The organism is uncultured Methanobrevibacter sp. (genome assembly GCF_947169325.1).
Lineage (GTDB): Archaea > Methanobacteriota > Methanobacteria > Methanobacteriales > Methanobacteriaceae > Methanocatella.
Genome location: NZ_CAMVPN010000004.1, coordinates 1 through 57,671, shown reverse-complemented (window position 1 = coordinate 57,671; position 57,671 = coordinate 1). Strand labels below are relative to the sequence as shown.

56 protein-coding genes and 1 tRNA gene (1 of these 57 running past the window's edge) are annotated in these 57,671 nt (G+C 39.4%); 45 read left to right on the top strand and 12 right to left on the bottom strand.

The window, feature by feature from the left end:
* The 7 genes from Q0W26_RS01310 to Q0W26_RS01280 form a co-directional block, all read left to right on the top strand.
* Positions 1-603 carry the final stretch of a right-handed parallel beta-helix repeat-containing protein gene (locus tag Q0W26_RS01310; RefSeq protein ID WP_298521603.1) on the top strand. 3,006 nt of this gene lie to the left of the window's left edge, so only the last 603 of its 3,609 coding nucleotides appear in the window; its start codon lies beyond the left edge, outside the window; its stop codon occupies positions 601-603.
* A 233-nt stretch (positions 604-836) separates the two neighbouring features.
* Positions 837-2,819 (top strand): right-handed parallel beta-helix repeat-containing protein, encoded by a 1,983-nt coding sequence (locus Q0W26_RS01305; RefSeq protein ID WP_298521601.1) that lies wholly within the window; start codon positions 837-839, stop codon positions 2,817-2,819.
* 44 nt (positions 2,820-2,863) lie between these two features.
* On the top strand, positions 2,864-4,957 hold the full coding sequence (locus tag Q0W26_RS01300) for a hypothetical protein (RefSeq protein WP_298521600.1): 2,094 nt from the start codon (positions 2,864-2,866) through the stop codon (positions 4,955-4,957).
* A gap of 135 nt (positions 4,958-5,092) precedes the next feature.
* The gene (locus Q0W26_RS01295) at positions 5,093-6,055 is read left to right on the top strand and encodes a toll/interleukin-1 receptor domain-containing protein (protein ID WP_298521599.1); all 963 of its coding nucleotides are present in this window, start codon (positions 5,093-5,095) and stop codon (positions 6,053-6,055) included.
* 15 nt (positions 6,056-6,070) lie between these two features.
* The gene (locus Q0W26_RS01290; RefSeq protein WP_298521598.1) at positions 6,071-6,952 is read left to right on the top strand and encodes a toll/interleukin-1 receptor domain-containing protein; all 882 of its coding nucleotides are present in this window, start codon (positions 6,071-6,073) and stop codon (positions 6,950-6,952) included.
* A gap of 9 nt (positions 6,953-6,961) precedes the next feature.
* Positions 6,962-7,687 (top strand): hypothetical protein, encoded by a 726-nt coding sequence (locus Q0W26_RS01285; RefSeq protein WP_298521597.1) that lies wholly within the window; start codon positions 6,962-6,964, stop codon positions 7,685-7,687.
* A gap of 199 nt (positions 7,688-7,886) precedes the next feature.
* Entirely contained in the window at positions 7,887-8,333 is a 447-nt protein-coding gene (locus Q0W26_RS01280) for a DUF2124 family protein (RefSeq protein ID WP_298521596.1), read from the top strand.
* Between the two features lie 42 nt (positions 8,334-8,375).
* On the opposite strand, the gene Q0W26_RS01275 is transcribed toward Q0W26_RS01280, so the two are convergent.
* Both Q0W26_RS01275 and Q0W26_RS01270 read right to left on the bottom strand, forming a co-directional pair.
* Entirely contained in the window at positions 8,376-9,041 is a 666-nt protein-coding gene (locus Q0W26_RS01275; protein WP_298521595.1) for a YqhA family protein, read from the bottom strand.
* 3 nt (positions 9,042-9,044) lie between these two features.
* Complete coding sequence (locus Q0W26_RS01270; RefSeq protein WP_298521594.1) at positions 9,045-10,886, bottom strand: hypothetical protein; 1,842 nt, start codon at positions 10,884-10,886, stop codon at positions 9,045-9,047.
* Between the two features lie 259 nt (positions 10,887-11,145).
* On the opposite strand from Q0W26_RS01270, the gene Q0W26_RS01265 reads away from it, so the two are divergent.
* The 7 genes from Q0W26_RS01265 to Q0W26_RS01235 all read left to right on the top strand — a co-directional run bounded on the left by Q0W26_RS01265 (position 11,146) and on the right by Q0W26_RS01235 (position 19,884).
* Positions 11,146-11,292, top strand: coding sequence for a 50S ribosomal protein L40e (locus tag Q0W26_RS01265; RefSeq protein WP_298521593.1), 147 nt, complete (start codon positions 11,146-11,148; stop codon positions 11,290-11,292).
* Positions 11,293-11,389: 97 nt separating this feature from the next.
* Positions 11,390-12,142, top strand: a complete 753-nt coding sequence (locus tag Q0W26_RS01260) for a geranylgeranylglyceryl/heptaprenylglyceryl phosphate synthase (protein ID WP_298521592.1) — start codon at positions 11,390-11,392, stop codon at positions 12,140-12,142.
* A gap of 149 nt (positions 12,143-12,291) precedes the next feature.
* Entirely contained in the window at positions 12,292-13,365 is a 1,074-nt protein-coding gene (locus tag Q0W26_RS01255; protein WP_298521591.1) for a DNA double-strand break repair nuclease NurA, read from the top strand.
* Positions 13,359-14,861, top strand: a complete 1,503-nt coding sequence (locus Q0W26_RS01250; RefSeq protein ID WP_298521590.1) for an ATP-binding protein — start codon at positions 13,359-13,361, stop codon at positions 14,859-14,861. Before Q0W26_RS01255 ends, Q0W26_RS01250 begins: the two co-directional genes overlap by 7 nt.
* Before the next feature lie 320 nt (positions 14,862-15,181).
* Entirely contained in the window at positions 15,182-15,571 is a 390-nt protein-coding gene (locus Q0W26_RS01245) for a hypothetical protein (protein WP_298521589.1), read from the top strand.
* 282 nt (positions 15,572-15,853) lie between these two features.
* Entirely contained in the window at positions 15,854-17,140 is a 1,287-nt protein-coding gene (locus Q0W26_RS01240; RefSeq protein ID WP_298521588.1) for a DNA repair exonuclease, read from the top strand.
* On the top strand, positions 17,137-19,884 hold the full coding sequence (locus Q0W26_RS01235) for an SMC family ATPase (RefSeq protein ID WP_298521587.1): 2,748 nt from the start codon (positions 17,137-17,139) through the stop codon (positions 19,882-19,884). The genes Q0W26_RS01240 and Q0W26_RS01235 overlap by 4 nt, the downstream gene beginning before the upstream one ends.
* 26 nt (positions 19,885-19,910) lie before the next feature.
* On the opposite strand, the gene Q0W26_RS01230 is transcribed toward Q0W26_RS01235, so the two are convergent.
* Positions 19,911-20,306, bottom strand: a complete 396-nt coding sequence (locus tag Q0W26_RS01230) for a nuclease (RefSeq protein ID WP_298521585.1) — start codon at positions 20,304-20,306, stop codon at positions 19,911-19,913.
* A 119-nt stretch (positions 20,307-20,425) separates the two neighbouring features.
* Here Q0W26_RS01230 and Q0W26_RS01225 point away from each other — a divergent pair, with 119 nt between their 5' ends.
* The 3 genes from Q0W26_RS01225 to Q0W26_RS01215 all read left to right on the top strand — a co-directional run bounded on the left by Q0W26_RS01225 (position 20,426) and on the right by Q0W26_RS01215 (position 23,661).
* Positions 20,426-21,712, top strand: coding sequence for a Mur ligase family protein (locus tag Q0W26_RS01225; RefSeq protein ID WP_298521584.1), 1,287 nt, complete (start codon positions 20,426-20,428; stop codon positions 21,710-21,712).
* A gap of 84 nt (positions 21,713-21,796) precedes the next feature.
* A complete protein-coding gene (locus Q0W26_RS01220; RefSeq protein ID WP_298521583.1) occupies positions 21,797-22,981 on the top strand; it encodes a hypothetical protein in 1,185 nt (394 codons plus the stop codon).
* 26 nt (positions 22,982-23,007) lie between these two features.
* Entirely contained in the window at positions 23,008-23,661 is a 654-nt protein-coding gene (locus Q0W26_RS01215; protein WP_298521582.1) for an NTP transferase domain-containing protein, read from the top strand.
* Here the strand turns inward: Q0W26_RS01215 and Q0W26_RS01210 are convergent.
* The 3 genes from Q0W26_RS01210 to Q0W26_RS01200 are packed head-to-tail and all read right to left on the bottom strand — an operon-like array spanning position 23,653 to position 28,056.
* Positions 23,653-24,327 (bottom strand): DUF169 domain-containing protein, encoded by a 675-nt coding sequence (locus Q0W26_RS01210; protein ID WP_298521581.1) that lies wholly within the window; start codon positions 24,325-24,327, stop codon positions 23,653-23,655. The two genes, Q0W26_RS01215 and Q0W26_RS01210, sit on opposite strands and share 9 nt — an antisense overlap.
* A 26-nt stretch (positions 24,328-24,353) precedes the next feature.
* On the bottom strand, positions 24,354-25,571 hold the full coding sequence (locus Q0W26_RS01205) for a PD-(D/E)XK nuclease family protein (RefSeq protein WP_298521579.1): 1,218 nt from the start codon (positions 25,569-25,571) through the stop codon (positions 24,354-24,356).
* A 10-nt stretch (positions 25,572-25,581) separates the two neighbouring features.
* Positions 25,582-28,056, bottom strand: a complete 2,475-nt coding sequence (locus Q0W26_RS01200; protein ID WP_298521578.1) for a DEAD/DEAH box helicase — start codon at positions 28,054-28,056, stop codon at positions 25,582-25,584.
* A gap of 438 nt (positions 28,057-28,494) precedes the next feature.
* On the opposite strand from Q0W26_RS01200, the gene Q0W26_RS01195 reads away from it, so the two are divergent.
* A complete protein-coding gene (locus tag Q0W26_RS01195; protein ID WP_298521577.1) occupies positions 28,495-31,371 on the top strand; it encodes a DEAD/DEAH box helicase in 2,877 nt (958 codons plus the stop codon).
* Here the strand turns inward: Q0W26_RS01195 and Q0W26_RS01190 are convergent.
* A complete protein-coding gene (locus Q0W26_RS01190; protein ID WP_298521576.1) occupies positions 31,368-32,516 on the bottom strand; it encodes an aldo/keto reductase in 1,149 nt (382 codons plus the stop codon). The two genes, Q0W26_RS01195 and Q0W26_RS01190, sit on opposite strands and share 4 nt — an antisense overlap.
* Positions 32,517-32,707: 191 nt before the next feature.
* Between Q0W26_RS01190 and hypA the strand changes: the two genes are divergently transcribed.
* The 9 genes from hypA (at position 32,708) to Q0W26_RS01145 (ending at position 38,345) form a co-directional block, all read left to right on the top strand.
* Positions 32,708-33,085 carry a hydrogenase maturation nickel metallochaperone HypA gene (gene hypA, locus Q0W26_RS01185; protein ID WP_298521575.1) on the top strand — a complete coding sequence of 126 codons (378 nt, stop codon included), beginning with the start codon at positions 32,708-32,710 and terminating at the stop codon, positions 33,083-33,085.
* A gap of 17 nt (positions 33,086-33,102) precedes the next feature.
* Positions 33,103-33,759, top strand: a complete 657-nt coding sequence (gene hypB, locus Q0W26_RS01180) for a hydrogenase nickel incorporation protein HypB (RefSeq protein WP_298521574.1) — start codon at positions 33,103-33,105, stop codon at positions 33,757-33,759.
* 13 nt (positions 33,760-33,772) lie between these two features.
* Positions 33,773-34,804, top strand: coding sequence for a DUF354 domain-containing protein (locus Q0W26_RS01175; protein WP_298521573.1), 1,032 nt, complete (start codon positions 33,773-33,775; stop codon positions 34,802-34,804).
* A gap of 51 nt (positions 34,805-34,855) precedes the next feature.
* Positions 34,856-34,928, top strand: a tRNA-Ala gene (locus tag Q0W26_RS01170).
* Between the two features lie 39 nt (positions 34,929-34,967).
* Positions 34,968-36,050, top strand: coding sequence for a hypothetical protein (locus Q0W26_RS01165; RefSeq protein WP_298521572.1), 1,083 nt, complete (start codon positions 34,968-34,970; stop codon positions 36,048-36,050).
* A 16-nt stretch (positions 36,051-36,066) separates the two neighbouring features.
* Positions 36,067-36,525, top strand: a complete 459-nt coding sequence (locus Q0W26_RS01160) for a DUF1890 domain-containing protein (protein WP_298521571.1) — start codon at positions 36,067-36,069, stop codon at positions 36,523-36,525.
* Complete coding sequence (locus Q0W26_RS01155) at positions 36,526-36,840, top strand: DUF1894 domain-containing protein (protein WP_298521570.1); 315 nt, start codon at positions 36,526-36,528, stop codon at positions 36,838-36,840.
* Positions 36,837-37,781, top strand: coding sequence for a methionine synthase (locus Q0W26_RS01150; protein WP_298521569.1), 945 nt, complete (start codon positions 36,837-36,839; stop codon positions 37,779-37,781). The genes Q0W26_RS01155 and Q0W26_RS01150 overlap by 4 nt, the downstream gene beginning before the upstream one ends.
* Before the next feature lie 24 nt (positions 37,782-37,805).
* Positions 37,806-38,345: a zinc ribbon domain-containing protein gene (locus Q0W26_RS01145; protein WP_298521568.1), complete on the top strand. Its 540-nt coding sequence runs from the start codon at positions 37,806-37,808 to the stop codon at positions 38,343-38,345.
* Between the two features lie 34 nt (positions 38,346-38,379).
* Here the strand turns inward: Q0W26_RS01145 and cobM are convergent, their stop codons facing one another.
* The gene (gene cobM, locus Q0W26_RS01140) at positions 38,380-39,132 is read right to left on the bottom strand and encodes a precorrin-4 C(11)-methyltransferase (protein ID WP_298521567.1); all 753 of its coding nucleotides are present in this window, start codon (positions 39,130-39,132) and stop codon (positions 38,380-38,382) included.
* Between the two features lie 95 nt (positions 39,133-39,227).
* Here cobM and Q0W26_RS01135 point away from each other — a divergent pair, with 95 nt between their 5' ends.
* The 6 genes from Q0W26_RS01135 to Q0W26_RS01110 all read left to right on the top strand — a co-directional run bounded on the left by Q0W26_RS01135 (position 39,228) and on the right by Q0W26_RS01110 (position 41,455).
* Positions 39,228-39,623: a hypothetical protein gene (locus tag Q0W26_RS01135; protein WP_298521566.1), complete on the top strand. Its 396-nt coding sequence runs from the start codon at positions 39,228-39,230 to the stop codon at positions 39,621-39,623.
* The gene (locus tag Q0W26_RS01130; protein WP_298521565.1) at positions 39,620-40,114 is read left to right on the top strand and encodes a hypothetical protein; all 495 of its coding nucleotides are present in this window, start codon (positions 39,620-39,622) and stop codon (positions 40,112-40,114) included. The genes Q0W26_RS01135 and Q0W26_RS01130 overlap by 4 nt, the downstream gene beginning before the upstream one ends.
* Positions 40,115-40,130: 16 nt before the next feature.
* Positions 40,131-40,511 (top strand): carboxymuconolactone decarboxylase family protein, encoded by a 381-nt coding sequence (locus Q0W26_RS01125; RefSeq protein WP_298521564.1) that lies wholly within the window; start codon positions 40,131-40,133, stop codon positions 40,509-40,511.
* Between the two features lie 8 nt (positions 40,512-40,519).
* Positions 40,520-40,768, top strand: coding sequence for a hypothetical protein (locus tag Q0W26_RS01120; RefSeq protein WP_298521563.1), 249 nt, complete (start codon positions 40,520-40,522; stop codon positions 40,766-40,768).
* A 110-nt stretch (positions 40,769-40,878) separates the two neighbouring features.
* Positions 40,879-41,085 (top strand): hypothetical protein, encoded by a 207-nt coding sequence (locus tag Q0W26_RS01115; protein WP_298521562.1) that lies wholly within the window; start codon positions 40,879-40,881, stop codon positions 41,083-41,085.
* A 1-nt stretch (position 41,086) separates the two neighbouring features.
* Positions 41,087-41,455, top strand: coding sequence for a hypothetical protein (locus Q0W26_RS01110; protein WP_298521561.1), 369 nt, complete (start codon positions 41,087-41,089; stop codon positions 41,453-41,455).
* On the opposite strand, the gene Q0W26_RS01105 is transcribed toward Q0W26_RS01110, so the two are convergent.
* The 3 genes from Q0W26_RS01105 to mtxX are packed head-to-tail and all read right to left on the bottom strand — an operon-like array spanning position 41,452 to position 43,746.
* Positions 41,452-42,213 (bottom strand): TatD family hydrolase, encoded by a 762-nt coding sequence (locus Q0W26_RS01105; RefSeq protein ID WP_298521559.1) that lies wholly within the window; start codon positions 42,211-42,213, stop codon positions 41,452-41,454. The two genes, Q0W26_RS01110 and Q0W26_RS01105, sit on opposite strands and share 4 nt — an antisense overlap.
* Before the next feature lie 2 nt (positions 42,214-42,215).
* Positions 42,216-42,980 (bottom strand): polyprenyl diphosphate synthase, encoded by a 765-nt coding sequence (gene uppS, locus Q0W26_RS01100; protein ID WP_298521558.1) that lies wholly within the window; start codon positions 42,978-42,980, stop codon positions 42,216-42,218.
* Between the two features lie 52 nt (positions 42,981-43,032).
* Entirely contained in the window at positions 43,033-43,746 is a 714-nt protein-coding gene (mtxX, locus tag Q0W26_RS01095; RefSeq protein WP_298521557.1) for a methanogenesis marker protein Mmp4/MtxX, read from the bottom strand.
* A gap of 134 nt (positions 43,747-43,880) precedes the next feature.
* Between mtxX and Q0W26_RS01090 the strand changes: the two genes are divergently transcribed.
* Positions 43,881-44,141 (top strand): transcriptional regulator, encoded by a 261-nt coding sequence (locus Q0W26_RS01090; RefSeq protein ID WP_298521556.1) that lies wholly within the window; start codon positions 43,881-43,883, stop codon positions 44,139-44,141.
* Positions 44,142-44,161: 20 nt separating this feature from the next.
* Here Q0W26_RS01090 and Q0W26_RS01085 read toward each other — a convergent pair whose 3' ends face one another.
* Positions 44,162-45,541, bottom strand: coding sequence for a 2,3-diphosphoglycerate synthetase (locus Q0W26_RS01085; RefSeq protein WP_298521555.1), 1,380 nt, complete (start codon positions 45,539-45,541; stop codon positions 44,162-44,164).
* Positions 45,542-45,586: 45 nt separating this feature from the next.
* On the opposite strand from Q0W26_RS01085, the gene Q0W26_RS01080 reads away from it, so the two are divergent.
* The 11 genes from Q0W26_RS01080 to Q0W26_RS01030 all read left to right on the top strand — a co-directional run bounded on the left by Q0W26_RS01080 (position 45,587) and on the right by Q0W26_RS01030 (position 57,641).
* Positions 45,587-46,312 carry a UPF0280 family protein gene (locus Q0W26_RS01080; RefSeq protein ID WP_298521554.1) on the top strand — a complete coding sequence of 242 codons (726 nt, stop codon included), beginning with the start codon at positions 45,587-45,589 and terminating at the stop codon, positions 46,310-46,312.
* A gap of 979 nt (positions 46,313-47,291) precedes the next feature.
* Positions 47,292-47,579 carry a UPF0058 family protein gene (locus Q0W26_RS01075; RefSeq protein WP_298521553.1) on the top strand — a complete coding sequence of 96 codons (288 nt, stop codon included), beginning with the start codon at positions 47,292-47,294 and terminating at the stop codon, positions 47,577-47,579.
* 112 nt (positions 47,580-47,691) lie between these two features.
* Positions 47,692-48,462, top strand: coding sequence for a phosphosulfolactate synthase (gene comA, locus Q0W26_RS01070; RefSeq protein ID WP_298521552.1), 771 nt, complete (start codon positions 47,692-47,694; stop codon positions 48,460-48,462).
* 12 nt (positions 48,463-48,474) lie between these two features.
* Positions 48,475-49,728, top strand: a complete 1,254-nt coding sequence (locus Q0W26_RS01065; RefSeq protein WP_298521551.1) for a methanogenesis marker 16 metalloprotein — start codon at positions 48,475-48,477, stop codon at positions 49,726-49,728.
* A 12-nt stretch (positions 49,729-49,740) separates the two neighbouring features.
* Positions 49,741-50,343 (top strand): ferredoxin:CoB-CoM heterodisulfide reductase subunit HdrC, encoded by a 603-nt coding sequence (gene hdrC, locus Q0W26_RS01060; RefSeq protein WP_298521550.1) that lies wholly within the window; start codon positions 49,741-49,743, stop codon positions 50,341-50,343.
* Positions 50,340-51,281, top strand: a complete 942-nt coding sequence (gene hdrB, locus Q0W26_RS01055; RefSeq protein ID WP_298521549.1) for a ferredoxin:CoB-CoM heterodisulfide reductase subunit HdrB — start codon at positions 50,340-50,342, stop codon at positions 51,279-51,281. Before hdrC ends, hdrB begins: the two co-directional genes overlap by 4 nt.
* Positions 51,278-53,587 carry a ferredoxin:CoB-CoM heterodisulfide reductase subunit HdrA gene (gene hdrA, locus Q0W26_RS01050; RefSeq protein ID WP_298521548.1) on the top strand — a complete coding sequence of 770 codons (2,310 nt, stop codon included), beginning with the start codon at positions 51,278-51,280 and terminating at the stop codon, positions 53,585-53,587. The genes hdrB and hdrA overlap by 4 nt, the downstream gene beginning before the upstream one ends.
* 201 nt (positions 53,588-53,788) lie before the next feature.
* Positions 53,789-53,998: a hypothetical protein gene (locus Q0W26_RS01045; RefSeq protein WP_298521547.1), complete on the top strand. Its 210-nt coding sequence runs from the start codon at positions 53,789-53,791 to the stop codon at positions 53,996-53,998.
* A 125-nt stretch (positions 53,999-54,123) separates the two neighbouring features.
* Positions 54,124-55,128, top strand: a complete 1,005-nt coding sequence (locus tag Q0W26_RS01040; RefSeq protein ID WP_298521546.1) for a right-handed parallel beta-helix repeat-containing protein — start codon at positions 54,124-54,126, stop codon at positions 55,126-55,128.
* Between the two features lie 2 nt (positions 55,129-55,130).
* On the top strand, positions 55,131-55,643 hold the full coding sequence (locus Q0W26_RS01035) for an Ig-like domain-containing protein (RefSeq protein WP_298521545.1): 513 nt from the start codon (positions 55,131-55,133) through the stop codon (positions 55,641-55,643).
* A gap of 333 nt (positions 55,644-55,976) precedes the next feature.
* On the top strand, positions 55,977-57,641 hold the full coding sequence (locus tag Q0W26_RS01030; RefSeq protein WP_298521544.1) for a hypothetical protein: 1,665 nt from the start codon (positions 55,977-55,979) through the stop codon (positions 57,639-57,641).
* Positions 57,642-57,671: the final 30 nt, after the last annotated feature.

Below are 57,671 nucleotides of genomic sequence, written 5' to 3'. Positions count from 1 at the left end.
TTTGAATATTCTGGTGATGAAATATATGACAGTTTCACTAAAGAGATGCAGGTTACAGTCAACATCAAGGTTTCCAAAATCACAGCAAGCAACGGAAATGTTGTCTATGCTTCCAATGGAAAATATTCCGTTAAGGTATATGGTGGAGACTATAAGCTTGCCAAAAACATAAAAGTGACATTCCTCATCAACAACAAGGTATATAAAACCGCAACTTCCGATAAAAACGGTGTTGCAAGCATTGTCATAGACAAGACTCCAGGTTCATATCAGATAACCGCAAAGGCATACAACGTCAATGTGACAAAAACACTGACCGTAAAACATCTGGTTACCTTAAAATCAGCCACTGTCAAAAGGTCAGCTAAAAGCCTAGTTCTTCAGGCATCCCTGGGAAAAGTCGCAGGCAAATACCTTAAAAACAAAAAAATCACATTCACCTTCAACGGCAAAAAATACACAGCAAAAACCAATGCCAAAGGTGTTGCAAAGGTAACCATCAAATCAACAGTCCTCAAAAAGCTCAAGGCAGGTAAAAAGGTAACCTATCAGGCAACATACTCTAAAGACACTGTCAAAAAGACTGTAGCCGTTAAAAAATAAGGAAGTCATCTTCTTTATTTTTTTCTATTTTTTTAATTAAAGTTTTTTCTTTATTCGTTTTAAATACTTATTTGGACAAAATAATGACTGAATAAGGATTATTTGAATATATTTAAATATTGTAAATAATATAAAGTTAAATATTAAGACAATTTTGTAATGTTTTTTTATACGATTAGGGGGTTTTACTTATCATATCTAAAAAACACGTCATATGTTTATTATTAATCATTATGACCATAGCACTTGTATCTCATGTAAGTGCAAGCGATGAAACGGTCAGTGATGAAATAATTTCACAGGATTTCACAGGAGAAGTCATAAGTGTTGAAGAGTCTCCTGTAATCAGTTCCAATTACACTCCTAGCGATGCTTCTGATTTGCAGAACTGCATAAACAGTGCAAATGATGGGGACACAATCATACTTAACGGAACTTATAATTTGAAAGACACAATCAACATTGACAAAGGAGTTACCCTTGTTGGTGTTGGTGAAGGTGCTTTAATTAAGAAAGATAATTTTAACTTTTATAAAATAAGATATTTCAATATAACTGCTTCCAATGTGGTTTTGAAAAATCTGAACTTCGTTGACGGTCAAAACCAATATGGTGGTGCTATCTATTGGGGAGGAGACAATGGTAGTGTCATTGACTGTGAATTTAAAGGCAATCTGGTAGTGAATGACGGTTTTGGTGGAGCAATAATGGCTGCAGGAAAGAATTTCCATGCTGTAGACTCCTCATTTATAAATAACAGGGCAACCAAAGGTACTGGAGGTGCCATCAGCATTCATGGCGATGGCGCTGTAATAAGCAACTGTCATTTTGAGGACAATAAGGTCGATAAGGGTTCAGCAGGAGCAATTGCATTATTTGCAAGCAACTGTATTGTGGAAAACTGTAACTTCACCAATAATTACTGCACTGATTTTGGAGGGGCAGTTGTCGCATATAACAAGGCCAATAAGGTAATCCGATCCATATTCAGAAGCAATGCTGTTAAAGATAATGGGTCTGACAATAAAGGCGGAGGAGCCATCTTCAGCGATTGTGAGGATTTCATTGTAGAAAACTGTACTTTTGAATACAATTCAGCTCCTAATGCATTCGGTGGGGCAATTTACGTATCCAAACACAACATTATCAGAAACTCCACTTTCACAAACAACAAGGCTCTTCTTGGAAATGCAATTTACGGCTCTTCATTTTCAAATGTGATATCAAATTACTTTGCACTTGCATATAACGAAACCGAAGGCGATGCTGTGCATGTGGCAGAACTGACAGAATTCAACAATACCTTTGAAATAGTCAAGGAGGATTCAAGCGTTACATTCATCAGCGCAGGTATGGTTTTCGAATATCTCACTTCCGGATCAATTTACATAACCGTTGAAGGGGGAACAGTTGTCCGTGAAAACATTTCTGTTGTGGACCATAAGGAAGCCAAAATCTCTTTTGAGGATAACGTTCTGGTTGTTTCAGGATTGGCTGTCGGCAACTATACATTGCGCGTAATAACCACTCCTGACGAGGCACACAATTCCGTTGAAAGCGAACTGCCGATAATTGTCAAAAAAGCAACTGCGGTAATCTCCGCTTCCAAAGTGACTGTTGCCCTGAAAAGAGGAACATTATGGACTATTAAACTAATAGACTCCAATAGCAAAAAGCCTATTTCCAATATGGCAATCAAATTGAAGGTTTATACCAACGGCAAATATAAGACCGTGACCTTAAAGACAAATTCCAAAGGGGTAGCCAGTTACCAGACTAAAAACTTGGCTAAAGGATATCATAAGGTAGTTGTCAGTGCAACTCATGCAGGATATAACTTCAATACATTGACATCTTCAATCAGTGTCATAAAACCGACCCAGGTAACATTTAAGGTCAAATCAGCAACCAAAAAGGACGGTTCAAGATTGTCAATCACAGTTTATAACAAGGCTACCAAAAAGCAGATTAACGGAGTCAAGGTCAAACTATTGATTTATACAGGCAAGACCTATAAAACCGTAACCTTAAAATCCAAAACCCACAACGGATATAAGGGAGTTTGCGGATATGGTGCAAACATTTTCTCCGTCGGCACTCACAAGGTTGTAATAAAGCCGGTTGATATCAAATACGATGGATCTGCCAGCTCAAAAATGGTGATTAAAAAGTCAGCCAAAAAAATTCCGGCATGGAGCAAGAAAATAACAGGATAGATTACGATAAAGATTATTAATATTATGTTTTAAGGGAGATTAAAATGAACAGAAGGATATTATTGCTTTTACTTATTTTAGTAAGCGTCTGTGCAATGTCGCATGTAAGCGCTGCAGATAATTCCGATTATCTTGCAGTGGACAATTCAAGCGATATTGAAATGCAGATTATGGATGAGGCTATAAGTGATGATGTGTCATTCGAAGCCTTGAAAGTGGATGAAAATAGTGCTGATGAAGAAATCGGTGCAAAAGCCATAGATTATAGGAACATTCAAAGTATCATTGACGGTTCTGAAGAGGGAGATACGGTTTATCTTAATGGAACCTATATCTGTGACTATCTGGTAAACATCAACAAGACTGTTAACATCATCGGAAGGGATGATGGTGCTGTTATCAAGTTATCCGATGAATATAAGGAATATAACACTCCGTTTTTCAATGTCAATGCTCCTAATGTGAGAATGACCAATGTTAAATTTGTTGGAGGTCTTTTCTTATTCGGAGGAGCCCTTACATGGCAGGGCGATAATGGTGAGATAAAAAATTGTGAATTCACAGATAACATTGCAAGTAGTGAAGAAAACGGTATTGGCGGAGCTATCCTGTTATATGGACAAAACTGTCTTATGGAAAACTGCGTTTTCAAAAACAATCATGCATATCAGCATGGTGGTGCTGTCCTCTGGTATGGTGACAATGGACGTATCAGGGATTGCGTATTCCAGGACAACAGGGCTTCAGGTAATAAAGGATGGGGTGGAGCTTTAATGCTCTATGCAGATGACTGCATCGTCAACAACTGTACTTTCATAAACAATACATGTACTGATTACGGTGGAGCAATTGCAATTCACAACATGACCAATAAGATTGTAAACTGTCATTTTGAAGGAAATACCGTTTTGAATAATGTGACCTATAAGGACGGAAAAAGTGAAGTGCAGGGAGGTGCTGCAGTATTCAGTACCTGTGTCGGATTGATAATTGATAACTGTAGGTTCTTTAACAACCGTGCTTCCAACGCTTTAGGAGGAGCCCTCAGTTTAAGCATAAACAATACTGTAACACGTTGCACATTCAAGGGAAATGATGCTTTGCTCGGAAGGGATATATTGGCTTCATCATCTTCAACCATTTCATTAAACTATATTGTCTTGGACTTCAACGAAACCAAATCACAATCAGTTTATGGAGTAAGTGCTGATGAACCTAAATTAAACAACATATTTGAGATAACCAAAATCAATTCATCAGTTACATTCAGTGCAGGTATGGTTTTCAAATACGCCCAATCAGGTACAATCGGTGTTGTAGTTGAAGGGGGAATTCTTGAAGAAAAAAACATCAGGGTCTTGAACCATCCGGAAGCCAAAATAAATTACACAAATAATACTCTGGTGGTTTCAGGATTGGATGTTGGGGAATACATTTTACGAGTTACCACAACTCCGGATTCCCTTCACAATGCTGTGGAAAGTGATTTGGCAATAACCGTTCAAAGATCAACTGCAGCAATCAAAGCTTCCAAAATGACTGTGGCTTTGAATAAGGCAACATTGTGGACAATAAAATTGATTGATACAGAAACAGGTCTGCCTATTCCTAAAATGAAAGTTACTTTAAAAGTTTATACCGGAAGCAAATTCAAAACAGTAACATTAACAACAAATAGTAACGGGGAAGCCACCTATCAAACCAAAAGCCTGGCCAAAGGCAGCCACAAGGTGATTGTCAATGCGGCTCACACAGGATATTCCTTCAAGGCCGTGACATCTTCAATCAGTGTCATAAAACCGACAGCATTGAAATTTAAAGTTAAGGCGGTACATGCTAAAGACGGTTCAACATTGTCTATCACCGTTACAAATAAGGCCACTAAAAAGCCTGTAAACGGCATCAAAGTCAAATTGAAGGTATACACCGGCAAGACATTCAAAACCATAACTTTAAAGACCAAAACCAACAAGGGATATAAAGGCGTTTGCGGATACGGTACAAATACATTGTCCGTTGGCACTCACAAGGTTGTCATAAGTCCGGTTGAAATTAAATACAGCGGATCTGCCAATTCCAAAATGGTTATCAAATCATCTGCTAAAAAACGTCCGTCCTGGACACACAAGATAGGATAATATTTTATATTATTCTTCTTTTTTCTTTTTTTCTTTAAATATAAAGCAATCTGTTTAATCAAGCTTAAAATACATTAATTTAAATATTAAAAAATAAAGATAATTTACCATAGAACTCTTTTATAATGGTGGATTATGACTGACAAAAGGGATATTTTCATTAGCTATTCATCGGCCAACAGCGATAAAGCGAATTTTATCTGCGATGAATTGGAAAAGAAAGGATTGAAGTGTTGGATAGCCCCAAGGGATATAAAGAGAAGTACCAATTATGCTGAAGAGATTATGATAGGTCTCAAGCAGGTGGATTTGGTGCTTTTGATTTTTTCAAAAAATGCTCATGAATCAATTTATGTCACTGAAGAGATTGAAAATGCCTTCAAGTTAAATAAGGCAATTTTATCCTTCAAGATTGATGAAACCATGCCTGAGGCTGTCCCTGAAGACAAGATGGGATTCTTTTTGAAAAACAAGCAATGGCTGGACACATGCCCTAACGGCGTTTTCCAAGAGGATGGTGTGAAAAAGTTCGATGATTATTCGCAATCGAAGAAAAACGAATTTTATGAAACACTGTTTGATGATGCAATACGCATTTGCGATGAGGTCCGCCAAGGCAGTTATGTCCCTCCTGAAAAGGGCAGCAAGACAATGCCGAAATTCAGCAAGTCAACAACTGAGGTGAGCTTCTTTTCAAAATACAAGTTTGCAATAATTGCAATCGCCGTTATAGCTATTGCAGTTATCGGTTTTGTTGCAGTGAGTGATTTTGGCAGTAATTCTGATGATTCGAACACAACAACAAAACTTGAGATTGATTATGTGGGTCTGGAAAGCGACGGTGAATCTTACTTCGTATACGGTTCACTTCCATCTGATTTGAATGACACTTCCAAATATTCTGTTCAAACCAAGTTTTACGATGATTCAGGCAAGGTCATACAAACCAATGAGTCCAAATTTAACGATATTGATGGAACTACATTATGTCAATGTCTCGTAAGTGAAGGTAACGTTTCAAAAGTAACTGTGGATGTCCTTGATGATGCAAATAAGGTCATTTCCACTACAGAAAGTAAAAATATAATTAAACAGTAAAACGGTGGTCGATTAATGAATCCTGATGTTTATGTTTGTTATGATGATAAGGATAAGGAAATAGCGGAAGAGGTCTATTCCGCTTTGAAGAATCGTAAACTTAAATGTTGGATGAAAAGCCATGACGTGCATCATGATGAGGTCAAGGAGATGATGGAGGCCATTGATAAATCCCATGTAATGGTTCTGATTTATTCAATGCACTCCAAGGCTTCCAATTTTGTTAATACTGAAGTTGATGTGGCTTTTTCCAAAAAGATCCCAATCATGGTTTTCAGAACAGATGATTCTGAAATTGACGGTGCTTTGGAATTCTTTATCAGTTCTCAACCCAAGTTCAATGCATTTGAGGATTCCGATAGGGAATTGAAGCTTCTGATTGAAAAAACTGTCAGAGTGGTAAGGGATACTAAGAAAGGTAATGTGGCTGATTTTGTAAAAGACAAGAAGATTCCTATAGCAATTTGTCTTGCAATTATATTGATTGCAGGTGCGTGCATTTACATGTTTGTGCCATGGGATGATATGAATAATGAAGGTGCAGCTGATTTATTGGATGCAGGCAATGTAACTCTTAAAGTGACAGACTTCCATGTAGATGATGTGCACAAAAAAGGTTATGCCTGGAATTATTCATACTTTGTAGGAGGAACATTTTCACCAGTTCCTGCCCGTGGAGGAGGATATGTGGTGACTTCAGACTTTTATGACAAATCAGGAAATCTGGTCAATTCAACAACAACTCCATTTGATCAGCTACAGATAGTTGACGACGGATTTTTATTGGGTTCAACAGTGAGGGATGCAAACGACATTGCAAGAGTCGAAGTTCAACTGCTTACAAGCAAGGACATGGTTGTTGCTCACAGTGACTCACAGCTGAAAAATATAAAATAAGGTGTTATGATGAATTCTAAATATATCATTATTATCGTTGCGGCGGTTATCGTAGTTGCGGGCGCTGCAGGTTATTTCTTATTTGGCAATCAATTGGAATTTGAGCATACCACATTGGTTTTAAGCAAATCAGCATATATGGAATCTCCTGTTGCTGAAAACATTTCAGCAGAACCTGACAAGGATGGGGTTTACTATTATGTTGATAAGGAAAACGGAGTTAACATTACAAGCTGTTCCAACATTTCCATAGCGAACAGTTCAAAAACCATCAAGAAGCTCAAGGACGACATGGAATCCAGTTCCAAAAAGACTTATGAGAATAATGTTGTCGTTTATGAAAAGGATGGTGTTTATTCCATTTTCGTTAAGAATGTTGAATACAATGATACTGTAATTATCCAATCGTTAAGTAAGGATCTGCTTCTTGCATGTTGGAATACGCTGAAGTTCCACGACCCGTCAGACTCACTTAAATTTGACAACAAGACTGCCTCTGGTGGTAGTAAGGTCATTAACGCTGCAGAGCAGACTGAAGAAGTGGTTCAGACTGCAACTGCCACAACTTCAACTTCAACAGCTTCAACATCTTCATCATCAGACTCTTCAAGTTCTAGTGATTGGGGTTATGATTGGAGTTCAAGTGAATCAAGCTACAGCAGTTCTGGAGGTTCCAGTTACAGTTCAGGCAGTGTCGGCGGTTCAGCTAGTGTGGATGACTTCGATTTCACTTAAATTGGATTTGAGATTAAAAAGTTTAAACTCTTTTTAATCTCCTGTTTTTATTTTTTTTAAACCATCATTTGCTTCTTTTCTTTAATTGACATATATTGTTGAATATTAAATGTAAATTGGATTTTACATTCCTTTTCAATAGATTTAAATCTATGTTCGGATATATCTATAATCGGTGATTATTATATCCAATAATAACATGACAGGTTTAAATGAGATGCTTGCAATATTTAAAAGGGAAACCGAGGATGCATCTAAGATTACATTCATCGGATCTCCTGGATTATGCACTCCTTTTGCAGAATTCTTAAGTTTCGGTGCAAGCGATAAAGAAACTCACTTCATTCCTTTAACAAATATTGATGACTGTCGTGAGTTTGTACCAAAATCATATGGTTTGGCACTTTCCGAAGAGATTACAAATCCTATAGGTTCGGATGTTGTAGTCCTGATGGGCGGTTTGGCCATACCTGAGTTTAATGTTGATTTTGATGAGTTAAATGAATTGATTGATAAAGTTTTGGCTGATGACGGTAAGATTGTCGGTGTTTGCTTCATGAACATGTTCTATGAATCAGGATGGCTTGACAAGATTAACTTTGACAGCATCATCGATGGAACATTAATCACAATGGTTAAAAGATGAAAAGATTATTGTAGAGATCATCTACAATAATTTACATTTTTTTTACATTACTTTTTTCTGTTTTTCAATTAAACCTTCTTTTGCTTTTGTCTCTTCTTTTTTCTCGGAAAGCAGTTCCATTCCTGCAAAAGCGACTCCGGTTATTACGAAGATTATGTGAAGCACAATTCTCCAAAATTCAAAGTTCGGATCGATGTGGCTTGTTGCATTCAGGAAGTCCTGCAGTAATTCGATAAGTGATATTGCAACTATTGAACCGATGATTTTAAGTTTGAGTCCTGAAAAGTCAAGTTCGCCCATCCATGGAAGGGTGTCATGACCTTTTTCGGCATTGTCTATTTTGGAGACGAAATTTTCATAACCTGAAAATGCAACGATAAGCACCAGATTGGCAACCAAAGTCAGGTCCAGTAATTCAAGGACACGTATAATCCAGTCATTGTCCTCCAATCCCCATACAACCTGGAAGAAGTCAAATGCCTCCATTCCGAATTTTATCAGGATTACTGCCAGTACGACAATCAGGAGAAGATACATCAGTGATAGAATCCACCTGCTATTGTATAAAAGCCATTCCATTTTTGATTCAAGTCTATGTTTTGAATTATGCAGTTGATTGCTGGGCCTATTGTCTGCATTCTGTTCATCTTTAACATTTTCCACATCAACTACTTCAAATGTAGGTCGTTTTTCTGATATTTCAATCACATCCTATAGATAATTGTAAGGCAATCCTTTATTGCCTGATTTAATGTATTTTTCCATATTCTTTTCTAGATAAATCACGTTATTGTTAAATACTGTTTTGGAGTTTATGTTTTCAAATTCAAGGTTTTTGACTGTCAGAACTCCGTTTTCATTGTAGATTACGTATGAGTTTTCACGCTCTTTTGCAAATTTGAAAGTGGACAGATTCACTTCACATAAACCGTTTTCGATAAATATCAGGTTGTTGGAGAATTTGTCACGTGAGAAAATGCAGTCTTCTATAATCAGATTGCTGCTTTCATCTCCCTGCTGAAATATTATGTTGGATGATTCATGAGCGGAAATGTTGTTTGAGAAATTGCATTTTTCCATTTTTACATGGCTGTAGTTGAATATGACGCTTCCTTTATTGTCTGAAATGTTGTTTTCAAATGTTGCATTCATCATATCCACGGAAGCGTTTTGCTCATTGTTTATTGATGCTCCGTTGATTTTTGAGCGGTTTGATTTGAATTCGCAATTTCTAAGAGTCAGTGAATTTATATTGTTGATTGCGCCGCCGTTCTTTTGTGAGGTGTTGTTTTTGAAGTTGCATTCCTCTAAAGTCATCTCTCCCCTGTTGTTGATTGCGCCGCCGTCGCTTTCATTTGCAATGTTTTTTGTGAAGTTGCAGTTTTCAAGTTCCATGGAACCCTCATTGCTGACGGCACCTCCCTTGTTGGAGATGTTGTAGTCGAAATTGCAGTTGACCATCTTAAGGGAGCGGCTCCTGTTGTTTATTGCCCCTCCTTCAGATGTGGACCCGTTTCTGAAGTTGATGTTTTTGAGGGTGACGTTTTCGCCGTTTATGTTGAATATTGCCTTTCCAAGCCCGTCAATGATGTAATCAGCTCCGTCAATAGTAATGTCGTTCCCATCAATGCTTATTCCGGTTTTGTATTCCTTGTTTATGATGTCGCAGTCAAGCTTTATTTCCTTCGCTCCGCTTTCAAGGAGTGATTCAAGATGCTTGAATGATTTTCCCTGCTCGTTTTTGATGTGGATGAATCCTCCTTTGGTGTTGCTTTCGATGTTTTCCTTTTTGTCACCTTCAATGTTTATGAATCCGAGATTATGGATTTCAGAGCTTCTTCTAAGGTCGTTTTCATCATCCCTTATGAATTCACAGTTTTCAAATGTCGCTTCTGAGGTGTTGAAGATGGCAAGGCCCTTTATCGCCCTGTTGTTTTTGAATGTGGTGTCTTTCATGTTAAGTGTTTTGCCGTTGTAAATGGCTCCGCCGAACTTCTTGCTGTCGTTGGCTTCGAATTCACAGTCCTCAACATTTATTTCCCCATTGAAATTGAATATCGCTCCGCCGTCGATCTTGTCGGTATGGTTGTCGATGAATCTGCAGCCTGTGATGCTGACCTTTCCCTGATAGTTGTAGATTGCCCCTCCATTTCCGTCATGGGCATTGTTTTGCCTGAACTCGCAGTTGATGATGTCCAACTTTCCGTTAAGGTTGTTTATGGCTCCGCCGTCCCTGTTTGAGTTTCCGTTTTTGAAAATGATGTTTTTGAGTGTGACGTTGTTTGAGGTTATCACGAACATCTGGGCATTTCTGCTTGTGGAGAATATTGTGTAGCCCTGCCCGTCAATGGTAATGTCGTCGACATCGATTTCAAGGGTTTCTGTCAATATGATGTCCTCGTTTATGACGATGTGTTTGCCTCCGCAGTGAATTGCACTTTCAAATTTCTCTTTCACTGATATCTCTTCAATTGCGGTTTCGTCCTTTCTTCTGAGAGGCTCGATTTCTGTCTCGTCATTTTTCGATTTTTTAAACCAGTCGGATATTGCCATGATTAACACCTGATTAATATTTCTTTTGTGTTTGTATTGATTTAAATATTTCTTTTGGATTAACGTCAAATATTTATAGTAATATGAATAATATTTTTTTGTATGAAGTTTTTTTCATTGTTTTAGGTCTTTTTTACTAAACATTTAAATACTATTAAAGTAAAATAATTAATTAATAGTTATGAAGAGTGTAAATTGCTTTTGATTTCATAACATTTTTATTATTACTGAATTTTCATGATTATAGGAGGAATTGTTAATGGCAAGATTTGAAGTAGCAGAAAACAGAATGTTCAATATTAAAATCTGCTTAAAATGTAACGCTCGTAACCCTGCTGGTGCAACCACCTGCAGAAAATGCGGTTACAAAGGTTTAAGATACAAAGCAAAAGAACCAAGAGGATAGATTCATTCTCTTGAATTCTACTATTTTTTTTAATTTTTATATACTATTTTTCTTTAAAGCATTAATTTAATATATTATTTTCAATAAAACTTATTTTATGAAAGACGTTGAAAATTATATTCGTGATATTTTAAAAACAAGGAAAATTCATTTTACTTTAATTGACCCTGATGAACAGACTCCGGAGCAGGCTTTGGAAATCGCCACTCAGGCCATTGAAGGAGGAACCGATGGAATCATGATTGGTGGATCCACAGTCAACGGAGACGATGTGGACAACACCTGTAAAATATTGTCTGAAAACATCGCTGTTCCAATCATCATTTTCCCTGGAAATACAAGCAGCGTAAGCAAATACGCTGATGCGATTTTCTACATGAGCTATGTGAACTCAAGAAATCCGTACTGGATTAACGGCGCTCAGGCAATAGCCGCACCAGCAGTTAAGGCATCAGGAATGGAAATTTTATCCATGCACTACATGGTCGTTGCCCCAGGAGGAACTGTAGGATGGGTCGGCGATGCAAATCTCGTTCCTAGAAACAAGCCTAAGATACCTGCAGTCTATGCGATGTCTGCGGAGCTCTTTGGAATCAAATTCTTCTATCTTGAAGCAGGGTCCGGTGCTGAAGAACCTATTCCTGCTGAAATGGTTGCATACTCCAAAAAGGCAGCTCCTAAAAACATCCTAGTTGTCGGAGGAGGCATTCGTGACGCTAAAGCTGCTTACATGGCAGCAAAAGCTGGAGGAGACATTATCGTAACCGGTACCGTTGTAGAGGAAGTCGATGATGTTCAAGCCAAAATCCAGGAATTGACCGGAGCCATCAGAAAAGCTTCCATGGAGTAGTTTCAAACTGCTCTAAATTTTTTATTTTCCCCAGCATTTGACAATACTTTTCAAATGCTCTCTCATTTAATTTATATTCTAGTTCTGATAAATTAGTTAATGTTAATGTAAAATCCTCAAAAGAGGACAAACACCTGAAGGTAGATACTATGTTGAATTCACTATATGAGAAAGCCATCGCTAAAAGAGGATTCATCCAGCCGATTGACTCTGAAACTGATATGGAATCGATATTGGAGTACAAATGGTTCGACAGGAAATTTCCCGAAAGCACGGACGAATTTACCATTGCGGCTGGGGACGGAAGTTTCAACAAAAAGAAATTTCTCACAACCAATTTCTGTGCCGTCGGAGCGGAATCCATAATCTACGATGGTGAAATTAAAAAGATTGACGATTCGGACATTTTCGATATCGGACATGTAAATTTCCTTGACGAGCTTCTGAGCAATTACATGGCGGTTTATGAACTCAAATGTGCACTCAGGGCACTGAACGAATATGACGTTAACTATTACATGCTTGACGGCTCCATTTTGGGAGACCTTCAAAACGCATTTCCGAGAGGGGCCAAGCTGCCATCAAAGCTTAAGGACAACATGGACGACAGCCTCCTGAAGGAATTTGAAAGAAGGCTGTCCAAGAGGCATTTCGGTTTGGCTTTTCCTGACTTGAGGGACACTCTGAAATTGGTTGAGATGCCTAAATCCGAAAGGTCAAACAAGATTGAGGAATACAATCTTCACCTTGCGTCTGTCGAGAAGATTATTTTGCTGAGGGAGATTTTAAACCATAACCGAAAAATCATCTCAATTTCGAAGACCTCCTCAGACAATGACCTGTTCAAATGGAATATTCCCGACATTGCATTTCTCGACAAGAACACCAAAAAGGAAGGTATTTCAAAGCTGGATTACAGGCATGTGTTTGAAAGGGCGGCATTTCCGTACTACAACGACTTCTTTAAAAGATTGACATTCACTGTTTTTTACGTTCGTCTTCAGGACAACAAAAATGTCCTTAAAGTGGAATTGCCGTACAGGGCATCTGAAAAGCAGGTGCTTGATATAGTTGAAAAAATCAAGGTATTGTCGGTTCAGGGATATCCTTATCTGCTCAATAAAGCACATAACGATGTTGTTATAACCGACAGGAACATGAAAGAATTGCTTAAGATAGCTAAAGTTTATGAAACAACCAACAGGGAGGTAATGTCATGGTAGTTGGAATTTGTGTAGGGGAAACCTCACTTACAGAAGTCACATTCATCTCAGATAAAATGCCGAAAGTCGGCGAATACGTTACAATAGAATATGATGGAAAACTGGTCTTAGGAATGATAGAAAACTTGATTATGGGAAATGACGCTTTAAATGTCGACATCAACGACTTTAAGGCAATTCAAAAAATCTCAAGAATAGGCGTGGAGGACAACTACATCCGTGGAAAGGTAAAGATTCTCGGTGACGTCAGGGACAATTTGAAATTGCCAAGAACCCCTGTGCTTCCGGGAACCGAAATCATGCTGGCCGACAAGGACATTCTCAAGGAAATATTCAAGGTCAAAAACCCTTTGAAGCTGGGTTGCCTTGTAAACCAAAGTGATGTTGAAGTCAATGTCGATGCAAATCCGATTCTCTCAAGACATCTCGCCGTTTTGGCAATGACCGGTGCGGGCAAATCAAATACCGTATCAGTTCTCATAGACCAGCTTCTGGGATACACCGTTCCTGTATTCGTATTTGACATGCACGGCGAGTATAAGGATGCAAGCTTTCCCAACGGCGAAGTCAATGTGATCCATCCGAAAATCAATCCGAATTACATGGCATTTCATGAAATACGAAGGCTGGTAAACATCCCGACCAATGGTTACATTCAGGAAAGGCACTTCAGAAAGGCATTCAAGGAAGCAAAGGCAATGCTTAAGGACGGAAGGGCAAACTCCAATAATTTCCTGCAGATAATGTATGACATCTTGTATGAAAAGTCACTTGAGGAAGGCTCAGACAGGCAGATCATTGACGTTATGAACAAAATCGATGATTCAATGGACAAGTACTCCAAGCTATTCAACAAGAACGCAGCAAACATACTTTCAAACATTAAGGCAGGATATGTCAATGTTCTTGACTTAAGCCAGGTCGACGAGTTTGTTGCAAGCGTCCTTGTAAGCCATATCCTGAGAAACTCCCTTCAGCGCTCTAAGGATGCTGCACACAGCGACAACAAGGAAGAGCTTTTGAACAATTCAGTGTTTTTCATACTTGAGGAAGCACATATCCTCGCTCCGAACAAAAGGGAATCCGATTCAAAAAGATGGATTCAGAGGGTTGCAAGGGAAGGCCGTAAATTCGGAATCGGATTATGTCTGGTAAGCCAATCCCCAAAGACAGTCGACCATGATGCACTCTCACAGATGAACAACATGATCATCTTAAGGCTTGTCGAACCTGAAGACCAAAGGCATGTCCAATCAGCAAGCGAAAGCCTCTCACAGGACTTGGTAAATCAGCTGCCGTCATTGAATGTTGGTGAAGCCATTGTGCTGGGCTTGATGAGCAAGGTGCCTACTCTTGTCAAAATCGATGAGTTCAAAGGCCGTCGTCACGGTGATGACATGGACATTGTTTCCCATTTCAAGGACATTAAGCAAAGACGTGCCGAAGAGCTTGACCGCCAGAAAAAGGAAACTTTGGATATGGGATATGATTACTAATCCCAAACTTTTTTCATTTTTATATTACAATATTGATCTTTCCTTGTAATATTGTATAGATTCATATCAAAAGTTATTTATACCATTTGCCATATATCAGTAATTGAAATTAAAATTGAAGAATTCTATTACGCTTTGACAACAATTTTACAAAGTAAAAGCAATTTTTCAAAGTGAGGGCAATTTTTCAATATCAAAGCAATTATGGAGTACAGATTGCTTTGAAAAAAACTCGCTAAAAGTTATTAAGAGGACAAATTATGCGTTTCAACTTTCAATGTATTAAATAATAATCCTCCATTTCTAATCTAGGTGATATTATGGATGAATTAAAATTTGTTAATCAATTGGAAAATAATGGGGAGTTGTTTTATCAAAATTTTAAAAAGTTAGGTGATTTTTATAATTTACGCCATAAAAACAAAGTTTTAGATTACATTAGCAATCATAAAGGAATAATTGTTTTATTAAATGAACTTAAACCTCATTTGGTTAAAAATTTTCCTAATGCTAAGTTTGATTTAACGTATTACACAGATCCTGAAAGTGATAAATTTTCCCATATAATTCTTTACGTCAAGGTTGATGAATATACTTTTGATAATGGAGTAATGGATGGTATTGATGCGATTTTTTGGGATTTTGTTCCTTTAATGCAAAAATTAAATATCATTTCAAATTTTTCTTTGATGCCTGCGTTATACAATTGATAGGGTAATGTTACTGATTTCTCATTAATGATGGAGTAATTGGGTTGTTAATGTTAATGTCATTTCACATTAGCGGTTGTGTTTTGCGGTTGTTAATGTTATTGTCGGTTCACATTAACTGTGGATTCATCTATTAATAAATTTTACAAATAACTCAATTGAATAGTTTTCAAATGCTCTCTGCAAACTATTAAATATAAAATTAAATAAAATATTATTCAATTAAATGCTGTTATAGTGTTTAAATTGGTTATATACAATTAAATAAATAAAGGTAATATAATGAAATTTGCACATTTAGCAGATACTCATTTAGGTTATCGCCAATTTGGTTTAATTGAGCGTGAAAGAGACTTTTATGAAGTATTTGGAAAGGTTATAGACAAGATTATAGAAGAGAATGTCGACTTTGTAATACATAGTGGAGACCTGTTCGAAACAGCTAAACCATCTCCAATGGCACTTTTAGAGTTCCAAAAAGGATTGCTTAAACTTAAAGGCGCCGGAATTCCGATGTATGCGATTGCAGGAAATCACGATTCCGTAATGCGCAAGGGATCAATTCCGCCACAGGTAATCTTTAAGAAAATGGGCCTGAAAGTGATAAGTCCAATCAACACCAATTACATGCAGGGTGATGTGTTCATTGCAGGTTTGCCGTTTTATCCGGCATCCCAGAGCAACGTTTTAAAATCCAAGCTAGTTGAATTGTCCAAAAAGGCCGCCAGTCATGAAAAGTCAATACTGGTACTGCACCAGGGCGTTGACAATTACTTTGACTACCAGTATGAGCTGGAAACCGGTGATATTCCTGACAATTTCACATACTATGCATTGGGCCACATCCACAAATACACAGAAACTGATTTTGGAAAGGGAACATTGGTCTATCCTGGATCTACTGAGGTATGGAAAACCGATGAATTGGAAGACTACCGTGAAAACGGCAAAGGATTTGTGGTTGTTGATATGGACGGCAACAAGCCTGCAGTCAAAAGGGTCAAGGTTGACTTGCCTCGTCAATTCATTAAAAGGTCAATTGATTACACCAAGCTTGAAAGCAATATCGCTGGCATCAAGGAAACCATCAGGGATTTGGAAAAGCCTCCAATCCTGATTTTAAACATCAACAATGTGGATTCAGATACTGGAGTCATTTACGACAGAATCAATGAGGAGCTAAGCGAACTGTCACTGATGATAAGGCCTACATTCAACACCGTTGAGGGGGAAATTGATAATCTTATTATAAAGGACGATTCCATAGGTCCTAAGGAATTAATCATGCAAAGACTTGAAGGATATGGCAGCAATGTCGATAAGCTGGCCGTTGACTTGTATGAGCTGTTGTCAAAGGACAAGACTGAAGATGTACAGGCTGTAATAGAGCAGTATTACACTCAGCATTTCGGCTCTGATGATGTGGAATTCACAACTGACAATTTCGAAAGGGAAGAAGTGGACACTGGAATTTTTGAAAGCGACAACATCGAGCCTATGGTGGAAAACGAAGACAGTGAAGACGCTACCAAGGATATTCAGGTAACCTTCAAGGAGGTTCTAGAATGATTTTCACAAGATTAAAGTTAACCAATTTCAAGTCTCATCAAAACACAATAATCGGATTCAATAAGGGAATAAGCGTTATTGTCGGTGAAAACGGTGCTGGAAAATCAACAATTTTAGAAGCCATCAGCTTTGCACTCTTCAAACAGCACACTGCCAAAAAGATAGATGATCTGGTGAGAAACAATGCAAATACAATGTCCGTTGAGCTGCAGTTCATTTCCAACGGCAAGGAATACCGGATTGTCCGTGAAAAGAAATCCAATCTTAAATCCTCACTTTACGCTAAAACATCTTCCGACAGCGGATTCATGCACATCTGCAGCGGTGATAAGGAAGTCAACAATGAGATTCGCCAAATTCTGGATATCGATTCAGATCTGTTCCTCAATGCAATCTACATCAGGCAGGGTGAAATCGCTGAATTGGTTGACAAGTCTTCTTCCGAGAAAAAACAGCTCATAGCCAAGCTGCTGGGCATAGATTCCCTGGAAAAGGCATGGAAAAACTTATTGCCTTTCATCAACAATTACGAGCTTAAGCTTTCAGAGCTTGAAGGTAAGCTATACAACTCCAAAGAGCTCAAGGAAGACTATGAAAGAAAAATGAAGGAACTTGAAGAAATTAAAGTCAAGGGCCATGAGCTTGAAGGCCAGATTAACGACGTCAACAATTCGTTAAGCGAAATCTCTTCAAGCAAAAGGGATATGGAGACCGAAAAGGAAATCTATGAAAAGCTTGTCAATAACCTGCAGACCGAAGAGGCAAATCTCGTAAAACTTGAGGAAAACAAGCGCAATGTTCAGGAAAATCTGGACAAGATTCGTGAAGCTGAAGAGCAAATTAAAAGATTGGAAAAATACGTCTCAAAGCTTGACGTTTACCTTGACTTTGAAAAGTCAGTTGTAAGCATACAAAACCTCAAGGAGGAAGAAAAGCAGATTGAGGATAAATTGGAATCAATCGCTCAGCAAAAAGAGATTGTCAAGGATAAAAAAGAGGAATATGACAAATTCCTGGAGTCCAACGAACAGATTGAACAATTGGATTCACAAAAAATCAGCTATGAAAAAGATTTGGCCGCAATGGCTAAACTTGAGCAGGAGAAAAAGGATCTCTTAAGGTCAATCGAGGATGAGCGAAACGACATTCAGAAATTCTTCTCAAAATCCAAAAACCAACTGGATGACTGCGAATTGCCTCAGGAGGCATTGGATGAAATCGATGACTTCACTCACCTGCAGGATGCCTGCGACAATTTCTCAGATGAAACCTCACAAAAAATCAAGGATCTCTCAGAAGAGATAATCTCCAAAAATGAGGAGATTGTTGTATTCAAGCAGAACATCAAAGCCTGCGAAAAGCCTCTCGAGGAACTGGACGGTGTGGATAACAAATGTCCTGTTTGTCAGGCGGACCTGACTTTAGATAAAAAGGAAAAGCTCATCAAGGATTACAATTCCACAATTGAGGAAAATAGAAAGTTAATTGCAGAATATGAAGAGAAAGTAAGTTCATCTGCAAAAGACAAGGAATCCTTAGAGGAAAATATTGTAAAGATAAACGATTTGTCCAAGGAAATCATAGACTACAAGCATAAGGTCATCCATCTTGAAAATCAGCTGGTCAAACTGAACAAGATTGATGAAGGCCTTGAATCCAAGGAACTGATAAGCAATAAGCTTGGTGAACTTATATTGGTCATCGCAAAAGAAAGAACAGCTCGTGAAGAATATAAGGAATCTTATGATGCATATAATCAGGCAAAAGGCGCACTTGACGTTTTAGGTGATGAAACTGATGTGCAATACAAGCTGAAGCAGGTCAAAAATGAACTTGACAACCATGTCAAAAACATCAAGTTGGCCATTGAACAGGACCCTCATCTTAGCGGAGACATCAGCGCTTCAGAACTGCAAGACAGAATTGCCGATTTGAAGCAGAAAAACGAAGAGTACAATCAGCTAATCGGATTTGTGAAAAATAAGAACTCTCTGATGACTCAGCATGATACAATCAAAGAGGAAATCGGCACATGCCTCAATCAAAAAGACATTATCAAAAACAAGATTGAAGCAACCGTTTACGACCAGGAGAAATATGAGCAGATTCTGTTCCGCTATGAGATGTATGAAAGAAAGCAGGTTGAATTAAGCGACGAGCTTTCACAGCTCAAGGGCCGTGCCCGTGAATCAATTGCATATACCAAGGACTTAAGCGAAAAGATCAAAACATCAGACAGGTTCCAAAAAGAGCACAGCAACGTAAGCGATTATGTCAATGTGCTGAAACACATCAGGGAAATATTCGGCAAAAATGAAATCCAAAAGGATTTGAGAATCATTTCAAAACCTTTAATCCAAAAGTACACCAAGGAATTCTTCAATGAATTCAACTTCAATTACTCTGATTTGACATTGGATGACGAATACGACGTTACAGTATATGGTCCTGAAGGGGAATCATCCATAACCATGGTCAGTGGCGGTGAAAAGATTGCTATTGCCCTTGCATTGAGACTTGGTATTACAAAAGCAATGTCAAAAGGAGATTTGGATACAATATTGTTGGATGAGCCTACAATTCATTTGGATGCATCCAGAAGACATGAACTCATCAATCTGTTGAAGGACATGTCCGTATTGCCTCAAATGATTATTGTGACTCACGAAAGTCAGCTTGAAAATGCAGCTGAAAACCTGATTAAAGTTGAAAAAGAAAATGGTATTTCAAAGGTTTCTTTTTAAATATCATTTTTAATTCTTATTTTTTTTTAAATCAACTCATCGGCATCCTTGATGGAGTCGATAATGCAGTTTGCATTCCAACCGACGATTGTTGCGGCTTTTTCTTCAAGTATTTCCGGAACTTCCTCAACTCCAAGAGGCCTTACCAAAACGATTGGTATGTCGTATTTTTCACTTGCATCCAGGAGGCTTTCGAATACTTCCTTGTTGTCTTTGTAAAGGCCTGCAAGAAGGATTATCCTGTCGACTTTTGAGTAGAATGCTTCGCCGGCCATTGAAAAATCTCCGGATATGGATTCCTTCCATAGGAAGTCCACTTTTGAGAATAATTTTTCTGTAAACTGGCCGTATTCATTTTTCATATCTGTGCCATTTGAAATAATCAGATTATAAATCTTATCGTCTTTTTCATCTTCAAACATATTAACACCTTGCTTTTAATATTTAAAGAAGTATATAAAATAATTTTCTATTTGCAAAATATTTATAAATTTTAAAATAAAATGTAATTATAGTGATTATTTTTTAGGATTAGTTTTTTATGAAAGCGGCGGTTATAGGTTTAGGTGTAGAAGGTAAGAAAGCTGTCAATTCACTCTTAAAACATGGATGGGAAGTTTACGCCACAGACTTGAATATAAATGTCGATTTGGAAGGCTTGAATGTACCTAGATTGTCCATGAATATGCTTGACAGTGAACAGACAGTCTCTATTGTAGGTGAAAACATTACTTTGGATTTGGGTTTTACAAACCCTTACGCCATTGAGCAGTGCGATGCAATAGCCATCAGTCCCAGCATGTATGGCGGGGCATTTGCTGAAAAGCTGCTTCAGGACGGACATCTTTTAAGTGATGTTTTAGACAAGCACAAGGACATTTTCACAATAGGAATCACTGGAACAAACGGTAAGACAACAACCGTCCATATGATAAAGACCATTCTGGAGGATGCCGGCAAAAGGGTATTGGTCGGCGGAAATGGTGGAGGGGGATTTTCAGGATATTATGACCTGATTCTTGAAGCCAATGAAGGTGAATACGATATTCTGCTGGTTGAGGTCTGTGACATGACACTTGACTTCTGCAGATACTGCTTTGACTTTGACATGATTGGCCTTACAAACATAGGAAATGACCACATGGATGTCCACAAGACCATTGCAAACTACAAGAACTCTTTGGTTCGCTTTTTTGATGATAAATTAATTTTCACAGCTTTCAATCAGGATTTCAACAGTGACTTCAAGGAATCTGCAAGCAAATGCATTCCTTATTTTGAATATCAGGATGAGCTGCAGCTTTTCGGCAAGTTCAATCTGCTCAATGCAGGACTTGCCACCGCAATTGCAAGGGAGCTTAAGGTTCCTAAGGACGTTATCAGATCATCTCTGGCACAATTCAAGGCAGTTGAAGGCAGGTTGGATGTGTATAAAATCAATGATGCACTGGTTTATGTTGGAAAGACAGACAATTCGGATGCGCTTGCTTCAATTTTATCAGAAAAGGATTTCTATGCAATATTTATAGGAACGCCACGCCATAATGAGGATCACAGGCTTGACATTCTCGACGTTGCTGTCAAATACAATCCGGAAGTCATCGTATTGTTTCCTGGTCTTGACGATACTCTCGACATTGCAATCTACAGGCTCAATTCTCTTGGATATATGGGAAATATCATTACCGTCAACTCGCTGGACCAGATTATTGAACTGGTTGCAGAGTATTCCCATGAGGATGCCATTCTCATTGGTGGAAACGGTCAGGATACCATTATTGAAATTCAAGAAAGGATTAAGTTAATTTCAGAAAAACTGTCCGATTAGATAAGGTGCAATCTAATTTTTTCATTAACTTTTTATATTATTATTGTTATATTTATTTATTGTATAAATATTGGGTGTAGATAAATGAGAAGTTGGAGAAGAACATCAGTTTTAATATTTGCAGCATTGCTATTGGCATGCATACTCTTGTTTGCTTTTTCATTTGTAAGCAGTACTCCTTATACTGGCCAGTCAGTTGCCGATGAGTATAATGTCTCTATTGGACAATCCATGTTTGCAGGACAATCAATTTTAGGAGTCAATAAGACTATTGAAGTTCCACTGTTGTCCAATTTTGGATTCATAGCACATGAACTCATGGCTTTTGATATTCAGGGAATTTTGATGACGCTTTCCACAGGTGTTGTTCCTTTTGATTTCACTTCAGTATCAAGTTCAGGTATTGATTCATATGGAAATGCAATTGACATAGAAGGTCCTGGTTACTTGGATTTGGAAGATGACAAGCTGATTGTTAAAGGGCCTGACACATACATTTGGGGTTACAGTACACCATACAAGCTTTTATGTAAAACCGATTCCGGAGTGGACGTAATAGAAGGGGGAAAAGTCGTTCAATCTGTACCTACTGATCAAATCAAGGATTTAAACTATTCCAGTGAATACTATAACAATGAAACCATCAGGAACTGGTATAACTATGATGCTGATGTAGGTTCCACATTCACTTTGGAGAAAGGAATTTATGGATTTTCAGATGGAAGATCTGATATCAGTTCAGACCAGGTTCCGCAAATCTTCGGTAAGGAAGTAACGGATTATGTTGCCGAATATCCTACGGGAAATCCTATTCTGCTGTATATGGGAAACTATACTGAAGAAAACGGTGAAGTTTACGGAACTTCATTAGGCTCTCACCCTGAATATGGGGATTCAATCAGGGAAGTAAATGCAAAACAATTTGTAGAGGCCTGGAACGGCACCATCATACCTCCTAACTCAACAAGTACAGGTAAGGACTACGTTTACTTCGAAGCGGCCAGTGATTCCGAAGCTCCTGGAGGAAGTGCGGCACACGGTGTATGTCCATCCGCAAGAGCGTTAAGGGCAGCAGTGCTTGCAGAAGGATTCGGATTGCCTGTTGGTATGGATGGAACTGAAAATGCAGTATTGTTCGGTTACAACCCTGCAAGTGACATTACCGTTTCAAACAACCACGACTACCCTGTAAAAATCAATATGTGGACCGAAGGTTCAGGTACTGGTATGGGTATTTATGCACAGATTACAAGATATATTCCAGCATAGTGAATATATCATTAGTTTCTTTTTTTATGTCAATTTCAACAATTATTACTGCAGCCGGAAAGAATTCCAGAATGAGAAAGGACCAGCTGGAACTCAATATCGATTTGACTAACAAACTTATTTTACCGTTTAAAGATTCGACCGTCATAGAGACAACAATTGACAATGCATTATCTGCAAATATAGATGAGTGCATTGTAGTACTTGGACATTATTCTAGTGAAATAAAGGAAGCTATCTTTGATAATTACAAAGATAAGGTAAAGTTCATAGAAAACAATCCTGTTGATGTAGGTTTATCAACATCACTTTTCAACGGTCTGTCAAATATAGGCTCTGACTTTGCATTGTGCATCACAGCAGACCAGCCTACAGTATCGACAGAAACATTCAACCGTCTGATTGAAGTAAGTCAGAATAGCGAAGATCCGTTTCATACCATTTCAATTTTAAGAAGAAGAAAAACAGGACTTCTCGATACTGCCGAAGGATTGGGAATGCCTTTTGTAGCTCCAAGGGAAAATCTGATGAAATATCTTGAAAACGAGGATGACAACCTTAATCCTATTTTGAGAAAAATATTTGCCGATGGCTATACGTTTTATGGGATAAAAGAAAAAAATAAAAAAGAGTTGTTGAATATCAATCACTATGAAGACTACTTGAATCTTCTAGATTGAATCGAGACCTGAAATAACTTCTTCAATCATATCGGAACTTATTCCAACGGTCATTTCATTGTCCTTGATGTCTGCAGCCTTTCTGGAACCGTCACAGCCTAATGTGAAATTAACTCCTTTTGAAAGGTAAGGGTTTGCAAATGCATCTCCGCACAATGATTGGATTCCTGCAAAGGAAGGTTCGATTTTCTCACCTGTTTTGTAGACAATGCTTTGTGCAAGCTTCATTCCGCCAACAGGTTCTGTGATGATTTGGATAACGTCAGCTTCAAAGTCTGCTTCATCCAAAGGAGCGTATATTATTCCCCAGGAGATGTCCTTAATCATTGAAAGCTTTGCAGTTAACTTTTTAGCGGTTTCAAGGTCCTGGAATCTTCCGAGTGAGAAATATTTTTCACCGTTTGCCAATTTTTCAGGCATGTCCCTGAGTCCGATTGCTCCAGCTCCGCCTAAACACATCTGTTCATCGATTGTGGAGTAGAACTTATCTCCTAATGATGCTTTTCTAACCATTTCACAATGTCTGATTTTTTCACCAATCAAATCGTAACCCTCTGGAAGGTCATCTTCTGTTTTAATCAGTTTCATCGCTACAGGTTTTGCATCAAGCTTGATTTTACTTTCGATTGCTTCGCAATATTTTTTGTTTTTCTCTAAATCTGCCATTTTAATCGCCTAATTATTACTATGTATTATGGTATTTTAAAATTTTTTGTTATGTCAGTGTTATTTTTACAGAATGTCCTGAAATCGCATGCAGAACAGGTTCTCTCATCTGCCTCCGCCTTCCATGCGTCCTTTATTTTACATCCGTCCCTTTCTCGGATTAATGAGTTTTCAATGTCATAGACCACCTGGTCAAACTTGTCAAGTGCCTTGTCACGTTCTGCTTCATCTATTCTGATGAATCTGATTGACCTTGCTATCTTAAACTCGTCGCTTAGGTTTGGAGCCTTGTCGTCCTCATGCCATTTCATGATTGTATTGATGTCATCTTCAAACTGCCCGTCAGCAGGTATGTCTGTCAGGCCATCGTTGATTTCATCCTTAATCAGCACCAAATCCTCTTTTGACGGAACAAGTTCGTTTAGATAAAGGATGATTCCTGCAGATATTGATTTTGCATCCTCCTGTTTTGACCGCAGCCAGGAATATGTCAGTATCTGCTGCTTGTGATGCTCCCATTTGTCCTCGGCATGGGGTTTGCTCACTTTAATCGGCGGCCTTTTCATTCCTTTGTAGTCTATGATTATCTCATAGTCCTCGATGTCGTTCTCATCCAGATTGCCTTTGATGAAACTGACAATCTTGTTGTCGAAATTGTACAGTGTGCTCTGCTCATGGATTCTGTTGATTTTTGTAGATGTCAGAACGTCCACAACCCCGTTTATTCCATAGTAGTTTGAGCGGCTGGTGTTCTCGTCAAAGTTAGGCATAGGCCTTACGCCCTTAATCAGGATTTCCGATGCGTCAATCAAAGGAAAGAGGTGCTTTCCCCAAATGTTTATTGCTTTTTCAGCCCTTGCGCTTGCAAGTTTCTTGTGGTCATGTTCGTTGAGGTCGTTGAGGGTCAGTTCGTTGCCGGGTCTGTTTATGCTGAAAAACAAATCCTCATCGTGAGGGTAAAGTCCCCTGACCTGGAGTCTCAGGTCTATTTCATCTTCAATAGGCCTTATGTCTTCCTTCCAGTCCCATGGAAATTCCCTGTTGTTGTATTTCCAGTCAAGATACGCCTCTTCCATCACGCCATGGATGAACTCTCCGAACCATCTCTGGACAGGCTTTGAAGGAGGCAGTGTCCCTTTGTTCTGGTATCTGTACTGAAGGCCGCAGGTGATGTATGAAAGCAAATCTCCGGTGAGGCTGTATTCCGGAATCATGTATGATTTTGATCTTGAAGGCAATTTCATAGTAAATCTCCTAAATTAAATAAATCTCCTTAAATCCGACGTAGTTTTCATCTCTGCTCCATCCAAGGGCAATGTTCGGTATGTCGAAGTGCTTGTTTTTCTTGTTGTATCCTTCAATGGCTGAACTGAGCCCTATCAGTAACAGCACGCTTTCAGCCCTTGAAAACGCCACGAAGTAAAGTCTGGTCAAATCGTCAAATGAGCGGTCCTTTTCGCTTCTATCGCTTTTGCCCAATATGGAATGCTTTCTGATGCTGTCTTCGATGGTGACCTTATCCTTCAATGATTTCGGGAATCTCAACCTTTGGGTTTTGATGTCGTTTGTTTTGAATTTGGAGCCGACATCAACGATGACCAGCGGAAATTCAAGTCCCTTGGACTGGTGGATTGAAAGGACATTGACCCTGTTGTTCGGCAATGTCTCAAGCAGTGACTCGTCAATCTTGACTCCTCCTGTTGAAAGAGGTATGAAAATGTTCCAGATTGCCTCAAGTACAGATTCCCTTTCGGCATTCGCGTTTTCAAATGATATGTTTGAATGGTACTCATTGAAAAATCCTGTCTGTGTAATGGATTTTGTAATGGCCTCAAGGTATACCACTCCCTCTACGTCGTCCTGCAAATCCTCAATCCATGTTGTGAGCTTGTATGCAAGTTCCATGAGGCTTGCGGTTTTAGGCCATTGGATTTCAACGCCGTTTTCATCCCTTTCAGGATATGGCCTTCTGAGCTGCCAGCGGGTCACGAAAGTGTTGAGGGAAATAGGCTCAGTTGGTTCAGGTTCCATTTTGATGTATTCCTTGGCTTTCACTCTCCATCTTGTCATGTTTCTTTTGGCAAGGTTAGGAATGCTCTTGTCTGATTTCTGAATTGATCCTTCAGGGTCTATGCACTCCAATATAAGTCCGCAGAATATTGCGACATTGTCTATTTCCTGCAAATCCTGTCCCCTTGGGTTGAACATTTCAATTGGCTGTCTTAACTGCTTCAGGTTCTTTCTCAAAAAGAAGAGAAATGTCCTGTTTCCAAAGCTGATTTCCTTAGGAGAATATGAAAGCACGGCAATGTCTGAAGCCGAACCGTGCTCGCTGTCAAGCTTAAGGGTAATCTTGTCGATTTCCTTACCCTGCCTGATTTTTTCCTGTTTGAGCATTTGCAGTTTGGCAATGTCGACATTTCCATTGACTCTTCTGTAGTAATCGTCATCGAGAACCTGCAGAACCTTTATTTCGCTTTCCCCTTTGTTGATGAGATTGTTCAAAAGCCTTGAAAGGTCACGCGCAAGCATTTCAGGGTTGTTTCGAAACATTCCCAAAACCGGCATCCTGTCCTTGTCGAAATCAGGAGCTATGATTTTAGGCTTGTTTTCAACCCTTGCAAACTGGTATTCTCTGTCAAGCTCTGCAAACCTGTTGCAGTGTTCGATGATGTTTTCTGTAGAACGGTAGTTGGTTCTCAGGTTAATCTCTTCAACTTCAATGCCAAGCCTGTCAAGAACGCGCTGCTTGTAGTTTGTAAACAGGTCCACTGTCGCTCCTCTGAAGCGGTAAAGTGATTGGTCATCGTCGCCGACGACTGTGATGTTTCCTCCGTTTTCAAGAGCGGATGATGCAATCGTGAAGTAGATGTCCTCCTGAATCAGGTTTGTGTCCTGATACTCGTCGATGAGGACGATTCTGATGTCTTCTAGAAACTCATCTAGGCTGCCGTTTTTAAGCCTTTCAAGAAACATTGACTCGAGCATGGTGAAGTCGATGGTGTGTCTTGCCTTAAGGGTTTGCTCATATTCTCTTATGCAGTCCAGTGCAAGGCTTAGGCCGCTTCCCTTTTCGGTGTCCTCATAAAGTCTTTCGAAATCCACCTGGTCGTAATATATCCTGTTTTTGATTTCAATCAGGATATCGCTCATTCGTGACGGTTCTTCAAGTTTGGCTCTTCCACTCAGTTCCTTCAGATATTCCACAAGATTCTTGTTGAGATACCTTTCATCCTTTATCAGGATTTTTATCATTGCAGAGTTGGCAACAAAGTCTTCAATAACTGAAGGCTGGGTTTCACCAGGTTTTTTATAATCTCTCAACAGTTCTTCGGCAATGCTGTCTGTGGTTCCGATGTTAATCTGGTTGAAGTCAATCCTTTCGATTTCAACTATCTTGAAGCTGTCTTCAAAGCTGTCGTTGTCAAGTTCGCTTATGAGGCTGTTCTTGATTTCATCTCCCCATCCGAGGATTCTTGAATACAGCTCATCTGCAGCCTTTCTTGTAAATGTTGTAGCAAGTATTTCGCTCGGGTCAATCCCGTCAACGAAGATGTATTTCAATATCTTAAGCACCATTACAGTTGTTTTGCCGGATCCTGGTCCTGCTACAATGAATAGGGATTTGTCGCTGTCTGACAGTATTGCCTTTTTTTGATCCTGATTTGAAGAAATGTCTCTCTTGAGTGAATTCACCACAATGTCTTCAAATTTATCATAAGAAATCATTATTTTTCCCTCTAAGTGTATAATGATATTATTTATGTTTTTTCATTATTTATAAATTGAATGAGAGAGCGTTTGAAAACTATTCGATTTTTAATCTAATTTTTCAATATGGCATTTAGGAATTTCAGCCAAAAATGTATTTTCAGTTCTTTTTCAGGCTTCTTTTTGAATTGCATAAAATTTTTTTTAAATATGAATTATAAAATTTCAATTTATATTGATTCTTGTTCAATATAAAGATTTATTTATTATTAAAACTAAAATATGTTCAAGGAAGAAAATGTTCTTCCATAATATGCATAGATAAGTTGGGAACCTAAAAATTCCTGACTTATATCAAAATTCTGATTTTCTCATTGAACTTATTTCAAAAATAACGAACATTTTAAATATTATTTGAATTTAAAATATAATCATTAACTTAATTTTGCTGATAATATGTCTGAGCCTAACAATATTGATATGTTTAAGAATGATGTGCGATACAGGGATAATATTGCACATGTGGAGACATTGCCGGCAAAAGAAGCTAGTTTTAAAAAGGTTAATAATTTAAACGAAAAAATCATCGACTATTTGGATTCAAAGGATGTCCGGCTCTACAGGCATCAGGCAGATGCATACGAAGCAATCAAAAACGGTGAAAACGTCATCATTACCACGCCGACAGCATCCGGAAAAACCCTAGCCTTCAACCTGCCGATTATGGAGACCATGATTGAGGATGGGGACGCCACTGCCCTTTACATCTATCCCGCAAAGGCCCTTTCTAACGACCAGCTGCATGTTCTTGAAAATCTGGAGGAAAGCCTTGATGTTAAAATCAGGCCAAGGACATATGACGGAGACACGCCGAGGGATGAGAAGAAGGGAATCAGGGACAAGTCCAGGATTGTTCTTACAAACCCCTATCAGTTGCATCTGATTTTGTCATGGCACCATCAGTGGACACGCTTCTATAAAAACCTGAGGTATATTGTCATTGATGAGTCACATTACTACAAGGGAGTGTTCGGATCCAATGTGGCGTTTCTCATAAAGAGGCTCAAAAGGATAGCCAACTTCTACGGTTCATATCCTCAGTTCATATTGTCTTCAGCAACCCTTGCAAACCCTCTGGAGCTTGCAAACAGACTGACAGGCGAGGAGTTTGTGCTGATTGACGAGGACGCCTCACCCAGCGGAGAGAAGGATTTCATATTGTACAATCCGTTCAAGAACTACCGCAGAAACAAGGTCAACATGCAGAATGCCCCTTCCGTTCACATGGAAACGGAAAACATTTTCATATACATGATGCTTAAGGGAATCCAGACATTATGCTTTACTGTTTCAAGAAAGACAACGGAACTCATTGCTATGTGGGCAAAAAAGGACATGACTCAAATCAAGGGAAAATTGGCCCACAGGATTGCGGCATACAGGGCAGGATACCGTCCTGAAGAACGCCGTGAAATCGAGGAAGGCCTCAAGACAGGAAAATACCTGGGAGTCACATGCACAAATGCACTGGAGCTTGGAATCAACATAGGTTCTCTGGATGCGGTCATCATTTCAGGTTATCCAGGAACAATGATTTCAACTTGGCAGCAGTCAGGAAGGGCCGGAAGAAGCAACCAGAAGTCACTTGCTGTACTGATTGCTTTTGAAAACCAGCTTGACCAGTACTTCATGAACAATCCGTCATTCTTCTTTGACAAGCCCCATGAAAACGCAATCATCGATTTGACAAATCCTATTCTTCAGGAGGCGCATATCCTCTGTGCAGCCAAGGAGCTGGCGATAAAGTCAGGAGAGGTTTCCAAATATTTCGGTGTTGATGAGGAGATTCTCGATGAGCTAGTGGCCAAAAAGGACCTTCACAAGAACATGCGCGGGGATTACATGTATCCTTACGATGACAATCCTGCACTTGACCATTCGCTGGACCAGATTTCCGGTCAGGAGTTCAAGGTCATGAACAACGGAAGGCTTTTGGAGACAATGGAACGCTCACAGGTTTACCGTGAAGCCCATGAAGGAGCAATCCTAATCAACAAGGGAGACACATATGTCGTAAACAGCGTTAATCTCAAAAACGGATTCGTCAATGTCAGCCAGAAGACTGTGGACTATCATACGATGGTTTTAAACAAAACCGAGATTAACATTGAAAAGAAGCTCTCCAAGACTAAATACGGGAATCTCACTATTCATTTCGGAGAGCTCACGGTTCGTGAGGACTACTATAAGTACAAGAAGATGCAGTTTTCAAAATCAATCGGAACATATCCTCTGGACCTGCCTCCGTTGAAGTTCAGGACAAAAGGACTGTGGTTCACCATTCCAAAGCAGGTAAAGGACACATTGGAGGATATGTTTGCAGAAGAGGAAGTCTTTGCAGGTGGTCTTCACGGTGCGGAGCACGCATTGATCGGACTATTTCCGCTTCATACAATGTGTGACAGGTTTGACATTGGTGGGCTTTCAACAAACTATCACGAGGACACTCAGGAAGCGACAATCTTCATCTATGACGGTTATGAAGGCGGAATCGGAATCTGTGAAAAGGCCGTTGACGTGTTTGTGGATCTGCTCAAATCCACAATGGACCTGCTCAACAACTGCGGATGCAAAAGCGGATGTCCTGCATGCATCTATTCGCCTAAATGCGGAAACGACAACAAGCCGCTTCACAAGAATGCGACCAAATACATTCTGGAGTACATGTGCAAGCTGATTTCAAAGGATTGCGAACCCAAAAAGGAAATCGTTGATGAAATCGTCGAGAGACATGAAGACAGTGAAGTCGAAACGTTGTTTAAGGAGGCCTTGAAGCTATATGATGAAGGCAACTATTCCGCTTCAAAGGACATACTCAACAATATTCTGTCTATAGATAAGAACCATGTGGATTCGCTTTCCCTGATGGCTCAGATTTTATACAATCAGGACCAAAGGGACATTGCACTTTATTTTGTAAAAAAGGCGCTTGCACAGGACAGGTCAAATGAAATGGCCAATGAACTTGACGTGATGCTTTCAAACAAATCCCATGAGGCTAAAAAGGAGGTTAATCTGCAGTCACTGGATGACATCGAAGTGCTGTATGAGGAGGCATATGACCTCTACACCCAGGGAGATTTGACAACTGCATCTGAAATTCTCGAGCAGCTGCTTGATTTCGATGACAGGAATGCCGATGCCCTTGCCCTGATGGGATTGATTTACTATCAGTCAGGAATATTTCCAAAAGCGATTGAATACTACAAAAGGGCTTCAAAAATAAATAAGAATGGTGAAATGGTTAGGGAGTTGAAGATGAGGGTTTCCTAAGGAGCTCCCGCATAAGGACTGAAACCCTCTTCGAAGTGTTCACATACCTTTTCAAGCATGTCGGGAATGTCTATTTTTTGGGTACAGTGGTCAAGGCATGTTTCGCAGTATGTGCATTCGTCTGCAGGTACTTTTTCTTCACCCAATTTGTCATAGTACAATCTGTATATGTTTGATTGAGGTTGATTTTTGCTTGTGTTGTACAGATTGAAGTATTCAGGAATCGGTATCATTTCAGGACATGCCTTTATGCAGTATCCGCACTCGCTGCAAGGCACTGCAACGTTCTGCCTAAGTTTTGATGCCATTCTTTCTAAAAATTCATTTTCCTCTGTGTTCAGCACTTCAAAGTTTTCATAGGTGTCGCAGTTGTCAATCAGATCTTCCATTTTGCTCATGCCGCTTAATACGACTTTAACGTTTTCAAGTGAAGCGCAGAATCTTATTGCCATGCTGGCTATAGACTTGTCGGGGTTGAACTCCTCAAAGTCATTTTTGATTGAATCAGGCAGGTTGACGATGACTCCTCCTTTAAGAGGTTCCATCACATAAACGTCAAGGCCGTATTCGGCGCACAGCTCATAGCATTTGCGGGATTCGATTGAAGGATCTTCCCAATCCAGATAGTTGAGTTCAAGTTGGACAACATCCAGGATGTCTGCGTACTCCTCCAGGACTTCCTTAAGCAGTTTTGAATTGTCGTGGAAGCTGAAACCAATCTTTTTGGCGATTCCATTGTCCTTCATCTTTTTGATGTATTCGAATGATTTGGCTTCTTTGGCCAGTTTCAGCCATGGAACATTGATGTTGTGAATGAAAAACACGTCGAAGTAGTTGATTCCAAGCCTTTCAAGCATTTCATTGACGAATTTGTCGTTGTCTTCCTCTGATGTCAATGCCCATGTAGGCATCTTGTCGCAGATTAAAAAAGATTCTCTAGGGTATCTTTCAACCACTGCCTTTCTTATTGCCACTTCGCTCATTCCGTTGTGGTATGCATATGAAGTGTCAAAGTAGTTGAAGCCCTTTTCCATGTAGATGTCGACCATCTCATTGAATAGGTCCTGGTCGATTGTTGTAGGGTCGTTTGTATCGGTTACGGGAAGCCTCATGCATCCGAAACCGAATTTAGATTTATAGGTCATTTGTATTTCTCCAAAATATTGTGATATTATTTCTAAAAAGCAGAATATTTAAATGTTGTCAATAGCAACATTATTTTAATTTGTTTTCAATGTTTAGTATTACTTCGATATTGTCCAAATATTAAATATATTTATTAATTAATAAAACCAAATTTATACTATTAATATTTATTAGATAGAGGAGTTGTAAAATGCACGAATTATCAATGGCTCAGGGCATTATCAATGCGGTTCTGGAGACCGCTGAAAGCAATAATGCCACTGAAGTTAATGAAGTCACTGTTGAAATAGGCAGATTGGCTATGATAAATCCGGAACAGCTGCAGTTTATGCTGGGCATTCTGGTTGAAAATACGATTATGCAAGAAGCTAAAATAGTTATTGAAGACATTCCAGCAGAAATTGAATGCGGGGACTGTGGTTTTAAGGGTGTGGCCATTTTGGATGACAGTGACCATTACGCGCCACTTGTAAAATGTCCTGAATGCGACAGCTTAAAGGTAGAAATATTGAACGGTAAAGATATAGTTGTTAAAAATATTATTATTGAAAAACCTGATGATAAATAGATTATGGAGGCAAAAGTATGCACCAAGTAGCTGATGTGGAAGTAGCAAAGAATATTATGGACGCTAACAAAAGGTTAGCCGATAAAAACTTAAAACATTTGGATGAAAAAGGAATTTTTTGTGTTGATTTTGTCGGAGCAATAGGTTCCGGTAAGACAACACTGATTGAAGAGATAATTGACAATACAGATTATAAGATTGGGGTCATAGCTGGGGATGTAATCTCCAAATTCGATGCAGAACGTATCGAAGCGCATGACGTTCCTGTAGCAGGTCTGAATACAGGCAAGGAATGTCACCTTGATGCTCATCTGGTTCACCATGGACTTCATGACCTGCCTCTCGACGATTTGGACATGATTATAATTGAAAACGTAGGTAACTTAATCTGTCCGGTTGACTTCGAATTGGGCTCACACCTGAGAATCGTAGTCGTCAGTGTCACTGAAGGGGACGACACCGTAGAAAAGCACCCAATCATTTTCCAGACCTCAGATGTTATTGTAATCAATAAGATTGACCTTGCCGATGCTGTCGGAGCAGACATAGACAAGATGGTTGCAGACGCCAAAAAATTAAATCCTAACGTTCAGGTAATCACATCCAACTTGAAAGATGGCGAAGGATTGGATGAAATTATAAAAGTCATTGAAGATAGGAAAAACAGCTTGTAGTGCCGGTGATTTCATGAAAGTGTGGATTGACATTTCAAACGCACCTCATGTAAGGTTTTTTAAGGATATAATCAAGTATCTTGAAGCCGAAGGTGAGGATGTTATTGTAACCGGAAGACAGTTCGGTGATATCCATAAGCTGATGGAAATGTATGATATCGATTTCATTTCCGTCGGAAAGCATGGTGTCAGCCTCTATGACAAGCTGAGGGAAAGCACAACAAGAGTCTATGACCTTGTCGATATCATACATGACGAAAAGGTGGATGTCGCCCTTAGCAAGCATTCCATTGAGCTTCCTAGAATTTCCTTCGGTCTAGGGATCCCAAGTTTGTACGTTTTAGACAACGAACATGCTCTTGCAGCTAACAAATTGACACTTCCTTTGTGCGACAGAATCATCACACCAAGGATTATCGACATGTGGAAACTGATGAAGTTTGGTGCAGACCCGAATACAATCATTTCATACAATGGAACTTCCGAGATAATGCATTTCAAAAGTTTCGAGTACAACGACAACGTTTTCAACGATTTGGACCTTGACTTGAAGCATCCGAAAACAATATTGATGAGACCGGAACCTTCTCTTGCATCATACCTTGATGCGGACTGCAGAAAATCAGTTCTCTCACCTATCGTGGATGAGCTGAAAAATGTGGCAAACATTCTTGTTCTTCCTAGATTCAAGGAACAGGCTGAAATTTTCGAAGGAATAGACAACGTTTCAATCTTAAAGCCTCCGGTCGACACCTCAAGCATAATAAAAAAATGCGACCTTGTCATCGGTGCCGGTGGAACAATGAACAGGGAAGCCGCTTTGCTTCAGACTCCAGTCATTTCATGTTATCCTGGAGACACATTGTCAGTGGATCAGTTCTACATCAATCATGGACTTATGTACAGGTCACTTGACCCTGACGAAGTCATTCACAAGTCACTTGAGTTCATTGTAAACCCTCATGATAAGATTGATTTGAAAACGGATGACCTTTTCCAGATTATCATAGATAATTTATATGATTTGGCAAAAAATGGAAAATAGTTATATACCATTAATGCCAAATATATTATTTGATTTTATTATATTTTTTTTGGGCTGGTAGCTCAGATGGTAGATCGTCGCCTTGGCATGGCGGAGGCCCCGGGTTCAAATCCCGGTCAGTCCATTTATATTTTTTTAAATAAGTTGAAATTGTGATAGTAATATGTTATTAATTGCTCAAAACCATTTGCAGTTCATTGTAGAGATTGCATTGATGTTATTCGTTACAATGGTGTTCTGTCTTAACTTGATTCCATTATCATTAAGTGTTGTAACCTTTTTGTCCTTGTTTATCATTGGAGGTTTCACACTTATTTTCGGAGCGGACATTGTTCTTCTTATAGTATCCGCAAGTCAGGCGGAGTTCACTCACCCGTTCGGTCCTATCGCATTGCTTGGAGCTGTAGCTGCTCTGGCGTCGCTGAAGGTGATGAAGGAATCGGGTGTGGATATCCGGCCGCTTAGAAGATTCGTAATTCTCTTCATTGGTGGAATTACAGTTTTCGGTGGATTGATGCACAGATCATTTTTGATATTATGGATTTTGGGACTGTTCATAGGATATCTGATAATTTCCAAATCATTCAGGGAAAAATCATTCCTTACAGGTAAAAGAATCGGAATATTTTTAGGCGCAGCGGCCGCAGGTTTCCTTCTTTTGGAAGGTATTTCCAGAATAACCGGAATGACTATCTTCTCACCTGTCTTAAGGTTGACAAGGATTGAGCAGTATTCCCTATCAAGTATTAAAATGGTATTGAACAACATCCAGTTGATTGGGCACAGCGCCGATGCATCCTATTGGGGTGCGGAAGGAACGGCATTTGCTGAAGGATACATTACGATGCCGATGCAATTGGTTTTATTCTTCGGTCTTCCTTTCCCAATGTTTTTCGGTATACTGGTTAACCAGAAGGATACAATCGATTATATGCTTCCTGGTATTTTCGGATACGGATTCGACTTCGGATATTTGGGTCTCATAGGTCTTATGGTATTTGTACTCGGTACAATACTTGTAGGTTTTAAGATGCTGACAATCTACAGGGAAAGAAGGGAGAAAAACAATAAGAAATACCTTGGAAGAGAAGTTCTTTTAACCGGAGCTCTTGCAGCATTCTGTTCACAGGCATTAATAGGTATGTTTGTCTTCAACAGAACAATCAACGGTATGGCTTTATTGACATTCATATTTTTAGGAGCATTGATTTTAGCCAATGTGGTATCGCTTAAATCAAGATCATGATTATAGAGGTAATTATATGAAAGCTTTAGTTTTACTGGGATGTCCTGAGACTCCCTCACAGACTCCAATGGCAGTCTATGTTTTTAATAAATTAACAAAAATGGGTTATGACACCACAATCGCAGCAAACCCTGCCGCTTCAAAGCTGGTGAAAATATCAGACCCTGAAAACCATTACAACCTTAATCTTAAAGACCTTGAAAGATTACTGGGTGAGATTAACGAAGGCGATTTCGACCTTCTCGTAGGTTTTGTTCACAAGGATGCTGCAGCATCATTTTTCGTAACTTTTGAGCAAATCCTTCAGTGCAACTCCCTGGCGCTTGTATTTTCAAGGGATGCCGATGAGGTTGAGGAATTCGTTAACATGATTGAGGAAAGCGGAAGCAGTTCAAAAATAGTTGCAGTAAGAGCATTCCACAATCCTTCACCGATAAAAGTCAAATTCGACAAAGCAATCAAGGAGTTTGAATAAATGTCATTCTGTTTAGATACCTACCTTCAACAATCAGACAACTATGAAATCCACGCTTCAAAGGCAGGTTTCAAGGATTGCGCAATGATTATCAGATTCAAGGCTGATGACATCGTTTACATCAAGCCTGGAGATCAGGTATTGGGCGTTCGCGTAATCGGAATTCCACCGATACCAATCGGTTTTGACCATGAAAAGGGAACTGTGTTTCTGCCTTACACAAAACCTTGCCATGGAACATCAGTTGTCGAGCTTCCAATCGATGATGAAGAAGTTGAAAAAATCAGAAAACTTGATACTGGGAACAAAAAATGAGATCAACTGTTGTAGGTAGCTTTCCAGCCAGCGAAAGCTCACCATCTAATTTTAAAGATAAATTGCTTAATAGCTTCGGAGCTTACGACCCTTTCAAGGAAGCCATCAGAAGCAGTGTCACAGCCCAGCTTGACGCAGGAGTGGACATAGTCTCAGACGGTCAGGTGAGAGGTGACATGGTATCTATTTTTACAAAATACATTCCTGGAATGAAAATAGAAGGTGGAAACACCTTCATAGTCGGTAAAATCAGAAACCCGACACAGGAAATTTCAATAAAGGACCTTCAATTCGCCAAAAAGGTAATCAAGGAATACTATGGCGGAAGCATTCCTGAAGGCAAGGGCGTTAAAGGAATCATCACAGGGCCCAATACAATCGTACACTCTTCAAGAGTACAGTCATTTTATAAAAACAAGGAAGATGCAATCATAGATTTGGCCCACAGCCTTAAGTTTGAAGTTGACGCAATTGCCAAAAAGGTCAAGCCGGTCTATATCCAAATAGATGAACCTTTCCTTTCAACAGGAATGGTGGAGATGAAAACCGCCCGTGAAGCCATTGACATACTCAAGGACGGTTTGGACGTTCCATTGGGAATGCATGTATGCGGCATTTTAAAGGATGCATTCAAAGACATTTCCAGATTCAACGTGGACATTTTGGATTTTGAATTTGCCGGAAATAATGTGAACTTGGGAGTTTTAAAAGACAATGCATCACTTATATCAGGCAAAAAAATAGGATTCGGATGCGTTGACTCATCAGTAAATGAAGTCGATGACATTAACGACATTGAAAATCTCGTTACTGAGGCCATAGACATTGTCGGAAAGGACAATCTGATTTTGGATCCTGACTGCGGACTTAGAAGGGCACCAAAGGATGTTGCGTTTGAAAAGCTAAGACTAATGAATGAGATTAAAGACAAATACAGCTAATTTTTTCGATATTGGTGATATATTATGGAAGAATATTGCCAAAAATGCGGTGCAAAATTAAAGGAAAACGGCCAGTTTTGTCCAAACTGTGGTGAAAAGGCACCATCACCTAAGAATAAATTTTTAAATAAATATATAATCATAGCTGCTGTTATTGTGGTTATAATTGCCGTTTCTGCCGCAGCATTTCTCATGACAAGCCAAACCCAAATCGTTGAGGTCGACGGAGTCAAGTTTGAAATCCCATCGGACTACGTCAACGACCCCTCCAGAAATGAGGTCAGCTATGACGGAAACGTAAAGTCAACAGCAATGGGATGGAACGGCGATAAGAACTACCTTGAAATTGGAATAACAAGAACGCCTGGTTCAGGGATAAACTCCAAGGAAGTGGCTGCCAATGTCGGCGGAAGCCCTACCCAAATGCTTGGATATTCAGGTTATTATCAGAAATATGATGATGAAAGCTATTCATTTGTCTTCGCAATGAAGGACAAGGTATGCATGGTCTATGTTTCCAATCATGACGCATTTAATGATGTTAAGGTAATCGGTGAGGATTAAAAAAAGGGTTTATGGGACTTTTGTGAGTCCCGAATTATCTGTATTCATGTTTGAAGTTTTTGTCGTATAGCTTGGATGCGTTGAAATCCCCTGGATCGAGGACATCTCCCACCACAATCATTGCAGTCTTTGTAATGTTGGCATCTTTAACTTTTTCTGCAATGTCTGCAAGTGTTCCTCTGATTATTTGCTGGTCAGGCCAGGTTGCCTTCTTGACTACAGCAACAGGAGTAGTTTCCTCATAACCTTCAAGCAGTTCTCCAACAACTTTGTCAATCATGCCTATTCCCAAAAAGATGCACATGGTCGCATGGTGTTTTGAAAAGCTTGCAATGCTTTCTCCCCGTGGTTTAGGGGTCCTTCCTTCAGGACGTGTGATGATGACACTTTGTGAGATTTCAGGCAGTGTCAGTTCTGCTTCAAGAACGCTTGCGGTACCGAAGAGTGAACTTACGCCAGGAATGATTTCATATTCGATGTCATGCTTTTTAAGCTCACGGATCTGCTCTGCAATTGCGCCGTAGATTGAAGGGTCTCCGGTATGAACACGGGCAACCAATTTGCCTTCATTAACCGCTTCAGTAATTATTGCATCGGTTTCATCCAAATTGAGATAAGCGCTATTGTGAATTTCACACTCTTCCTTTGCAGGACATAATACGTCCTTGTTTACAAGTGAACCTGCATAGATAATCACATCTGCCTCTTCAATAACCTTTCTTCCTTTTACTGTTATTAAATCAGGGTCGCCGGGACCTGCACCAATAAAAATAACTTTTCCTTTCATGATTAATTGTTTATTTCAAATCATATTAATAAGTATGTATCAAAATTGATTTTTAATCAGAGAAACTTTATTAATAACTAAGATAATCTAAAATCATGGACAATAAAGGTTTTATTTCAATAGAGTATTTATTTTCAATCTTCATTATTTTAATAATTGCCCTTCCATTGTTATTCATATCACAATCCATGATTGAATCAAGTTTGAATATCGAAGAAAGCGTAGCTCATAGGGTGATTCTCGATGATGTTGCAAACTCAATAAGCCAAGTGAATTCCAATGGGGAAGGATACTCCAAATCAATCACGCTGCCTTCCGATGTTGGCTATTATGAAATAACTGTTGAAAACGGCAAGCTGACGATGGAATATGCTGACAGGATGGGGGAAACATTGATTCCGGTATCGAATTTTGATTCGAAATATAATCTCCACAGCGGAAGCAGCTATCTGGTTTCCAAAAACGGCAACGGGAGGATAGTGATATCATGATTGACTCAAAAGGCCAGATCAGCGCAGAATATCTGTTCTTGACAGGAGTGCTGATTTTGATAATGATGCTTTCAGTGATATTCATAGCCAGCGAAAGCGAACTCAACACTGCAATGACTGCTGCAAGAAACGGGGCAAACGAGGCCATAGGCATATCCTCAACTGGAATGTATCCGACAGGAAGCTTTTCGGATTATCCCGGCTCAAAGGGAATGCTTCTCGTTCCATATACTGTGGAGATAATAAACGTTTCCTATCAGGAACTCGAGGATAGCAATTACGACAAGAGATGGATACAGTTCACGGTATATGCCAAATCATCGCAGAAGTTCAGCAAGGATGAACTGGACACGATTGGAGATAGAATCAACTTCTATTTGAGAAAGTCAATAGCCATAAGCTTCAATACAACCTCATCGACAAACAGACTGTACAATCCTGTCTTCTCGCCCCATTACGTTTTCACGACAGCTAATGTTAAATGGGTTTAGTGACATATGTTAATGTATGTCTAGATATGAAAAAGGAAAGGATGTCCTTGAGGGCATTCAGGAAAGGTCAATTGAAGAGATTTTCAAGGACATTGACGATGTCGCCCCTGACATGTCACGCTTTGTGGTTGAGTTTCCCTACTCTGAAATCTACACACGAAGCGAGGTTGACTTGAAGACCCGTGAGCTGTGCACCGTTGCGGCACTGACAGTTTTGGGAACAGTTCCCCAGCTTAAGGACCACATTGGCGCTGCATTGAATGTTGGAAACTCTCCAACTGAAATTGTTGAAATAATAATGCAGATGAGTGCCTACTGCGGTTTTCCAAAATCCATCAACGGCATAGCCGCCGCAAAGGAAGTGTTTGGCGAAAGGGATTTGCTGCCGTTGGAATAGGTGGTTAAATGCATGACATTGATGGAATCAGAATATCTGATGTCGGATACGACAGGGTTTGCCTTAACTGCAGGTTCTGGAAAAGCAATGTCCAGATTAGAGGACCTGCTCAGGGAATAATCTGCACAAAGGGCCAGGGCCATACTGACCCTGATGATTCATGCGGCATGTTTCAGCCAAACATGAGCGTTGACAATCAGGACTTGAACAGATATTTTGACAAGAAAAGCAAGATGGACGTCTGGAAAAGGTTTTAGGTGGTATAATTACATTTGAAGCTATTGCATCCAAACTGCAGGATGAACTGGCAGACATCATCATCAACGGCAAAAAAGTCAATGATTATGAGCTGATAGTTTACAGGTACGTGTTTTCATCAGAGCTCGGATTGCCGGTCTTTGATGATGTCAACTTCAAAATCGAAGACGATTATTTCATAATACATGTCATCCCCGATGATTTGGAGCTTTCCCTTTTAAGAAAGCTTGATGATGCCTTTGACAGATTTAAAGTTACGTTCATGCCTAATGATTATAAGGTTATAAAATTGAAATTTACATATTGCGGTGATTAAAGTGTATAGTGATGAGGAAAAAAAGCAGCTGATGGAAGATTTGGTGGAAATGGAAACATTCAAGGTGGATGTCGGTGATGAAGGAAAAGTCCTGCAGGAGGATTTGAAGGACTATTTCATCAACGGAAACGGAGATAAGGAAGATCTGATTTTCAGAATGGAGATGTATTTCTATGCTTTCAAGCTATTTTGCAGAAAGCCGATTCAGATATTCAGAAACCAGTTCGTTATATTTTTAAACGATTCCCTTCTGGAGTGGCATCTGGTTGATTTGGTAAAAAAGGACTTGACAGACTTTGAACTTGAAATCGAAGCGGTCAAGGAAAACAATGATGTTTTGATAAATTTGAATTTTACGCTTCACTACTAAATTTTAAAGATTTTTCTGGCGTTTTTGGTTGTCACATCATCAACAACATCAACGTCAGTATTTTTAAGTTCAGCTATTTTTCTGACTGCATTGACTACATTAACGGGTTCGTTTCTCTCATCCTTGGTCATTGCAAGGTACGGACTGTCGGTTTCTGTTAAGATGTAGTCCAAATCTATCTTTTCAACCAACTCCTGATGCTGTTTGGAATAGCAGAGCATGGTTGAAAAGCTCATGTATGCATTGTCCATGTCCATGATTCTTTTTGCGGTCTTGAAGCTGCCGCCATAGCAGTGGAAAACAAAATAAGGAATGTCTCCGTAATCCTGAATGATGTTCACGGCCTTTTTCTCACAGTCTCTAACGTGCATAACGATTGGAACCTTATGCTCATTTGCAAGGTCTAAAAAGCTTGTGAAGATTTCCCTTTGCCTTTCGCGCATGGCCTTGTCTGTGACATAGTAATAGTCCATTCCGACTTCACCGACCGCAACGATATTGTCAAGATTGTCAATTAGGTAATTCTGCGCTTCTTCAAGCTCTTCATTTGTGGAGTTTTGTGAACTGACAGGATGGAAACCAAAAGTAGGGTAAATGAAACCTTCATATTCTTTTGAAAGTTCAAGGACTGCTCTGTTGCTGTCGTTGCTGAATCCTGATGCGACTATGCAGTCAAGCTTGTCCTTAGCTCTTTGGATTGTCTCTTCACGGTCCTTGTCAAAATCTTCAAAATCAATGTGGCAATGAGTATCAATCATGTTTATACACCGAATCTTCTGTCCCTTGCCTGGTATGACCTGATTGCTCTTATGAAGTCCACTTTTCTGAGTTCCGGCCATAATGTTTCACAGAAATAAAGCTCTGAATATGATGATTGCCACAGCAGGAATCCGCTTAGACGTTCCTCACCGCTTGTTCTTATGATGAGGTTTGGATCGTCCAGTCCTTCTGTATAGAGGTTTTTGCTTACAAGGTCCTCGTCAACGTCATCAATTGTGATTTTTCCCGCCTGAACGTCTTCAATGATTTTTTTGAATGAATCTATGATTTCAAGACGTCCGTCATATCCGATTGCAAGGTTGAAAAGTCTTTTGTTGTAGTGTGCGGTGGCTTCCTCCGCTTCCCTGATGGCTTCCCTTACATCTTCCGGCAACAGCTCTGTTCTTCCTACAACTTTAACTCTAACTTCATTCTTGTGAATCTTTTCATGGTCGACCAGTCTTTTGAAGTTGATTACGAAAAGCCTCATCAGTCCGTCAACTTCATGTTTCGGTCTGTTGAAGTTTTCTGTTGAAAAAGCATAGGCAGTCACGATTTCTATTCCAAGCTCGACACTCCAGTCCAAAACGTTTTCCAAAGTGTCAACCCCCATTTCATGTCCTTTCAAGACATCGGCATTGCCTTGGAGTTTGGAATACCTTCTGTTTCCGTCCATGATGATTGCCACGTGTTTAGGCATCTTTTCCGGAACAAGGCCTCTTGAGATATACCATTCATAAATTCTATAAAGTATATTTTCTGCCATTTTATTATCCCTTTAAAATTTATAGTAATTAATTATATGTCACTCGACATTATTAAAGGTTGGTTAAATTGTATGCAAATTCTATGCTTCTGAGATATCCTTCGACTGTCTGGTCCCGGCTTGTGTCGATGTATACTGTGTCGGTTCCGAAGGTTACCGCTCCGCAGCTTGGCCAGGAATTGACTAAAATAAGTGTTCTGAATATTATGTTTCCTATAATTCCGTCAGGAGCTATTATGACATTGCAGTTGTCTTTCAGGGCTTTTTCTATCAGGATATAATAGTTTTTGACTTCAAAATCAGTGTTTTTTTGAATCATCTCTGTCAGCTTCTCGCTATCATCGATTGATTTGGAGATTGTTTCGCTTCTTCCGTAATCTCCTTTGCGACCGTCTGCAAGCACTGCAATTTTAGGTTCCTTTGAAAGCTTTTTTAGAAATTCACCGCAGTTTATGGCAATCTTCAGTTTTTCATCAAGGGTGTTTCCCTCATCGATTCCGACGGGTGTCAGGAGAAACTCACGTCCTTCGCCGTTAACGTATGTTGCCCTTGAGATGTCGGGGTAGTGCCTTTTCAGTTCCTTCATTACTCCGGATGCCGGAAGAGACCCTCTTATGACGGCGTCAATGTCATCATCAAGTATTGCCTTGACCAAATCGTTGTCATTGTCAATGCGGTTGATGTCTAAATCATGTTCTTTTTGAAAGATTTTGATTGCTTTCAAAATATTGTCGTTTTCTCCGATTCCTATTGCGATTCTTTTCATTATTAATATTATTTTTCACTATTTTTAATTAAATGTTTTTATTTGCAATTGTATTTATTTAATTGATAAAAGTGTTTAAATGTAACCATTATTATACATAACTTTTTTTATTGATTAATTAGTAATAAGTAAATATGAACAATGATGAGATTTTTGAATTGGTCGGTTATATACTTGCATCAGAATACCGAACAAACATTCTAAAATGTATAGGCGAAAGTATGAAAATCCCATCTGCAATTGCTGAGGAAATAGGTTTGAGGACAAACCATGTCTCCAATGTACTGAAAGATTTGAAAGAAAAAAATCTTGTAGTCTGCTTAAACGAAAATGCTAGAAAGGGCAGATTATACAAAAGCACTGATTTGGGAATTGAAGTTTTAAAATATTTGTAATTTGGCTGTAAAAAAAGAAATTATGATGATTTGTTAAAATCATCAATAGCAGAATCAACTAATTTTATAACTGAATCACTTAATGAAGGATAGGAATCGCTGATTGCAACAGGAATATTGTCGCAGTAGACAACATCAAGGCCGGCTGCTATCGCATCCTTGGTGGCCACATCAACTGCCGCAGCCTTAAGTTCGGTAAGCATTACTTCAGCCTTGTCCATGTACTTTTTCATGTCCTCTCTAAGCAGGGGCCTGTTTGAGAGATGTGCGGTTGTGCCTATCACTTCACATCCGTAATGCTCTTCAAGGTATTCGACAAGCTTGTCCTTGACCTCTTCAGGGGCTGTGGTTGCAAACAATACCTTTTTACCTGAAATGTCATCCAAAGGCTTTGGCCTGAACACGGTTGATATGACAGTTGCATCAGGGTTTATTTCAGCTACAAAACTTTCTATTTTTTCCCGTTTTTCATCTGAACACATAGGTTCCTCGCACATTGTAAGGATTACCAGATCGCCAAGCCCGACCCTGTAGGGTCCGAAGTAGGTTGTGAGGTTTTCAATCGGCTGGTTTGCACCGATTAATGCTATTTTTTTGTTTGTCTTTATTGGAGGTATTGCGGCTCCGCTTCCTTCAAAGATTGCGAACTTGGAGTTGACCTCATTAGCAAGCTTCGCTCCCTTTTTCATGTTTGTCAAAAAGACTTCGCCTGCCATTCCACCTCCGCAGCGTCTGCATCCGATGGTAAGTATTCTGCTCATAAGGGCGTCTTCCCAATGGTCGCTTGCAGCGTGAACTCCTTTTTCTGACTGTTCAAGGAGAAATTCGGCATTGATTTCAAGGTCTTCTCCGTGGACTATTTCGGGCTCTTCAGGTCCTCCCCTTCCCATTGCAATGACGCACGGTTCATAGCCGTTCTTGTCAATCAGCCTTGAGACGTATCCTGAAACTGCAGTCTTTCCGATACGCTTTCCTGTTCCGAGGATTGTAATTGAAGGCTTTTCCATGATGTCATATTGTGATGTTGGTTCGAACTTGAAGTCAGGTCCTTCATAGCTTATTCCTTCGTTGAGCACCTTGCATGCTATCTTGAACCTTTTCGGATAGTCAAGTATAGGCTCGTCGCTTAAATCCATCACCGTATCGACACCGTATTGCCTTATCATTTCAACAATCAGGTCATATGGGATGTCCTTGTCTGTTGCAAATTTAACTGGAACGCCAAGCTTTTCTGAGTAGGATTCCTCTGAATCGTCCCTGAGCTTTTCGGTTCCTCCTATGAATACTGCACACACGATGTCAATGTGGTCCAAATTGTTAAGTGTATCTATTGCTTCCTGGGTGACGGGCAGGTAGTGCTCACCGTCAACCAAACACAGCATCTTGTTAAGGGCTTTCATGATATTTAATATAATTTTAATAACTAATAAATTAAATTATTAAACATGTATTTTGAGGAGATTGTTTTGGAGGAAACCCACATCAGATTGACGTCTGACATTGACGGTGATGATTTGAAAAGATACATACATTCCCTTCGCCGTGATTTGAAAAATCATATATTCACACATAATGATTTCTCCAATGCCCTAAGCCCTCTTGAGGCTCCGGAGGGGGATTTGCCGGACATTGTCCTGAGGATGTATGAATCCTCAGCTTTTGCCGATGTGGGACCTATGGCCTGCGTTGCCGGAACAATTTCCGAAATGAGTCTGGAGTATCTCATTGCTAAAGGCTCAAGCTATTCAATAGTTGAAAACGGCGGGGACATTGCACTTGTCAATGACAGGAAGCTCTTGTGCGGAATATACTCTAACAATGAGATTCTTGGAAATGACATCGCCTTTGAGATTCGCAAAAGATCAAAGCCATTGGGAATCTGCACCTCTTCAGCCAAAATTGGCCATTCGATAAGCTTTGGCGATGCAGACAGCGTCACTGTCATCGGCCGGTCAGCTTCACTTTGCGATGGCCTTGCAACCAGAATAGCGAATGATGTAATTGGTGATACCAGTGAGGATAAGGTTTCAAATGCCTTGGAGTGCTGTGATAATTTCAGGGAGTTTTTCGATGGCGCTTTGATAATCTGTGGTGATAATGTGGGAACTGTCGGAAGGCTTCCGAGGATTGTCGAGACAAATGAATTTGATGTAAATGTCCTTGGAAAGTAAGACAAAATTCCTTTTTAATACAATTTAACAAGTATAAGTAAATATTTTAATCTAAAAACAATTTAACGCTCTTAAATCATCGATTAATTTATATATTAGCTAGTTTAAAATATTATTGGGCCTAGGCCTTGAAAGATTTTGCTCGCTTAAATTAAATCATCCATAACTTTTAAGGTGATAAATTTGAGTAAAAAATGTGAATTGTTGTTAACATTGTCAATAACCATTCTAAGACTCATCATCATTATATTATTAAGATTCTATTGATTGGAACTCGATGGTTGAACGTAAAAAATTTTGAGTTTTGATTTTCCTTTGGTGAGCTTTTGTTGCTTTCATGATACGTATCAAAACTATTAAATAATATTAAGTTAATATAACTTATTGTACAAAATTCTAATAGGATTTTAGTATAATATTAAAAGTTATGGGAAATATGAAGTTAGATTCATTTCTAACTTTATATTGTTTTTAAATCTATTTTTTGACATTAACTTTTGCTTTTTTAGTATTGAACTTATTTTAATTCTCTAATTGACGTAAATGTTCTTTTTTATTAGGTATTTTCCAGAAATCCGGGGGTAAATGTGGTGTTTGATTAATGTTTATTTCACTTCAAATTTCTTCTCAAAAAACCTTACCGTTATATTGAACGAACGCTTGATTAAAACAATTGTCATATGGCAACTCCTCATTTTATTTGGCATTGACATTGACATTATCGATCCACATTTACAAATATGATTTTTAATTCCCTGCGATATATATCCAGCTTCAACATGTTGTCATCTTCAACAGTTTCAGTGGCGCCCATGTCATTTTAAAGCAGGATTTAACTTCTAGTTAATTTGAATTGAATAACAAAAATATGTAAACTATTTGGAATGCAATATTTAAATATGATTAGATTATAATATTATTGTATAGAAACGGGAGTTAAATTTTTAACTAACTGAAATTAGTTAAAGGGTAAGATATAATGTACAAAGACGAAATGATACAATTACATCAATTTTTAGTATATGTTTTAAAATACTTAGCGGAAGATGACCAAATTACCAATGATTGCAGTGAGTATATCACCCTAAAAATAAGCCCTCACCACATTCATAAGACAAAAGCGGAGCACAAACATGCCATTTTTGTCCTGTGTAAAATCATTTCCCAGGTAATTGCCGATAAGGAAAATGAATCCATTCCTGAAAATGTTCGCAATTCATTATCAGACCTGGTTACAAGATCTGAAAATGAAATCAACGCGAAATAATTTTCTTTCTTTTTTTGTTACTTTTTTTATATTTCTCTATTTTTTCTAAAAGCAAACTCTTAATAACATTCATATACTAATTTTATATTAATGAATTTACACGCGTGATATCTTGAAATCATTTGAATTTTTATCCATGAAACGAGAGGAAAAACCAAGAGACTGTGGAATCACAATGGTTTTAGACAAAGGACTTGGCCTTGAAACTGCCAAAAGCCTGATGGACATTTCCGGAGAATACGTCGACTATCTGAAATTCGGATGGGGAACCTCCATAGTCCATGAACAGGAAATAATCAAGGCAAAGGTCGAGATGTACAAGGAGCATGACATAACACCCTATACCGGCGGAACACTCTTTGAACTGGCATATCAAAACAATAAATTGCATGAATTTTTCGAAGAAGCCAGAAACTTGGGCTTTCCTGCAATCGAAATATCAGACGGTTCCATAAACATACACCACAACGACAAACTGAACTGCATCAAAAGGGCTCGTCAGGAAGGATTTGAAGTTTTATCCGAAGTGGGAAAGAAGAACCCCGAACTTGACAAGGAACTCACAATCGACGAGAGAATCAAATACATGCAGGAAGAGCTTGATGCAGGATCATCCCTTGTAATCGTAGAGGCAAGGGAAGGCGGAAAGAACATCGGAATTTTCGACAAGTCAGGAAACGCCAAGGAAGATGAAATAGACTACATTCTGGATAATTTCGATGGAAACAAAATACTGTGGGAAGCTCCGAACAAGGACCAGCAGGTGTTCTTCATACTCAAGCTGGGAAACACCGTCAATCTCGGAAACATCTCAAGCGATGACATAACATCCCTTGAAACCCTGAGAAGAGGCCTTAGGGGAGACACATTAGGAAAGCTTTAGGGAAGTTTTAAAGTGACCAGCAAAAGAACAATATCCGAAATCAATGAAAGGATTGACAATGGCGAAGCCAACATTTACACTGCCGAAGAATTCAAGAAGCTCATAAAAAAGGGCGACACACCTGACTTTGAGGATGTTGATGTGGTAACCTGTGGAACATGCGGCGTCATGAGCGGAACTGCTGCAATACTCAACTTCATAGTATCCGAACCGGGAGAATTCATAAGGGCACGTGAAGTCTACATGAATGGAGTTCCTGCATATGCAGGGCCATGTCCGAACGAATGGCTGGGTTCAGTCGATGTCATCCTTCACGGAACAGCACATTCAATCCATGACGAGAATTACGGCGGAGGATTTTTGCTTAAAGACCTTCTGGAAGGCCGTGAAGTTGATGTTGTAGTCAAAAGCGTTGACGGGAAAACAATCAGGAATACGATAACAATTGATGATATCACACGTGGACAGATTATCGGAGCCCGTATGGCATTTAAAAACTACACTGCATTCACCAATCCGAATGCCGAACCTGTCTCATCCATATTTGCGGCAATACCTCTTGAAGGAAACCTGAGGGGACTGACATTTTCAGGATGCGGAGATTTGAACCCTCTTCAAAACGACATTCCACACAATGCCATTAAGGAAGGCAGGAAGGTGCTTTTAAACGGAACTGTCGGATACATTCTAGGTGACGGAACAAGGTCAAGTGCTGAAAAGCCGAACCTGATGCTTTCAGGAGACCTCACAAAAATGGATCCGTATTACATTGGAGGATTCAAGACTGGCCAGGGTGGAGAGATATATGACACAGTGGCCATTCCGATACCTGTATTAAATGAGGAGATATACAATAACTTATTGATTACTGATGACATGATTGACCTGCCGGTAGCAGACATCAAGGGACGTCACCTGCCTTTAGACAATACCGACTACGATAAGATGTGGACAGGTCACGACTTAAGACCTCAATATGACAGAAACAAATGTTTAAGCTGTGAAAAATGCATAGTTGAAGAGGTATGTCCTACAAACGCATTTGTGAAAGGAAGTCTGAACATAGCGCACTGCTATGGATGTGGAATGTGTGCCAATTACTGTAAAAACGATGCATTTGACATGAACACAGGAGATGTGGACTTGACAATCAACGGCGCTGATGTCAATGTGCCGATCATCTGCAGGCAATCAGACAGGCTGCGTGCAAACAAACTGTCACTGAAGCTAAAGAAAATGATTGAAAACAGGGAATTTGAATTGTAATGGGGTGGTTTTTTGACTAACCAACAGAAAATTACTGATAAACCGATAAACTTTGCAGAAGACATCATCCATGACGTCAAAAACTCAAAGGATGAAGGGGTCCTAAAATGTGTCCAGTGCGGAATGTGCACATCAACATGTCCTGCGGCAAGGCACTCCGAGTATAATCCGAGAGACATCATGGAAAGGGTTCTTGAGGGAGATGAGACAATCCTTGAGGATGAAAATATCTGGAACTGCTTTTACTGCTATACCTGCCACAGTGTATGTCCGGTCGGAAACAGTGTATGTGAAGTAAACCAGATATTGAAGCAGTTTGCAATAGAGAATGGAATTGCATGGGACAAGCTGTATGAATACCTTGGATTTGCCGATTCATATTTCACAGCCGCAATCGGAGCCATTCCTGAAATATTTTTCACAGACATCGATAGGGACGTTCCCGGATGGTGGGAATTCAGACAGAATCTGACTGAAATAAGAGATGAACTGGAGCTTGACCCTCCTCTCATGCCTCCACAGGACGTAATCGATGAAGTAAGTAAGATTTTGACAATAACAGGATTCAAGGACAAGATCGAAAAGATAAGGGACTCACAGGAGGGCGAGCAATGAAATTCATTCCGGATAAGGATATTCTTTTATTCAGAAGCTGTCTTGTAAGTGTTGAATATCCTGGCGTTGAAGCATCAACAAAATTCGTATTCGATAAGCTGGGCATAGACTATGCAATATCAGAAAAGCAGACCTGCTGCACAGGTCTTGGCCATTACTCAGATGTATTCAATCAGATAGACACAACAGCTATAGGGGCGCGTAACTTTAAAATAGCAAAGGATCTCGGAAGGCCAAACATAGTCATGATGTGTGCAACATGCTATGCAATCAACAAGAAATCAGTCAAACTTCTCAATAAAAAGGACGATTTGAGAAATCACATTAACCAATTATTCAATGAAAACGGATTGGGTCATTTGAAGTATGAAAAGGATGACCTTAAACCTACAGAAAACATTTTCCATGTAGTGGATATCCTCTACGGCAAAAAGGATGAGATAAAAGACCACCTCAAATATGACCTGAGCGGATATAGGATAGCAACCCACCACGGATGCCACTACTGCAAGGTACACTACGAGGATACCGTCGGAGGCGTGAGGGATCCGAATGTTATGGATGAGCTGATAGCCGAATGCGGTTGTGAAACCATCGGCTGGTATGATCACAAAAGGGCAACCTGCGGAACAGGATTCCGTCAGAGGTATTCCAATCCTGATTTGTCATTTACTGCAACAGCAGACAAGATGAACTCGATTGAAGATGAGGATGTGGACATAATGGTCCATTTATGCCCTAACTGCCATATACAGTTCGACAGATACCAGCACCTGATTGGCGAAAGGGAAGGAAGAAAATTCAGAGCAATCCATTTAAACATTGCGCAGTTCATTGCACTTGCAATGGGTGCTGACATGGACAAGGTGATAGGAGCAAAGGCACATACGGTTCCAATTGATTCTGTAATTAAGGATTTGAAGGAGGTTAAAAAATGAGGGATGATTTAAAAGTTGGCGTTTTTTTATGTGAATGCGGTGGAAACATTGCAGATGTTGTTGATTTGGATAAGGTTCGCTCGGAACTTGACGTTGAATTCATAGGACAGTTTGAAAACCTGTGCTCACTCAATGGTAGAAAGATAATCCGTGATGCTATATTTGACCATGACCTTGACAGGGTTGTAGTGGCAGCATGCTCACCGATAAGCCACGAGAAAACCTTCCAGGATTACGTAAAGCCCCTTAATCCTTACCTGATGGACATGGCAAACATAAGGGAGCAGTGCTCATGGGTGCATGATGACCATGAAAAGGCCACCCATAAGGCAATCACGCTTATTAACGCATCAATCGAAAAGGTAAAGCAGTCCGATGCTGTTGACCCAATATACTGCCAGACACCAGATGAGGTTGCAGTAATAGGTGGGGGAATCGCAGGAATGAATGCGGCACTGTCCCTGGCAAAGCAGGGAACAAAGGTAACTCTCATAGAACAGTCCCCTTCAATCGGAGGGCATATGGCAAAGATAGGAAAGGTATTCTCCCCTGTAAAGATTGCCGAAGAATGTGGAATGTGTCTTCTGAATCCGATTCTGAATGAATTGGTATGGAACGAAAACATCTGCGTTTTGACAAACACCAAGGTAATCGAAGCTGAAAGAAGAGCCGGGACATATAATCTAATCCTTGAGAAATCACCAAGATATGTTGACACAGAAAAATGCATTGCCTGCGGCAAATGCGCAGAGGCATGTGAAGTCGAGGTGCCGAACGACTGGAACGACAATCTCTCAATGCGCAAAGCCATCTACAGGCCTTTCGGACAGTCATATCCTGAGGCATACGTCATTGACATGGACCACTGTGACAAATGCAGCAACTGCGTTAAGGCATGTACCATGAGAGCAATCAAACTCAGAGGAAAACCGGAAAGGATTCCCCTTCAGGTCGGTTCAATAATCGTTGCAACCGGCCACAAGCTATTTGACATGGACAAACGTCCAGAATACGGATACAACAGATATGCTGATATCATAACACAGTCAGAGCTCGGGCGTATAACCGGTGTAAACGGTCCGACCAAGGGCAAGCTTTTAAAATCAAATGGTGAGGTTCCAAAACGTGTCGTCATGATACAGTGCGTAGGTTCACGTGACGAGAAGCCTGACGGACATAAATACTGTTCAAAAATCTGCTGTACAGTGGCACTGAAGAATGCAAACATCATCAAGCACAAGTATCCCGAAACCGACGTTTTAATCTGCTACACTGACATAAGGACACCTGGAATGTTTGAAAAATACTATAAGCACACTCAGGAAAATGAAGTAAGATTCCTGCGCGGAAGGCCCGGTGAAGTCGTCAAGAAAGGGGACAACTTCATTGTCCGTACCGAAGACACACTTAAAGGTGAATTCGTTGAAATCGAAGCGGACATGGTAGTATTGTCAACTGCAATGGAACCGTCAGAAGGAACATGCGAAATAGCTGAAATCCTCAATGTTGGAACAACAGAAGACGGATTCATCAAGGAAGCACATCCTAAAATCAAGCCGATAGCAACAGACGTTCAGGGAATATTCGTATGCGGAACGGCACATGATCCAAAAGACATTACCGACTCAATCATGCAGGCGACAGCCGCAGCATCAAAGGTAAATGAATACAATTACGGTGGTGTGGAAATCGAGCCGTTCATTGCCGAAATCGACAAGGAAAAATGTATTGTTTGCGGGGAGTGCATAAAACGCTGCAAATACAAGTCCATGAGCATCCAGAACGATGAACTCTATATAGATCCTATGATTTGTACAGGATGTGGAAAATGTATTTTAGGATGCAACCAAAGGGCAATTCATGTCAACGGTAACATTGATGAGAAGATATTGGCAACAATCAAGGGAGCACTGTCCAGAAAGCAGGACGGTGAACGCATGATACTGGTATTTTTAGATAATATCGGTTATACTGCCGCTGACAATATAGGGGTAAACAGGCTCAAATACCCAGAATCAATACACATCATAAAAGTCATTTCAGTAAACCGTGTAAGTCCCGAACACATCCGCTATGCACTTGAAAACGGTGCAGACGGTGTATTCATCGGTGAATTCCCTGGAGACCTGATGTATGATGAGGTTGAACGCAAGATTCAAAGGGTCAAGGACAGAATTTCTGAGATGGGTGAAAATCCGGAAAGACTTGCATTCTCAAAGGTTTATATTCCTTACTTCTCAGGACTTGCCCGCAAACTGACTGACTTCGACAGAAAGATTGAAGAGTTGGATGAAGTTGAATTATAGCTAAAGCGCGAATATTATATTGTAGTTTATTAATAATGAATTGGGGACTATCTTCAGGTAGCCCAATACAAAACTTTTTTTCTAAATAATTTTCATATTTTCTTTATTTATTTGTAAAATGTATATTATTTACAATTAATTCAAAAATAATATATGCTAATTTTTACACAAATATATATCAATTAATAATTAGGTGTAATTATGAAGATAAGTAAAATTTCAATAGCCATACTATTGGTTATTTTAACAATGGGGGTTGTTAGTGCAACTGAGGGGAATGTTGCATCGAATAATCTCACTGTTAGTGAAGTAATGACGGAGGTTTCTGTTTTAAATTTAAATCAGGAATTAAATGGGCAGGATATCTTATCAGAACCAAGCGGTAGTTTCGCAGATTTGCAAGTGAAATAGATGATGCTGCCGGCGAGTTAAAGTTAACCAGAAATTACATTTTCTCAGATGGTAATCCCAGTGTCGATATTGATAAAAAGATTACAATTGACGGAAATGGATTTGTTATTGACGGTAACAATTTAATGAGGGCATTTCGCGTCACTTCCGATAATGTCATATTGAAGAATATCAAGTTCAAAAATTGCATGGACTATGATGGGGGTGGTGCAGTTAACTGGGAGGCTTATGAAGGTGTTGTTTCCAATTGTACTTTTGTGAACTGTCGTGTCACTTCCGGTTATGGCGGTGCTATTTACTGGGATGGCAGCTCAGGTGCTGTTTCTGACTGTACTTTTGTGAATTGCCGTGCTAGTGCAGGTTATGGCGGTGCTATTAATTGGGATGGATATAACGGCAGCATAACAAATTGTAATTTTGTGAACTGTCGTGTTGAAGCAGGTTATGGTGGTGCAATTTCATGGGAGAATGTTGCAGACGGTTCCATAACCAACTGTAACTTCATAAGCTGCTTTTCTGATGATTGTGCCGGTGGAGTCTATTGGTTGGGAAATGACGGTAAGCTTTCTAACTGTAACTTCATGAACTGTTCTGCTTATGAAAGCGGCGGCGCTATCATGTGGGAAGGCAGCGGAGGACGCATTTCCACCTCCAGTTTTGTGGATTGCTATTCCCAGGAGGAAAGCGTAGCGGTTTATCTAGCTTCGGATGACGTTACCGTTACCCAATCCAGTTTTGAAAACAGAAATGTTAAAAAGATAAGCAAAGCAATTTCCGGTGGCGTTGTTGCCGATTGCAAGATAAATATTAAGGAATTTCCTGAAATCAACATCGCTGTCGATGATGTTGATGATAAAACAGAGATTGTTAACATAACATTTCCGCGTGATGCATCAGGTACTGTGGAAATCTTTGTCAATGGTGAAAAAGCAATGGTTGTCGGCATTGTCAATGGTATTGCATCACTGGATTTGTCCCAATATAAGGACGGAAACTATGACATCACTTTCAAATATTCAGGTGATGACAAATATGCCGGTTTTGTAAGGGAACTGGTTGCAACCAGCACATTCGTTCCTAAAATTAAGGCAGTTAAGGTAAGTGTCCTCTACTCTACAGAATATCAGTAAAGGTGTTTGACGGCAATAAGGCTGTAAGCGGGCTTAAGGTAACATTTAAAATAAAAGGAAAGAAAGTCGGCAGTTCAGTTACAGCAACTAACGGTGAAGCTATTTATAAGTTAACTCAAACTCCAGGCACTTATACAATAACTGCTTCAGTATTGGGCAAATCACTGTCCAAAAAGGTAACTGTAAAACACCTGGTAACACTTAAAATCCGTTACAGTAAAAAGATCTGCCAAAAAAATAGTAATACAGGCAACCCTGGCCAAAGTCAACAAGAAATACCTCAAAAACAAAAAGATCACCTTCAAGTTCAACGGCAAAAAATACACTGCAAAGACAAACAAGAAAGGTGTTGCAAAGGTAACCATCAAATCCTCAGTTATAATCCTGAAGAATTTAGAAAGGCCGATGAACGCAATGCCAATCCCAATATATTGACTGGTAAGGATGCTGTTTATACATTGTATCAATTACTGGGAATGGAAATAGAATACGATGAGATTTTTGCAGACCAATAGGGCATCACGCTTTATTTTTCATGTTTCATGACTATTTTTGTAGTTTATTTTGCTATAGTGCATTAAAATTGCTAGATTTCAGCATTTTCAACTCATATCATAGGAAATATTCATTTTTTTCTTTTTTCTCTAAAAAATCTTATCATTTAAATCTTTATAAAACAATCATGTCATTTCAATTTACTTTTCCTCCATAACTGGGTGGGAAGTCCAATTTAAGAAATATAATCTGTGCTTTTCTATTAACTTTTAAATACTTTAGTCAAGAAAAATAAGTCCATAAATTAGTTACAATTTAGGGATAATATGAAAAAGATAATAATTATATCGTTAATGCTAACGATTTTAACAATGGCTGCTGTCAGTGCCACAGATGAAAATCTCACATCCCAAAGCATTGCAGTTAGCGTAGATTCAAATCTCTCTTCAATTGACGAAGAAGCTTTAGGCGAAACACCCGGTACAACATCAGATTTGTCAGATTTAATTGACAGCACGCCTGAAAACGGAATTTTGGAATTAACCAAGGATTATAAATGCGACGAGTATATTCATACTTACAAGACCATGACTCTAGACGGTAAGGGACATACGCTCGATGGAAGTAAAAAAACCAATATATTCGATATTGAATCCAACTATTTCACCTTAAAAAATATAGTTTTTCAAAATTGTTTAAATGATGGCAGCGGAGGTGCTGTTTTTTTAGGATGCAATAATGGATCTTCAGTCATAAATTGTACTTTTGTGAATTGCCGTGCAGCCGGCAGTGGCAGCGGAGGAGGCCTTTGGTTCAGCACTAACGATGGGGACAATAATAATTGCAGCGTTATTGACTGCCGTTTTGTCAATTGTACAAGCGAGGGAACTGGCGGGGGTGCAATTGATTTTCTATGCTATTTCGACAGTAAAACAACTGCCCGCATAGTCAATTGCAGCTTTGAAAATTGTTCTTGTCCGGATTTGGATGGGGGAGCTATTAACTTCCAATGCAGCTGCGATACAAAAAATTGCAATTCTCTGATTGTTGACTGCAGTTTTCGCAACTGTAGCGCAAATAGTGGAGGAGCCATTAAAGTTGAAGACGGTAATCATAAAATTATGAATTGTAGTTTTGTACATTGTGTGGCAGAAAATTCGGGCGGCGCTATTGCTTATGAGGATTCTGCTCTGGGTAGTGTCATCGATTGCAGCTTTATAGCTTGCTCTGCCGGTAGCGGCGGTGCAATATATCTCTATGAATACGAAGAGGACAATCATCATGTGATGGTTTCATCATCTGTTTTTGAAAGCAACACTGCATCAGAAGGAGGTGCAATATGTGGCGGAACAATTTTCAATTGCAGATTCAATAAAAACAGCAAACCTGAAATCATCGGTTCTGAAAATTATGCAACAGTCATCAAGGAAGAGGAAATTTCAAATAATGAAGGGTTTGTAACCTTAACATTCCCATACGATGCGTCAGGTACTGTTGAACTGTTTGTCAATGGAACAATGTCTGCTGTAGTTGAAGTTGTGCAGGGTATTGCTAAAATAGACCTGTCAAAATATAAGGGAAATTCACTGTTCACATTTTCATATTCAGGTGATGATAGGTATCCCGCCTTTACAATGAATTATACGATTAATGTGGTACTCACCAAAATCGTTGCACCAAACAAGTCCGTATTGTACACTGCAGGTCATAAATACTCACTGACAGTCTACAAGGAAGGGGGAATTTTGGCAAAGGGATGTGAAGTAATAATCAAAGCTAATGGCAAGTTGATTCTCTCAACCAAAACAGGTTCCAATGGTGTTGTAAGCTTCAAGGTAACTCAGGTTCCTGGAACTTATAAGCTTACAATAACCTCTCTTGAACGGACGATCACACCAACATTAACGGTAAAACACTTGATAACCCTTAAGAGCGCAACTGTCAAGAAATCCGCTAAGAAACTGGTCTTGCAGGCAACTTTGGCTAAAGTAAACAAAAAATATCTCAAAAACAAGTAAGCGGTGCGGATGGCGGACAAGCCGCCGTCC

Bases quoted from the DNA above. Each gene is read 5' to 3' on its own strand.
- Q0W26_RS01045 (WP_298521547.1), top strand. From the start codon at position 53,789: ATGAAGATAAGTAAAATTTCAATAGCCATACTATTGGTTATTTTAACA.
- Q0W26_RS01085 (WP_298521555.1), bottom strand. From the start codon at position 45,541: ATGAAAGCCCTTAACAAGATGCTGTGTTTGGTTGACGGTGAGCACTAC.
- Q0W26_RS01250 (WP_298521590.1), top strand. From the start codon at position 13,359: ATGGTAGTTGGAATTTGTGTAGGGGAAACCTCACTTACAGAAGTCACA.
- Q0W26_RS01255 (WP_298521591.1), top strand. From the start codon at position 12,292: ATGTTGAATTCACTATATGAGAAAGCCATCGCTAAAAGAGGATTCATC.
- Q0W26_RS01150 (WP_298521569.1), top strand. From the start codon at position 36,837: ATGAGATCAACTGTTGTAGGTAGCTTTCCAGCCAGCGAAAGCTCACCA.
- Q0W26_RS01155 (WP_298521570.1), top strand. From the start codon at position 36,526: ATGTCATTCTGTTTAGATACCTACCTTCAACAATCAGACAACTATGAA.
- Q0W26_RS01175 (WP_298521573.1), top strand. From the start codon at position 33,773: ATGAAAGTGTGGATTGACATTTCAAACGCACCTCATGTAAGGTTTTTT.
- Q0W26_RS01105 (WP_298521559.1), bottom strand. From the start codon at position 42,213: ATGATTGATACTCATTGCCACATTGATTTTGAAGATTTTGACAAGGAC.
- Q0W26_RS01295 (WP_298521599.1), top strand. From the start codon at position 5,093: ATGACTGACAAAAGGGATATTTTCATTAGCTATTCATCGGCCAACAGC.
- Q0W26_RS01145 (WP_298521568.1), top strand. From the start codon at position 37,806: ATGGAAGAATATTGCCAAAAATGCGGTGCAAAATTAAAGGAAAACGGC.
- Q0W26_RS01200 (WP_298521578.1), bottom strand. From the start codon at position 28,056: ATGATTTCTTATGATAAATTTGAAGACATTGTGGTGAATTCACTCAAG.
- Q0W26_RS01030 (WP_298521544.1), top strand. From the start codon at position 55,977: ATGCTAACGATTTTAACAATGGCTGCTGTCAGTGCCACAGATGAAAAT.
- Q0W26_RS01265 (WP_298521593.1), top strand. From the start codon at position 11,146: ATGGCAAGATTTGAAGTAGCAGAAAACAGAATGTTCAATATTAAAATC.
- Q0W26_RS01285 (WP_298521597.1), top strand. From the start codon at position 6,962: ATGAATTCTAAATATATCATTATTATCGTTGCGGCGGTTATCGTAGTT.
- Q0W26_RS01240 (WP_298521588.1), top strand. From the start codon at position 15,854: ATGAAATTTGCACATTTAGCAGATACTCATTTAGGTTATCGCCAATTT.
- Q0W26_RS01160 (WP_298521571.1), top strand. From the start codon at position 36,067: ATGAAAGCTTTAGTTTTACTGGGATGTCCTGAGACTCCCTCACAGACT.
- Q0W26_RS01230 (WP_298521585.1), bottom strand. From the start codon at position 20,306: ATGTTTGAAGATGAAAAAGACGATAAGATTTATAATCTGATTATTTCA.
- Q0W26_RS01195 (WP_298521577.1), top strand. From the start codon at position 28,495: ATGTCTGAGCCTAACAATATTGATATGTTTAAGAATGATGTGCGATAC.
- Q0W26_RS01125 (WP_298521564.1), top strand. From the start codon at position 40,131: ATGTCTAGATATGAAAAAGGAAAGGATGTCCTTGAGGGCATTCAGGAA.
- Q0W26_RS01290 (WP_298521598.1), top strand. From the start codon at position 6,071: ATGAATCCTGATGTTTATGTTTGTTATGATGATAAGGATAAGGAAATA.
- Q0W26_RS01210 (WP_298521581.1), bottom strand. From the start codon at position 24,327: ATGGCAGATTTAGAGAAAAACAAAAAATATTGCGAAGCAATCGAAAGT.
- mtxX (WP_298521557.1), bottom strand. From the start codon at position 43,746: ATGAAAAGAATCGCAATAGGAATCGGAGAAAACGACAATATTTTGAAA.
- Q0W26_RS01080 (WP_298521554.1), top strand. From the start codon at position 45,587: ATGTATTTTGAGGAGATTGTTTTGGAGGAAACCCACATCAGATTGACG.
- Q0W26_RS01260 (WP_298521592.1), top strand. From the start codon at position 11,390: ATGAAAGACGTTGAAAATTATATTCGTGATATTTTAAAAACAAGGAAA.
- hdrA (WP_298521548.1), top strand. From the start codon at position 51,278: ATGAGGGATGATTTAAAAGTTGGCGTTTTTTTATGTGAATGCGGTGGA.
- Q0W26_RS01130 (WP_298521565.1), top strand. From the start codon at position 39,620: ATGATTGACTCAAAAGGCCAGATCAGCGCAGAATATCTGTTCTTGACA.
- Q0W26_RS01220 (WP_298521583.1), top strand. From the start codon at position 21,797: ATGAGAAGTTGGAGAAGAACATCAGTTTTAATATTTGCAGCATTGCTA.
- Q0W26_RS01300 (WP_298521600.1), top strand. From the start codon at position 2,864: ATGAACAGAAGGATATTATTGCTTTTACTTATTTTAGTAAGCGTCTGT.
- Q0W26_RS01040 (WP_298521546.1), top strand. From the start codon at position 54,124: ATGAGGGCATTTCGCGTCACTTCCGATAATGTCATATTGAAGAATATC.
- Q0W26_RS01165 (WP_298521572.1), top strand. From the start codon at position 34,968: ATGTTATTAATTGCTCAAAACCATTTGCAGTTCATTGTAGAGATTGCA.
- Q0W26_RS01270 (WP_298521594.1), bottom strand. From the start codon at position 10,886: ATGGCAATATCCGACTGGTTTAAAAAATCGAAAAATGACGAGACAGAA.
- Q0W26_RS01215 (WP_298521582.1), top strand. From the start codon at position 23,008: ATGTCAATTTCAACAATTATTACTGCAGCCGGAAAGAATTCCAGAATG.
- hdrB (WP_298521549.1), top strand. From the start codon at position 50,340: ATGAAATTCATTCCGGATAAGGATATTCTTTTATTCAGAAGCTGTCTT.
- uppS (WP_298521558.1), bottom strand. From the start codon at position 42,980: ATGGCAGAAAATATACTTTATAGAATTTATGAATGGTATATCTCAAGA.
- Q0W26_RS01090 (WP_298521556.1), top strand. From the start codon at position 43,881: ATGAACAATGATGAGATTTTTGAATTGGTCGGTTATATACTTGCATCA.
- Q0W26_RS01075 (WP_298521553.1), top strand. From the start codon at position 47,292: ATGTACAAAGACGAAATGATACAATTACATCAATTTTTAGTATATGTT.
- Q0W26_RS01190 (WP_298521576.1), bottom strand. From the start codon at position 32,516: ATGACCTATAAATCTAAATTCGGTTTCGGATGCATGAGGCTTCCCGTA.
- Q0W26_RS01205 (WP_298521579.1), bottom strand. From the start codon at position 25,571: ATGAAATTGCCTTCAAGATCAAAATCATACATGATTCCGGAATACAGC.
- Q0W26_RS01305 (WP_298521601.1), top strand. From the start codon at position 837: ATGACCATAGCACTTGTATCTCATGTAAGTGCAAGCGATGAAACGGTC.
- cobM (WP_298521567.1), bottom strand. From the start codon at position 39,132: ATGAAAGGAAAAGTTATTTTTATTGGTGCAGGTCCCGGCGACCCTGAT.
- Q0W26_RS01280 (WP_298521596.1), top strand. From the start codon at position 7,887: ATGACAGGTTTAAATGAGATGCTTGCAATATTTAAAAGGGAAACCGAG.
- Q0W26_RS01235 (WP_298521587.1), top strand. From the start codon at position 17,137: ATGATTTTCACAAGATTAAAGTTAACCAATTTCAAGTCTCATCAAAAC.
- hypB (WP_298521574.1), top strand. From the start codon at position 33,103: ATGCACCAAGTAGCTGATGTGGAAGTAGCAAAGAATATTATGGACGCT.
- Q0W26_RS01225 (WP_298521584.1), top strand. From the start codon at position 20,426: ATGAAAGCGGCGGTTATAGGTTTAGGTGTAGAAGGTAAGAAAGCTGTC.
- Q0W26_RS01135 (WP_298521566.1), top strand. From the start codon at position 39,228: ATGGACAATAAAGGTTTTATTTCAATAGAGTATTTATTTTCAATCTTC.
- Q0W26_RS01120 (WP_298521563.1), top strand. From the start codon at position 40,520: ATGCATGACATTGATGGAATCAGAATATCTGATGTCGGATACGACAGG.
- Q0W26_RS01245 (WP_298521589.1), top strand. From the start codon at position 15,182: ATGGATGAATTAAAATTTGTTAATCAATTGGAAAATAATGGGGAGTTG.
- hypA (WP_298521575.1), top strand. From the start codon at position 32,708: ATGCACGAATTATCAATGGCTCAGGGCATTATCAATGCGGTTCTGGAG.